Consider the following 56,360-nt stretch of genomic DNA (forward strand, 5'->3'; position numbering starts at 1 on the left):
GACCTTTCTGAAGACGACCTGGAGAACGGCTCCAAGGGTCAGCTCATCAAACGCGCGGGCCAGCTGCGCGACCGACGCAACGAGCTGAACCAGATGGCCTCCGAGCGAGCGTCGAACCGCGACGACCTCAACGCCAAGACCCGAGAGAAGGTCGACGAGGCCCAGGAACACCGCGAGAAGCGCGACGAGCTCAACGAGCAGGTCCAGGAACACAAGGACAAGCGCAACGAGCTCAACGCGAAGGCGAACGAACTGTTCGACGAGGTCGAGGAGCTCAAAGGGGACATGGAGCTCGGCTCCGGCAAGTCCATCGAGGAGCTCAAAGAGGAGATCGAGGAGCTCGAGTTCCGCCAGCAGACGGAGGTCCTCGACGCGGAGGACGAGCGCGAGCTCATCGAGAAGATCGACGACAAACGCGAGGAGCTCGCCGAGAAGAAGGAGAAGATCGACGACACGAGCGAGCTCGACGAGCTCGTCGAGGAGGCCGAGGAGGTCCGCTCCGAGGCGTCGAAACACCACCAGAAGGTGACGGAGCTCGCGGACAAGGCCCAGGAGCACCACAACCAGATGATCGAGGCCTACCGCGAGGCCGACGACATCCGCGACGAGGCCGACGAGATGCACGAGCTCTTCGTCGAGGCCCAGGAGGCGGCGGACCGCCACCACGAGGACTTCGTCCGCGTCCAGAAGCGCCTGCGCGAGCTCGACAAGAAGGAGGAGGAGGAGCGGAAAGACGAGCGCGCCGAGAAGCGCGAAGAGGAGAAGGAGGAGGCCGAGGAGATCTACCAGAAGTTCAAGGAGGGCGAGACCCTCGACACCGAGGACCTGATGAAGCTCCAGAAGACGGGACTGCTGTAGGCCCGGCTCGGTTCTCTACTGCGGTTTTCGGTCCGTTTCGCGGGGTGGGAAACGCCGTCCGTGAGCGACGCGTCCCGTCGGCGCGGATCGCTCGACCGGGCCCGTCGTCGGCGCGGTGACCACCTCCGAAGCCCCAACCGCGAGGACCGCCGGAGGACGGCTTTTCCGAGGACCGTCGGAGGACGGCCTTTCCCGTGTCCCGCTCGCCTGCTCGCGAGGGCCACGGCGGCGGCGTCGCACCACCACTTATCCGCTTCCCAGCCCTACGACGGAGCATGGACGTGCTCTTACAGGCGGACCTGATCGGTCCGGACACGCTTCCCCTGCTGTTGTTGACGGCGGGGCTCCTGTTGGCGATGGCCGAGGCGCTCGCGCCGGGCGCGAACTTCATCGTCGTCGGCATCGCGCTCATCGGCGCGGGGCTCGGCGGGCTGCTGCTCTCGACGCTCGGCGTCGCCTTCGGCGGCCTGGTGGTCGCGATGGCGGTCCTCACGGTCGTGGTCGGCGCGGCCGCGTTCTACGGCTACCACGAGTTCGATCTCTACGGCGGCAAGGGGCAGGCCCAGACCAGCGACAGCGACAGCCTGAAGGGAAAGATCGGGACCGTCTCGGAGACCGTGACGCCGCGGGGCGGGCAGGTGAAACTCGAAGGTGGCGGCTTCAACCCGCACTACTCGGCACGCTCCATCGAGGGAACCATCGAGGAGGGCGAGGAGGTGATGGTCGTCGACCCCGGCGGCGGCAACGTCGTCACCGTCGAGTCGACGACGTACGTCGAGGACGACATCGACCGCGAGCTCGCCGCCGATCGGGCGCGGAAGGACGCCGAGGCGAACGCCGACGGCGGTGACGCGACAGTCGACGGTGAGGAGACGGCCGCCGAAGCCGAAACCGAAAAGACGGACTGATCCCCGCGCCTTCGTCCGCGGAAGGGACCTGAGCCACCCGGCCGTCGAAGCGTCTACCGTCGGCGATCGATGTCGTCACGCCCACGATCGCGGGCGGTAGTTTTCGAATACGTAATTCACTGCGGTCTATATTCAGCGATCCGAAGGAAGTATATCTGTCGAAGATAATTGTGCGATATACACATGACCGCACACGACCTCGATCGGAGTCTCGGACTGTTCCCGACGATGATGATCAGCATGGGCGCGATGATCGGCAGCGGCATCTTCGTCTTGCCGGCGCTGGGCTACGCGAAAGCCGGACCGGCGGTGATACTCGCGTACCTGCTCGCCGCACTCGTCGTGTTGCCCGCGGCGCTGTCGAAAGCCGAGATGGCGACGGCGATGCCGGAGTCCGGGGGGACCTACCTCTACATCGATCGCGCCCTCGGCCCGCTCTTCGGGACGATCGCCGGGATCGGTGCGTGGTTCTCGCTCGTGTTCAAGAGCTCGTTCGCGCTCGTCGGCCTCGGCGCATACCTGCTCCTCTTCGCGCCGATCCCGCAGGCTGCGGTCGTGTACGTCGCGCTCGCGCTTGGCACATTGGTCGTGGTCCTGAACGTCTCCGGAACGAAGCTCAGCGGAACGATCCAGGCGGTCGTCGTCAGCGTCGTCGTCGTCGGGCTGTTGGCGTACACAGTCAACGCCGGCTTCGCGATCGACCCGGCGTCGTACTCCCCCCTCACGACCCACGGAGGGATGGGGGTCGTCACCGCCGCCGCGTTCGTCTTCGTCTCCTACGCCGGCGTCACGAAGGTCGCGAGCGTCGCCGAGGAGGTGAAAGACCCCGGTCGGAACCTCCCGCGCGCGATGCTCGGTTCGATGGCCGTCATGACGGTTCTGTACGTCGCGGTGGTCGGCGCGATCGTCGGCCTGAGCGACCCAGACGCGTTGATCACGGGCGGTCCCGGTGGCTCGGCCTCGCTCACGCCGATGGCCGACGGGGCGGGAACGCTCCTCGGCGGGTTCGGCGTCGTTTTCGTGTCCGTGATCGCCGTCGTGGCGCTCACGAGCATGGCGAACGCCGGAGTGCTGTCCTCCTCGCGGTTCCCGCTCGCGATGAGTCGAGACGACCTGCTCCCGCCGGAACTCGGTCGGATCGACGCCCGGTTCAAGACGCCGCGCAACTCGGTGCTCCTCACCGGCACGCTGCTTTTAACGCTCATCGCGTTCGTCCCGGTCATCGAACTCGCGAAACTGGCGAGCGCCTTCCAGATCCTCGTCTTTTCGTTCGAGAACCTGGCGCTCGTGGCGTTCCGCGTCTCGGACGCTCCGTCGTACCAGCCGGAGTTCACCGCCCCCGGATTCCCCTACGTCCAGCTGTTCGGGTTCCTCGCCGGACTCGGACTGCTCACCCAAATGGGAACGGTGCCGATCCTCGGAGCGATCGGGATCGTCGTCGGCAGCGCGGCGATATACGTTCTTTACGGTCGGACACGGACCGACCGAACCGGTGCACTCGGGACCATCGTCCACCGTCGCCGCGGCGAGGAGGACGACGGAATCACCCCGACGGAGCCGAAATGACTCGCCCGGCGACCGCCTCCCGTTCTCCGGCGGATCCGGAGGCAAAACACATAAGCGCCGACTTCGCGGAGAGGCTACCCGTGATGCGTCGCACGGGGGGTCGAACGTGACGTACCGGTTGGACGAGATCGACCGACGGATCGTCCACGCGCTGATGGAGGACGCGCGCAACACCTCCGCGCCCATGATCGCGGAGGATCTGAACGTCTCGGCGGCGACGGTTCGGAACCGGATCGACCGCCTCGAAGCGGAGGGCGTCATTCAGGGGTACACCGCCACCGTCGACTTCGAACGCGCGGGCGGACGACTGACGTCGCTGTACATGTGTACCGTTCCCGCCGCCGAGCGCGAGCGACTCGCGCTGGCGGCTCGGTCGATTCCGGGCGTGATCAACGTCCGGGTGCTGATGGCCGGTCGACGTGACCTTCAGGTGGTCGCCGTCGGAAACGACACGCGGGACCTCAGGGAGATCGCGCGGTCACTCTCGGAGCTCGACATCCGGATCGAAGACGAGGAGCTCGTTCAAACGGAGATCCGGAGCCCGTACGCCGCCTTCGGCCCGGACGACGTCTCGGGTGTAGCCGAGGCGACCGACCTCGTGACGCTCGGCGACGGCACCGACGTGTTCGAGGTGGCCGTCGCCGAGGGAGCACCGATCGCCGGCACGAGCCTCGAGACCGCTCGCGAGAACGGAATACTCGCCGACCAGGTCGTTCTGATCTCGATCGAACGCGACGGCCGGATCGTCCAACCCGAGGACGCGACCGTCATCGAGGCGGACGACGTCGTCACGCTGATCCCGCGGACCGTCGCGGCCGACGAGGCGCTTGACGCGTTCCGGGAGCCGGACTCCACCGAGTGATCGTCGCACGGTCGCGATCGCGAGGGCTCTACGCCGACTCCGCCTCGACGTCCGTCGACTTCTCCGGTTCGTAGTCCCGCCGGACCACGATCACCGGATCGCCGGTTCGGTCGGCGATCCGATCGGGCAACGTTCCGAATATCCGGTCGCCCAGCCGCGATTCCGCCTGGTACATCACGACGGCGTCGTACTCGTCGGCGAGCCGGAGGATCTCCTCGTCGTGTTCTTCCCCCTCGATCACGAGGGTGTCGACCAGCGCCGCGTCCAACCCGGCCTCGATCATCCCCTCGCGCGTCTCCTCGACGATCGACTCGGCGCGCTCTCGCGGCTCGTCGCCCTCGGCCACGTGAAACAGCGTGACCTCCCGGGTCGACTCCTCACAGAGCACGTTGACGAACGCCGGGAGCCGAGAGAACTCCGCGACCGCCGGGATCGGAACGAGGATCCGGTCTATTCCCTCCGTCGGAGCCGGGTTGAGCTCCGCCGCACAGCCCTCCTCGATCATGACTCGATCTATCGCGGTCGCCCGGTCCTTTCCGAAGACCAACCGGGTCCGAACCGCGCTGCTCGTCTCGCGGAACGGCTCCGCGACCGCGTCGAGGGTCGCTTGCGCCTCCGCCTCGAACTGCTCGCGGGCCGCCTCCGTCGGGGTCTGTTCGGGAACCGCGAAATGGCCCATCACCACGACGTCGAGCGGGGCGAGGTCCCGAACGAGAACCGGAGCGATCGGCTCGGGATCGGGCAGTTCGAACGGGACGAGGATCGTGTCGCTCATACCGTTTCTCCGTGACCGACGAGAAAGTATCTACCGCCGATTCCCGATCGCCCGGCATCGATTCACGCGATCGGGTCCGCCTCTGCGGAGGTCCCCTCGTCAGCGTTCGGCCCCGTCGCTTCCGTCCTCCGATCCAGCGGCTCCGCGCTCCGCGATCCGGCGGGCGGTCTCGCTCAGCCTCCCGGTTCGCGGCGGACTCCCGGCGCCGTCGTCCGTCGCGACCGACCCGCTCCTCCCGCTCGAGTCGCCTTCCTCGATCGTCCCGTCGGTCGGCTCTTCGGTTGCGCTTCCGACCCCCTCGTCGGCCGGCCGCTCGGCCGTTCTCCCGGTCCACGCGTCGCCCCCGCCGAGTTCCTCCGGCGTCGCGTCCGGCGGATACGATCGTTCGCCGGTCGGAACGAACGCGGTCTCCACCTCCCGGACCGTCTCGCGGACGGCCGGCTCGTCCAGCCGGTCGGCGTACGCCTCGCGGATCAGGTCGGGAACGGCGTACGCGTAGTGACCCCGCCCCGCGTGGCGGATGAGCCCGGCCTTCCGGATCGGTCGGTGGCGACTGTAAGCGTGGCCGGCGTCTCCGTCGCCGCCGGCGTCGATGTGGGCGGCCACCGGATCGGAGACGCCCTCCCGGCGGTAGTGTCGCAACATCCCGCGTGACAGCTCCGGGAGCGCCTCGATCCGTCCGCGGAGCTCGTCGATGACCGCCTCGCGGGTGCCGAGCTCGATCGCGTCGTCGAACCGGAGGGCGCCCTCCGCGACGTCCGATCGCGTCACGGGGTCCACGTCGGCCGCGGGCGGACCGTCGGTCTCGTCCCCGGCGGATCCCTCCCGGTTCCCGTCGGTCCGATCGGTTCCTCCTTCGCCGTCGTCGGCTCTCGCCGTCGAGGCCTCCCCTTCCGCCTCCGTGTCCGCGATCCCGGCCGCGTCGGCCGTCCCTTCGCTCGTCGATCCCCCGTCGTCCATCCGCTCTCCCGTCGGTCCCTCGTCGTACTCGCCGAGCCCGGACTGGTTCAGGCGCTCCTCCGAGGCGACCGACCGCCCGGATCCCCCGCGGTAGGGGGCCTCCGCCTTGCCCAGAAGCGCCTGGGCGAACTGGTCGGCCATGTCGCTCAGATCGCGGGCCTCCTCCAGTTCGCCCTCGAGCTGGCGGATCCGTTGGTCCCGCTTCTCGAGTTCCTGGCGGAGGTCGGCGAGCTCGGACTCGCGGCGCGCCTTCTCGTCGGAGATGGACTGGAGCTCCCCGACGAGGTCGCTTGAGACCGACTTGAGCTCCGGTCGCTCGAAGTCGTCGAGTCCGGGCGTCGCGCCCGCGTCGAACGTCTCCTTGCGGTGGAACTGGATCCGGCGGATCGACTCGTCCCAGTCGGTCATGAGGAAGGCCTCGCCGTCCCCGAGGTCCTCCACGGCGCTCGCGTACTTCGAGCCCAGAATCCGGCCGACCACCTTCGTGTCGTTGTCCCAGGTGAGCCGATGCCAGCAGAGCCAGTCGCACTGGGTGATGAAGTCCTTCTTCACGTCGGCGGGCCGCTGGCTGATCCCGACGATCCCGAGGCCGTGTTTCCGGCCGCGCTTGCCCACCTTGATCAGCATCTTGCCCGTCTCGTCCATCCCGCCGCCCTCCGGGATGTACTCGTGACACTCCTCGACGACGAGCAGGAAGGGCTTCTTCAGGCGTTTCTCCTTGGCGAACAGCTGTTTGACGACTTCGAGGAGCAGTTCGTTCGCGGTGTCCTCCTCGAGGTAACCCGAGACGTCGAGGATGATCGGGACGTTCTGTTCCAGCGCGAGGTTCGCCAGCTTCTCGGCGTGTTCGGGGGAAACGACGATGTCGCACTCGTCGTCCGCGCCGGCGTGGAGGATCTCATACTCTTCCTTTAATCCGTAATACTCGCCGTCCGTGTCGACGATCATGACGGGAAAACCGTTGGATAACAAGTTCTCGATGACGACGCTCGCGGTGTTGCTCTTGCCGGAGCCGCTCTTGCCGGTGATGAACGACCGGCCGGTGAGCACGTCGACGACCGGAAGCTCGACCGGCGATCCCGGCTCCGCCGTCGCGTCGCCGCCGATCCCCTCGCTGACGTCCGCGACGTGGATCGTCTCCTGCTCGGTCATACCCGTGACAGGTAGCGCCCTCGTGATAAACTATCGCCTCGATGCGTGCCGACGAGGGGACGACGCCACGAGGGACCCGAACCCGCAACGACTTACACCCCGCCGGCCGATCCCGGATCCATGCCCACGGTCCAGGACCTCATCGACCGGCTCGAGACGGAAGCGGCGGCGGACGCCGACCCGGAGACGACCCCCGACGTGGGGATCGTCATGGGCTCCGACTCCGACCTCCCGACGATGGAGGGCGCGTACGACGCGCTCTCGGAGCTCGGGTTCGCGGAACAGACCGACTTCCACGACGCGCCCGACGCGCGGTTCACCTTCGAGAGCTACGTCGTCTCCGCGCACCGGACGCCCGAACTCATGTACGCCTACGGCGAGACCGCCGCGGCCCGCGGGCTCGACGTGATCGTCGCGGGCGCGGGCGGGAAGTCGGCGGACCTCCCGAACATGACCGCCTCCATCGCGTACCCGATCCCCGTGATCGGCGTGCCGGTCCAGGAGAAGTCGGTGGACTCCGTGATCGGGATGCCGACCGGCGCGCCCATCGTCGCCGTCGACGCCGGCAAGTCGTTCAACGCCGGGCTGTCGGCCGCCCAGGTGCTCGCGCGCGAACACGACGAGATCGAAGAGCGGCTGGTCGACTACCACGAGGACCTCAAGGGCGGCGTCGCCGACGTCTCCGCCGACCTCCACGACCTGGGGATCGACGGCTTCCGGGATCGATAAGCGGGTGCTGTCGCGGTGATCTGCTTCAACGCCCCAGCCCCTTTGAGTCCCACCCTTCCCGCACCTCACGCCTCCCCAGCCTCGGCCGACGGGCCTCCCGGATAAGCCGCTTCGGCCCGTCGCCTCCCTCGCGGGCTGGCTCGCGGTCGCCGGGGGCGACCGCTCGCAGGCGCGCCGACCGCACCGCGCGTCGATTTAGATGCTTCCGCCGTCGTCGCCGCCGGCAGCGCTCGCCGCTCGCTGCGATCCGGTCGTCGGATCGACGGCTGTCAGTCGGTTCGATGCCGCTCGGACCGGAAACGGGCGATACCGGCCCGCTCGCCCGCGGGCACACAAGTCTCAACGCTTATGAGGGGGCGGTCCAAACCCTCGCACGTTACGGAGACCTATATGAGCGATTGGATAGCGATCGGCGCCTTGGCGGCCGTCGGCCTGCTCATCCCGATAGGGATGATGACCGTGTCGGCGTTGCTCCGTCCGAGCGTGCCTGAGACCGGCAAGAGTACCACCTACGAGTCCGGCGAGACCCCGACGGGCGGGACGCGGATCCGGTTCAACATCCAGTATTACATGGTCGCGTTGCTGTTCGTCGTCTTCGACATCGAGACCGTGTTGCTGTTCCCGTGGGCCGTCATCTACCGCCCGGCGATCGAGGCGGGCGTCCCCATGGCGGACCTGCTGTGGCCGATGTTGGCCTTCGTCGGGATCCTCGCGATCGGGCTCGGCTGGGCGTGGCGGACCGGCGCGGTCGAGTGGACCCGCAGCTCCCGTGCGGCCAGCAGGAAGACGGAGCGTGACATCAACACATGAGCAGCGATCAACCCTTCATCACCGACGAATCGCGCGTGGTAACGGAGACCCGCGACAGCCGCATGGAGGGGCAGGGGGACCGCTTCAACTCCCGGCTCCGGGAGGCGTTCGGCTCCTCTCCCTTCATCCTCACCAAGTTCGACAAGTTCCTGAACTGGTGTCGCGGCTCCTCGATGTTCATGCTACAGTTCGGCATCGCCTGCTGTAGCATCGAGATGATGCACACCTACGCGGTGAAACACGACCTCGACCGGTTCGGCAGCGGGGTCCCCCGCGCGTCGCCGCGACAGGCGGACGTGATGATCGTCCCCGGAACGATCGTCTCGAAGTTCGCCCCGCGGATGAAACGCGTCTACGACCAGATGCCCGAGCCGAAGTTCGTCGTCGGGATGGGGTCGTGTACCATCTCCGGCGGCCCGTTCCAGGAGGGGTACAACGTGATCAAGGGCGCGGAGGAGGTCATCCCGATCGACATCCACGTCCCCGGCTGCCCGCCGCGTCCGGAGGCGCTCGTCTACGGGGTCGTCAAGCTCCAGGAACGCATCGCGAACGGCGAGGCCGCCCCCGTGACGGTGAAGCCGTACGAGCTCGAGGAGTTCTCCGACCTCGAGAAGGACGAACTCGTCGAGACGCTCGCCGACCAGATCGACGAGGACGAACTCGTCATGCGGTACAACTTCGCCGATTCACCATGAGCCTCGAAGTACCAGACACCACGGAGACGGACGCGGTCCCCGAGCGCACCCCGGACGAGCTGGAGGCGCTGCTCGGCGACCTCGTCATCGATCGCGACGACCACCTGAACGCGCCCGGCTTCGTGATCCGACCGGACGCCGTCCAGGAGACGCTCTCGACGCTCAAGTCGGAGGCGGGCTACGACCACCTGTCGCTCGTCACGGCCCAGGAGTACGAGAACCGGTACGAGTCGATCTACCACCTGAAGAAGTTCGACGATCCGACCCAGGAGGTCAGCGTGGTCGTGCCCGCGGACAAGGACGAGCCGGTCTCGGAGTCGGGCGAGGCGGTCTTCCGGACGGCGGACTGGCACGAGCGGGAGGCGTACGACCTGATCGGGATCGAGTACGACGACCACCCCGACCTCCGGCGGATCCTGTTGCCCGAGACGTGGCAGGGTCACCCCCTGTCTCTGGACTACGACAGGGACCGCCCGCAGATCGCCACGCTTCCGGAGCACGCCAACCCGCTCGAGGATCACCACCACGACTCGGAGTCGGACACGATGTTCCTCAACATCGGGCCGCACCACCCGGCGACCCACGGCGTCCTCCACCTGAAGACGATCCTCGACGGCGAGCAGGTGATCGACGTGGAGCCGGACATCGGCTACCTTCACCGGTGTGAAGAGCAGATGGCCCAGTCGGGCACCTACCGCCACCAGATCATGCCGTACCCCGACCGCTGGGACTACATCTCGGCGGGCCTGCTCAACGAGTGGGCGTACGCGCGGGCGGCCGAGGACCTCGCGGACATCGAGGTCCCCGAGTACGCGCAGGTGATCCGCACCATGGGGGCCGAGATGTGTCGGATCGCCGCGCACATGCTCGCGCTCGCGACGTTCGCGCTCGACGTGAACGGCGACTTCACCGCGACGTTCATGTACGCGATCAACGACCGCGAGCGCGTCCAGGACCTCCTCGAGGACCTGACGGGCCAGCGGCTGATGTTCAACTACTTCCGGCTCGGCGGGGTCGTCTGGGACCTCCCCGAACCCCGCGGGGAGTTCTTCTCGAAGACGCGGGACTTCCTCGACCAGCTCCCCGGCTCCGTCGAGGAGTACCACGACCTGGTCACCGCGAACGAGATCTTCCAGATGCGGACGATCGACACGGGCATCCTGCCGCCGGAGGTCGCGAAGAACTACGGCGCGACCGGACCGGTCGCCCGTGGTTCCGGGATCGACTACGACCTGCGTCGCGACGATCCATATGGGTACTACGACGAGCTCGACTGGGACGTGGTGACCGAGGACGGCTGTGACAACTACTCGCGGCTGCTCGTCCGGATGCGGGAAGTGGAGGAGTCCGCGAAGATCATCGAGCAGTGCGTCGACCTGCTCGAGGACTGGCCCGAGGACGAACGCAACATCCAGGCCAACGTCCCGCGCACGCTGCGTCCCGACGACGACACCGAGATCTACCGCGCGGTCGAGGCCGCCAAGGGCGAACTCGGCATCTACATGCGCGCGGACGGCACCGACAAACCCGCCCGCTTCAAGATCCGGTCGCCGTGCTTCTCGAACCTCCAGACGCTGCCGGAGATGGCCAACGGCGAGTACATCCCCGACGTGATCGCCGCGTTGGGGAGCCTCGACATCGTGCTCGGGGAGGTGGACCGCTGATGGGAACGGTACAGCTGTTCCCGGAGTTCGTCTCGGAGACGCTCGGGCTCTCGGGCGTGCTCGGCGACGTCGTCGGGTCGCTCGTCGCCGCCGCGGTCGTCGGGAACATCGTGCTCGCGTTCACCGGCGTCGCCGGTCCGTGGGCGAAACGGAAGATAACGGCGGCGTTCACCGACCGGATCGCCGTCAACCGGATCGGTCCGTTCGGACTGCTCATCATCCCGGCGGCGGCCGTCCAGCTGCTCGCGAAGGAGCTCATCGTCCCCGAGGGCGTCGACCGTCCGACGTGGGACCTCGCGCCGCTCGTGTTGCCCGCGTCGGCGCTGCTCGGCTTCTCCGTGATCCCGATGGGACGGCTCGGTCCGGTGAACCTCCAGATCGCCGACCCCGAGGTCGGGCTGGCGCTGGTGTTCGCGTTCGCCTCCATCGCGTCGATCTCGCTGGTGATGGCCGGCTACGCCTCGAACAACAAGTACTCCATGCTGGGCGGGCTTCGCGCGGTCGCACAGAACCTCGCGTACGAGATCCCGCTCATCGTGACCGCGATGTCCGTCGTGATCTTCGCGGGGACGCTCCAGACCAGCGGCATCGTCGCCGCGCAGGGAGACGTCCTGTTCAGCGTCGTCGGCTTCGACGTGCCGACGTGGTACGCCTTCGTGAACCCGTTCGCGTTCGTGTTGTTCCTCACGGCGAACATGGCTGAGATCGGTCGGAATCCGTTCGACATCCCGGAGGCCCCGACGGAGATCGTCGCGGGGTACCAGACCGAGTACTCCTCGGCGTATTTCGTGTTGTTCTATCTGGGAGAGTTCGTCCACATCTTCCTCGGCGGGGCGATCCTCGCCGTGACGTTCCTCGGCGGGGCGTCCGGCCCCGGACCGGAGAGCATCGGCTTCCTCTGGTTCGTGGTGAAGATCTGGGGCTTCTTCCTGTTCACGCAGTGGGCGCGCTCGGCGCTTCCACGCGTCCGCATCGACCAGCTGATCGAGATCGGCTGGAAGGGAATGCTGGTGCTGTCGTTCGCAAACCTGGTGCTCACGGCCGTAATCGTGGGGGTGATCGCGTAATGATCGGACTCATGAAATCGATGGCGACGACGATGAAACACGCGCTCGACGGGACGACGTTCACGGTGGAATACCCGGAGGACGCACCCGACGTGAGCCCGCGGTTCCGCGGGGTTCACAAGTTCAGCCAGGAGCGGTGTATCTGGTGTCGGCAGTGCGAGAACGTCTGCCCGAACGACACGATCCAGATCGTTCAGGACGACCAGCGTAACGGCGAGCAGTATAACCTCCACATCGGGCAGTGTATCTACTGCCGGCTGTGTGAGGAGGTCTGTCCCGTCGACGCCATCCTGTTGACGCAGAACTTCGAGTTCACCGCGGACTCGAAAGACGAGTTCGTCTACAACAAAGAACAGCTCAAGAACGTCCCGTGGTACAAGGGAATCGACCCGCTGGAGTCCCGGAACCCCGATCGCGGCGCGTGGATCGGGGAGGGAGACGGCGAAGTCGACTACCAGTAACGGGCGTATCTCGAAATCTTCAAAGGGACACTGATAGGAGGGTTATACAATGGTTTACGACACCATCGCGTTCGCGCTGTTCGCCGCGGTCACGCTGGCGTTCAGCCTGGGGGTCGTCTTGGCGCGCGACGTGTTTCACGCCGCGCTGCTCCTGGGCGGTGCCCTGACGAGCGTCGCGGTGCACTACGTGATGTTACGGGCGGAGTTCATCGCCGCCATGCAGATCCTCGTCTACGTGGGCGGGGTTCTCATCCTCGTCACGTTCGCCGTGATGCTCACGCGATCGGATGGAACGAACGACGTGGAGGTGAGTAGCGGATGACTAACGACTCCGGCGGAACCCGGATACTGCCCGCGATCGCGGTCGGCGCCCTGTTCGCGGTGATGGCCGCGACGTTCCTCTCGGCGAGCTTCGAGGAGGCGGCCGGCTTTCCCGAGGGCGAGTCGATCGTCCACAACGTCGGGTACGCTCTGTTCAACCTGGGAGAGGTGGCAGCGATCCCCTCCGAGGGCTTCCTGGCCGCCTTCCTGATCGTGGCGGTCGCGCTCGACGTCGCCGTCGACGGGGCGATCTACCTCGCGCGCCGCGAGGACGGGGGGTCCGTGAGCGCCGCGATCGGCGAGGCGCTCACCGACGGCGGCCGCGACGGGGGTGAGCGGTGATGGTGCCGGCACAGTGGTACCTCCTCCTGGCGGCCGGGATCTTCTGTATCGGCCTGTTCGGGGTCCTCACCCGGAACGACGCGCTGTACTTCCTCATGAGCGTCGAGCTCATGATGAACGCGGCGAACATCAACTTCGTCGCGTTCTCGCTGTACTACGGCGACCTCACTGGGCAGGTGTTCGCGCTGTTCGTGATCGCGTTGGCGGCCGCGGAGGTCGCGATCGGGATCGGGATCATCCTCGTGTTGTACCGCAACTTCGGAGACATCGACGTGACCGTTCCGACGGAGATGAGGTGGTAAGATGGTGGACGCATTCGCATACGTTCCGGCCGTCGTGTTGTTACCGTTCTTCTCGTTCCTGGTCGCGCTCGGGGCGGGGAAGTACCTCCCGAAGGGCGGCGCCTTCGGCGGGGTCGCGGCGACGGCGGGGTCGTTCCTGCTGTCGCTCTGGGTCGCGGCGACCGTCGCCGGCGGCCGCGCCTACAACGAGACGCTGTACACGTGGGCGGCCGGCGACCAGTTCGAGCTCACGTTCGGCGCGCTGATCGACCCGCTGTCGGCGCTGATGCTCGTCATCGTGACGCTCGTCGCGCTGTTGGTCCACGTCTTCTCGCTCGGCTACATGAACGACGAGGGCGAAACCGGCCTCCCGCGCTACTACGCCGGGCTCGGGCTCTTCACGGCCTCGATGCTCGGGTTCGTCGTCGCCGACAACCTGCTCATGGCGTTCATGTTCTTCGAGCTGGTCGGCCTCTGTTCGTACCTGCTCATCGGGTTCCACTTCCGCGAGCCCGGCCCGCCGTCGGCGGCGAAGAAGGCGTTCCTCGTCACCCGCTTCGGCGACTACTTCTTCCTCGTCGGCGTCGTCGCCGTGTTCGCGACGTTCGGCACCGCGGCGTTCGCGGGCGAGGGGTCGTTCCCCGCGCTCGCCGAGGCGGCGCTCGCCGGCTCCGGTGACGTCTGGACGCCCGGCGGGCTCGGGGTCGAGACGTGGTTCACCGTCGTCGGCCTGCTCGTGCTTGGCGGCGTGGTCGGGAAGTCCGCGCAGTTCCCCCTTCACACGTGGCTGCCCGACGCGATGGAGGGCCCGACGCCCGTCTCCGCGCTCATCCACGCGGCGACGATGGTCGCGGCCGGCGTCTACCTCGTCGCGCGGATGTACGGCTTCTACGCGCTGACGCCGACGACGCTCGCGGTCATCGCGTTCATCGGCGGCTTCACCGCGCTGTTCGCGGCGACGATGGGCGTGGTGAAAGACGAGCTGAAGCAGGTGCTCGCGTACTCCACCATCTCGCAGTACGGCTACATGATGCTCGCGCTCGGCGCGGGCGGGTACGTGGCCGCGGTCTTCCATCTGACGACCCACGCCTTCTTCAAGGCCCTGCTCTTCCTCGGTGCCGGTTCGGTCATCATCGCGATGCACCACAACGAGGACATGTGGGACATGGGCGGGCTGAAAGCGAAGATGCCCGTCACCTACTACACGTTCCTCGCCGGGTCGCTCGCGCTTGCGGGCATCTTCCCCTTCGCCGGCTTCTGGTCGAAAGACGAGGTCCTCTACGAGGCGCTCGTCCACGGCCTGAACGAACCGCTGCTTCTCGGCGGCTACGTCATGGGGCTTCTCGCGGTGCCGGTCACCGCCTTCTACACCTTCCGGATGGTGTTCTTGACCTTCCACGGCGAGCCGCGGTCGGCAACCGCACGCGACCCCGAACCCGTCCGCTGGAACGTGAAGGGACCGCTGACGGTGCTCGGCTCGCTCGCGGTCGTGACCGGCTTCATCAACATGGTACCGGTCCAGAAGGTACTCGGACTCGAGGGGATCGACTACCTCCACCGCTGGCTCGACAACGAGTGGGGCGGAATCGACGGGCTCTCCTCACACCACTACGCGGACCTGGGACCGTACAGCAGCGGCTACATCGGGGGCGGTGAGGTTCCGACCGTCCTCGTCGGTGCGGCGGTCTCGCTCGGGTTGGCGCTGGCCGGCCTCGGCCTCGCGTGGCGGCTTTATAACGTCGCGTCGCCGACCGAGCACACGGCGAAACTCGGCGGGATCAAGGACGTGTTGTACAACAACTACTACCTCGACGAACTCCAAGTCTGGATCGCGTATCGAACCGAAGACGTCGCGGGCGGCGCGGACACCTTCGATCAGGGGATCATCGACGGCGTCGTCAACGGCGTCTCCTCGGTGAGTCTCCTCGGCGGGAACCGCGTCCGCCGGATACAGACCGGACTGGTGACGCAGTACGCCACGATGCTCACGCTGGGGCTGATCGCGCTGCTCGTCGTCCTCGGCGTCAACGGGGGGTGGTTCCTGTGATACTCGAGGCGCTCATCGGGTTCACGTTCCTCGCCGCGCTCGTCGTCATGCTCGCGCCGAACGCGTGGGCGGGTCGGCTCGCGTTCGCGCTCAGCGCGGTCCCGTTCGTCGGGAGCCTCTACCTCTGGTCGCGGTTCGACGCGGTCGGGAACGCGCTCACGGGCGGGACGATCGCCTTCGAGTCGCGCTACGAGTGGGTCGAGGTCGGCGGCCGGACGGTGTCGTGGTTCGTCGGGCTCGACGGGATCAGCCTGCCGCTCGTCGTGCTCACGACGTTCCTCGTCCCGCTCGCGATCCTCAGCGCGTGGACGCCCGTCGACTCCCGACAGAGCCAGTTCTACGGGCTGATGCTGTTCATGGAGGCGAACCTGCTCGGCGTGTTCACCGCGCTCGACTTCTTCCTCTGGTTCGTCTTCTGGGAGGCGGTCCTCGTCCCGATGTACTTCCTCATCGGGATCTGGGGCGGTCCCCGTCGGAAGTACGCCGCGATCAAGTTCTTCGTGTACACGAACGCGGCGTCGCTTCTGATGTTCATCGGCTTCATGTCGCTGACGTTCGCGCTCGGCGACTCGATCGGGTCGCTTGCGCTCCCGGAGATCACGCAGGCGCTCGCCGACGGCGGCCTCGAGACGTGGTTCGGGATCTCGCCCGGCCGGATGGCGATGGTCGCGTTCCTCGCGACGTTCGCCGGGTTCGCGGTGAAGGTGCCGATCGTCCCGTTCCACACGTGGCTACCCGACGCCCACGTCGAGGCGCCGACGCCGGTGTCGGTGCTCTTAGCCGGCGTCCTCCTGAAGATGGGGACGTACGCGCTGCTCCGGTTCAACTTCACGATGCTGCCCGATCAGGCGTCCGCCCTGGCGATACCGATCGCCGCGATCGCCGTGATCAGCGTGGTCTACGGCGCGATGTTGGCGCTGGCACAGAAGGACCTCAAGCGCATCGTCGCCTACTCCTCCGTCTCGTCGATGGGGTACGTCATCCTCGGGCTCGTCGTGTTCACCGAGTACGGCGTCGGCGGCGCGACGTTCCAGATGGTCGCGCACGGCCTCATCTCGGGGCTGATGTTCATGGCCGTCGGCGTCGTCTACAACGCGACGCACACCCGGATGGTCGGCGACATGGCCGGCATGGCCGACCGGATGCCGGTCACCGTCGGCATCCTCGTCGCCGGGGCGTTCGGCTACATGGGGCTTCCCCTGATGGCCGGCTTCGCCGGGGAGTTCTTCATCTTCGTCGGCGCGTTCGGCGCGCCGGCGCTCCCGTACGCGCCCGTCTTCACGGCGCTGGCGATGTTCGGGATCGTCATCGTCGCCGGCTACCTGCTGTCGGCGATGCAGAAGACGCTGTTCGGGCCGTTCCGGCTCGAGACCGACTACGAGATCGGGCCCGCTCCGTTCCACGACGTCGCGCCACTCGCGGTCCTGCTGGCGGCGATCATCGTGCTCGGGGTCGCGCCGGACATCTTCTTCGAGATGATCCGTGACGCCGCGATGCCCGTGGTCGAGGGGGTGAGCGTCGATGTCTAACGTGGCTCCCGCGTGGACTGCGCTGTCGCCCGCGCTGCTGCTCGGGCTCACCGGCCTCGCGCTGCTCGTCGTCGACACGATCCGCCCGAACGCGCGGTCGAACACGTCGATGGCGCTCGTGAGCGCGCTCGGCGCGCTCGCGTCGCTTTCGGTCACCGTCTGGTTCGTCGTCGCCGGGACGGGTCACGCCGACACCGGCGGGGCGATCACGCTGCTCGATGGCGCGGTGAAGGTGGACACGCTCGCGCTCTTTTTCACCGCGATCTTCGCGTCGGTGACGGCGCTCGTGGTCGTGGCCGCCCACGACTACTTCCACGACCACCCGAACCCCGCGGCGTTCTACTCGCTGACGCTGTTCGCCGCGACGGGGATGGCGCTTCTGGCGGTCGCGAACTCGCTCGCGGTCGTCTTCGTCGCCCTCGAGATGGTGTCGCTGCCGTCGTACGCGCTCGTGGCGTTCCTAAAGAAGAACCGCGGCAGCGTCGAGGCGGGGCTGAAGTACTTCCTCGTCGGGGCGCTGTCGTCGGCGGTGTTCCTCTTCGGGATCTCGTTGGTGTACGCGGCGACCGGGTCGCTGATCTTCGGCGAGGTCGCGAGCGCGGTCGAGTCGCTCGACGCGCTCGCCGGCGTCGCCGGGATCGGGATCGTGATGATCGTCGGCGGCGTCGCGTTCAAGACCGCCTCCGTGCCGTTCCACTTCTGGGCGCCGGAGGCGTACGAGGGCGCGCCCGCGCCCGTGAGCGCGTTCCTCTCGTCGGCGTCGAAGGCCGCCGGGTTCGTCGTCGCCTTCCGCGTGTTCACCGAGGCGTTCCCGCTCGGGGCGTCGCTCGCGGCCGGCATCGACTGGGCGCTCGCGTTCGCCGTCGTCGCGGCGGTGACGATGACGCTCGGGAACTTCGCGGCCGCCGTTCAAGAGGAGGTCAAGCGGATGTTGGCGTACTCCTCGATCGGCCACGCTGGCTACGCGCTGATCGGGCTCGCGGCGCTCTCGACGGGCAGCGCCGGCAACGAGGCCGTGATGGGTGCCGCGATGGCGCACCTGCTCGTCTACGGCTTCATGAACACCGGCGCGTTCCTCTTCGTCGCGATGGCGGAGCGGTGGGGGATCGGCCGGACGTTCGAGGACTACGCCGGCCTCGCCCGGCGCGCCCCCGTGGCGTGTACGGCGATGGCCGTGTTCATGTTCTCGCTGGCCGGGCTCCCGCCCTTCGCCGGGTTCTTCTCGAAGTACTTCCTGTTCATGGGAGCGATCGAGAACGGGTTCCTCTGGCTCGCGGGGCTCGGCGCGGTGAACAGCGTCGTCTCGCTGTACTACTACAGCCGGGTCGTCCGGGCGCTGTTCCTCGACGACCCCGCGACGCCGAGCGCGCTCGACGCGCTCGACGTGCGGCCGACCGCGCTGTACGCGGCGGTCGTCTTCGCGGCGGTCGCGACCGTGCTGCTCCTCCCCGGCTTCGGCCCCGTCATCGACGCGGCCGAGGCCGCGGCCGCGGCGCTGTTCTAGCGCCGTTTTCGATCCCTTCGGTTTCTCTCGGCGGGTTTCGGTCGGATACGGTCCGACCGGTACCCGCAGATACTAGCGCGTTCGACGCCTCGACCGGCCATGGGTCGAACCCGCTACCGCTGTCTGAACTGCCTCGAACACACCGTGGGCCGGGAGTTCGACACGTCACACCTCTCCGTGACGTGTCCGAACTGCGCTTCCTTCGAGCGGTTCCTCAACGAGCGGGTGTTCGAGCGGTTCCAGGCGTACGAGGAGTCACCGCCGCCGGAGCTGGCGTGGAGCCGGCTGGACCGCACGGAGAAGCTCTTCGTGTGCGAACGGCTCGTCCGGACGGAGCGGACGCTCGAGGACTTCGACGTCGTCGAGGGGGAGACGGCGATCTGATCGGGTGCTCCGACGGCTAGTACTCTTCCCGGCGACGACGGCGCGACGTGGGCCGCGGTCCCGTTCTACCGCGCGTATAGCGGTCCGCCGACGAGCGCGGCGAGCGCGACCCCGTCATCGGGGGTGACGGCGACGTAGGGGTGTTCGACCGGACCGAACACGTCGACGACGCGGCCGACCCGGGAGAGGGACTCGTCGACGACGCCGGCACCGATCGCCGGCGGCTCCTCGCCCGGATCCGCGCGGGCGATGGCGAGCCCTTGCGCCGTCCTGACGACGGTGCCGACGCGGCGCATCGTCACTCGCGGAGGATGCCGATGTAGGCGGCGATCGCCTGTACGAGGTCGTTCTTCGCGGTGTCCTCGGTGCCGCGCACCACCACCGCGCCGCGGGGCTCGTACTCTCTGGAGTACGTCTTCTCCCGTTCGATCACCGCGTCGTAGCCGACCTGCTGGACCGCCTTCGCGATCTCGTCGACGGTCGGCTCCTCGACGGCGAGATCCGTCGGGACGCGGCGACCCTCCGAGCGCGAGCGGTCGGCGTCGAAGTACGCGGGATACACGACGTTCTCGACCATACCGGTGAGGCGGGCCCGCGGGGTAAGGTCGTTTCGGACCGCGGCCGTCGCGTTCGATCAGTCGGCCGTTCGCGACAGGGTGACCGTGATCTCGTTCCCGCCGTCAGGGCCGGAGTCCACGGCTATCGTGCCGTCCGAGAGGTCCACGCTCCAGTGGACGAGCCAGAGCCCCAGCCCGCTGCTGTGGTACACGTCGGTCATGTCGTGATCGCCCGTGAGCACGCCCGCCTCGACGGACGGGATCGGCGCGTGGTCGTCCCGGACGACGATCTCCGCGCCGGCGGGTGTCCGGCGGAGGGCGATCTCCACCGTCGGATCGTCGAGGTCGGCGTGTCGGACCGCGTTTTCGAGCAGTTCGATCATCGCCGAACGGAGTTCGGGAAGCCCCTCGACAGTGACCGGATCCGGCGTCGAGACTTCGATCGAGGCGTTCGGGTGCCGGTCCCGAACGATCCCGACGCAGTCCGCGATCGCCCCGCGGAGCTCGATCCGCTCGGAGTCCCGCTTTTCAGTGATGAGGTCGATTATGTCGCGCTCCTTCTCGGCCGTCTCGAGGAGCTGCTCGCCGACGCGGCGGATCACGGCGGTGTGCTCTGCCGGCTCCGGCACGTCCGATTCGAGGAACTCCGCCCGACCGAGAATGACGTTGAGGTCGTTTCGGAGGTTGTGCCGGAGGAGGTTGTCCATCACGACCAGCTGGCACTCGCGGCGTCGCCGGTCGGTGACGTCCCTGGTGAACCCCGTGATGCGGACCACCTCGCCGTCCTCGGTGATCGGCTCGGCCTGTATCCACACGCACCGGTTGTAGTTCTCCCCAGGGTTCACCCGGTACTCTATGTCGACCGGCGTGCCCTCGGAGAGCCGCTCCATCGCCGCCTCGACGGCGGGGACGTCCTCCGGGTGGACCGCGTCGAGGAACGTCGTCGGGTCGTCCTCGAGCGCGTCGGTGGAGGTCCCGTAGAGCTCCTCGTACGCGGGGTTCACGAAGCGGAGCTCCGACCAGTCCGCGTCGAACATCCAGAGCACGTCGCCGGCGACCGTCGCGATCTCCCGCAGGTTCGACGCCGTTTCGGCGCGTTCGCGCTCGGCTCGCACCCGGCCGGTGACGTCGCGGGAGCTGACGACGTATCCGTCGAGCCTGTCGTCGGTGAGGTTCGACATACGGCTCGCCAACCAGACCCACGATCCGTCCGCCGTCCGATGACGGTACTCGGCGGTGTCCTCGACGAACGCGTCGCGACCGATCACGTCGTAGAACGCGCGGCGTACCGCCTCGCGGTCGTCCGGGTGGACGTACTCGAAGGCGTTCTCCCCGACGAGGTCGCCGGGCGTGAACCCGAGGATCCGCTCTGCCGCGCCGTTGACGTAGGTGAACCGTCCCTCGTCGTTCAGCAGGGCGATCTTGTCCTGCGCTTGGTCGAGCAGCAGGCCGAGCGGTTCGGGGCCGTCCATTTCCCCTGTGCGTTCCAGGCGAAGACGCATAACGCTCACGGCGGCTCTCGCGGCGTCCTCGTTCCCGGTCGCCGGACGCCGCCTCAGACGTGTTCCTCGAGGAACTCGACGATCGCGCGGTACGCCTCTATCCGGTTCTCCAGCTTCGAGAAGCCGTGTCCCTCGTCCTCGAAGATCAGCTTCCGCACCGGGACGTCCCGCTCGCGGGCCTCCTCGACGATCCGCTCGGCCTCGCTCACGGGCACCCGCGGGTCGTTCGCGCCGTGGAGGACGAAGAGCGGCGACTCGATACGTTCGACGTTATTGATCGGCGAGATCGATTCGAGGAACTCCCGATCCTCCTCGAGCGAGCCGTACTCGGCCTCGCGGAGCTCACGCCGCCAGTCGCCGGTGTTCTCGAGGAAGGTGACGAAGTTCGCGATGCCGACCACGTCGACGCCGGCGGCCCACAGGTCGGGGTATTCCGTCAGCGCCGCGAGCACCATGAACCCGCCGTAGGAGCCGCCCATGGCGACGATCCGGTCGGGGTCGACCTCGGGGTGGTCGTGGAGCCACTCGACGCCGGCCCGCAGGTCGGCGACCGAGTCCATCCGCCGTTCCACGTCGTCCAGGGCGGCGTACGCCTTTCCGTAGCCCGAGGAGCCGCGGACGTTCGGCTCGAAGACGGCGTAGCCGCCGTTCACCAGGTACTGTTTGACCGCGCCGAAGGAGGGGCGGCGCTGCGACTCCGGGCCGCCGTGGACGTCGACGACGACGGGGTAGCCCGACTCGGGGGTCTCGCTTTCGGGCACCGAGAAGAACGCCGGGATCTCTCGGCCGTCGAAGGTGGGGTAGTGGACGAGCTCTGGCTCGACGAACGTGTCACGCGGGATCCCCGCGGTGGAGGCGTTCGTCCACCGCTCGGTCTCGCCGGTCGTCGCCTCGACGACGTGAACGTTCGCGTTGTCGGTGCTGCCCGTGGCGGTGATCGCGAACCGGTCGCCGTCGGGCCCGAAGCTCACGCCGCCGGCGACGCCCCGCGGCAACTCGGGCGCCGGGAACTCGTCGATCCGGTCGGGCGCGACCAGTTCGCCGACGGTGATCTCGGTGTAGCCGTCGACGTTCCGCGAGTAGACCACTCGTCGCGACTCCTCGTGGATCGCGACGCCGTCGACGTTCCAGTCGTTCCCGCTTCCGTCGTCGTCCCCTCGACCTTCGTCCCCGTCGCCGGGCGCGGCGTCCGCGTCTCCCTCGACTCCCCCGCCGTCGACGACGACGGAGAACTCTCCCGTCGCGAGATCGAGCCGTTCGAGCCGGAGCGTGTCGCTCTCGCGGTCGGTGACGAGATAGATCGCCTCGCCGTCGGGGCCCCACTCGGGACTGCCGTACCGGACGTCGCCGTCGTGGGGCGTGTGATGCGTGAGCGTTCCCGAGTCGACCGCGAGCGTGTACACGTCGTGGTCGAACGAGGAGTGGGCCTCGTGGACGATCAGCCGGCCGTCGTCGGGCGACCAGCCGGCCACCGAGAGCCACCCGTCGCCCTCGTGGACGAGCTCCGCGTCGTCGCCGACGCCGTCGCGATCCTGTACGTACACGTCGAAGACCGCCTCCTCCCGACGGTTCGACGCGAACGCGAAGCGCTCGCCGTCGCCCGCCCAGCCGCCCCATCGGTGTTTCGCCTCCGGGCGCTCGGTGAGGTCGGCGATCGCCCCGGATCCGAAATCGAGCCGGTACAGCTGTGCGCGCTCGTTTCCACCCTCGTCCATGCCGAAGATCGCTTCCGAGCGCTCCGGCGAGGCGTCGACGAACGTGACCCGCTCCTCGAAGAAGGTGTGCTGTTCGGGCCACCCGAGCGGGCGGTCGACGGACCACACCTGCGAGGTGCCGGTGGTGTCGAGCAGGAAGGAGAGCCGGCCGTCGGGTCCCAGCGTCGCCCCGCCCGCGCCCCGCACGTTGAGGTAGCGTTCGACGTCGTATCGATGCATACGCCCCGTTCCGCCGCGGGGGAGAAACCGTTTCGGGTGGATCGGGCGATCCGTTTCGATCGAGTTCGCGGACGCGTTCCGGCCGGATCGCGGGTCTTTTTGTTCGGGCCCCTCCTCCGGTCGGCGTATGCGCGTCGCGTTCGTCTCGCTTTTCACTCCCGAACACGGCGACACGCCGGCGCGGTCCCGGACGCGGCGGACCGCCGCGGGTCTCGCCGCCCGCGGCCACGACGTGACGTGGCTGTGTGCCCGCTGGTGGGGCGGCGAGGCGGCGACGTTCGAAGCGGACGGGGTCACGTACCGGTCCGTCGTCGTCGACCCGTCGCCGGTGGGATTCGCGGCGCGGATTCCGGCGGCGGTCCGTCGGCTCGACCCGGACGTCGTTCACGCGGTCAACAGCCCGCCGACGCCGGCGCTCGCGGCGACGCTCGCCGGGCGACTCGGCGGCCCGCCGGTCCTCGTCGACTGGTGGCGCGACCACCCGGCTGACTCGCGGCGAGTCTATCCGCTTCTCGCGCGCGGCGCGGACGCGGTCTCGACGCCCTCGCGCACGACGAAGACGCGGATCCGCGAACACGGCGCGGACGGCTCGGCGGTCCGGGTGATCCCCGAGAGCGTCGATCTCGGCCTCGTCGCCGAGACGGAGCCGGACGACCGCTTCGACGCCGTCTACTCCCGGCGGCTCGATCGCCACGCCAACGCCGAGACGTTCCTCCTGGCGCTGGCCGAACTCCGCGGGCGCGGCTGGAACGCGGCCGTGATCGGCGACGGGCCCGAACGGGATCGGATCGAGTCGACCGCCGAGGACCTCCGGATCGACGATCGGGTCACGTTCCTCGGCGACCTGTCACTCGACGAGCGCGTCGCGGTGTTCAAGGGCACCCACGTCTTCGCCCAGACAGCGACCTGGGAGACGTTCCCGACGGAGCTGCTGTGGGCGTTGGCGTGCGGCTGCGTCGGGCTCGTCGAGTACCAGGCCGACTCGAGCGCTCACGAGCTCGTCGAGGGCCGCGACCGCGGGCGGCTCGTCACGAGTCCCGCGGAGCTGGCCGACGCGATCGACGCCGTCGGCGACCTCGACCGGTTGACGAGCGACCCCGCGTTCGACGCGTACGACGAGGACGCGATCCTCGACCGGTACGTCGAGGTCTACCGCGAACTGGACGCGAGCTGAATCCGGGCCGGTGCGCCGATCGACGGCCGGACCGACTGAAGAAGGAACGGAGCGTGGGGTTCGGAAGTCAGGCCTCGTCGGGGGCGATCGTCCCGCCGTACTTCATGAAGACGAACGCGAGCCCGAGCGTGCTCACCATGGCGATGAAGGTGGCGATCGTCAGCGCACGCGCGCCGTCGGGGACGAACACCGCGCTGCTTCCGCCCCCACCGCCGGTCTCGACGGTCTCGACGTCCTCGCCGACGGCGAGGCCCGCGTGCATGCCGACGTCGGTGTGCGGAACGCAGTGGTAGTGGGTGATCCCGGCGTCCTCCTCGCTCGTCTCGTACTCGTAGGTCTCTCCCTCCTCGCCGACGGGGTCGCCGCTGTCGAGGGAGGCGGGTCCGTCGACGTTCTGGACGTTGTGTGCGCCGCCGTTGCCGGTCCACTCGAAGGTTATCACCGTTCCCGTGTCCACCCAGAGCAGGGTCGGATCGAACGCGAGACCCTGGTCGCCCGCACCGACGGAGACCGTCACCTCGCTTTCACCCCTGGCGTCCTCGTACGACCCTACGTTCCCCTCCGCCTCGCTCGGCCAGTCCGGCTCGACGCCGTCCTCCTGTCCCGCGGCGGTCCCTGTCGCGGCCGTGGCTCCGCCGACGGCGGCGGCCGTGCCGCCGGCAGTCCGCATGAACGTGCGCCGAGAGACGTCGTCCGTGCTCATGGATTCGGGTTCGTCGCCGCCGATAGTGAATATGTTGGTTCCGCTCGCTCAGAGCGGACCCCGACCGCGGTCGGATGCGACCGCGTCCGGTCGCCGTTTCGCGTCGCGTCCGTCGAAAAAGCGCACGTCCGCCTCCGACCGCGCCGGTCCCGGCTCAGCGAACCGAGTCGAGAAGCAGCCGCTGTTCGATCCGCTTCACCTCGTGTTGGACGTCGCGGACCGCGTCGATGTTCGCGGAGATGGAGGAGACGCCCTCCTCGACGAGGAACTCGACCATCTCGGTCTTCGAGCCGGCCTGTCCGCAGATGCTGGTGTCGACGCCCAGCTCGCGACACCGCTCGATCGTGTCCCCGATGAGCCGCAGGACGGCCGGGTGGAGCTCGTCGAAGCGGTCGGCGACGTGTTCGTTGTTTCGGTCGACCGCGAGCGTGTACTGGGTGAGGTCGTTTGTGCCGAAGGAGGCGAAGTCGATCCCTGCCTCGGCGAGATCGTCGATCTGGATCGCGCTCGCCGGCGTCTCGATCATCACGCCCCACCGGTGCGTCTCGGGATCGATGCCCGCCTCGCGCATGTGCCCCTTCACGCCCTCGAGGTCGGCCGCGTCGTTGACGAGCGGGAACATCACCTCGAGGTTGTCATAGCCCATGTCGATGAGGCGCGCGAACGCGGCGAGCTCTTGGCGGAACGGCTCCGGTTTGTCGAGGCTCCGACGGATCCCGCGCCATCCCAGCATCGGGTTGTGCTCGGCCGGCTCGCCGCCGCCGCCCTCCAGCTCGCGGAACTCGTCCGTCGGCGCGTCGATGGTCCGGACCCGGACCGGCCGGGGGTAGAACTCGTCGGCGACCCGGCGAACGCCCTCGATGAGTTCGTCCTGGTACGCCCGCGCGCCGTGGTCGGCGATGTACTTCTCCGGGGTCTTCCCGAGCGAGAGCACCATGTGTTCGATCCGGAGCAGGCCGACGCCGTCCGCGCCGGTCGCGGCCGCCCGCTCGGCGGCCTCCGGGATCGAGACGTTCACCTTCACCTCCGTGGCCGTCATCGGCTTGACGGGGGTCTCCGGCCGCGCGGCCTCAACCGGCTCGAACTCCTCCGCGGGCTCGGCGGTCTCGTCGACCCCGGCGCGGACGGTCCCCTTGTCGCCGTCGATCGTGACGCGTTGCCCCTCCTCGAGGACGCGGGTCCCGTTGCCCGTACCGACGACGGCCGGGACGCCGAGCTCGCGGGAGATGATCGCGGCGTGGCTCGTCATCCCGCCCTCGTCGGTCACGATCCCCGCGGCGCGTTTCATCGCGGGCACCATGTCGGGCATCGTCATCTCGGTCACGAGCACGTCGCCCTCCTTGACTTGGTCGAGGTGGTCGAGCTTCGTGACGATCCGGACGGTGCCGGAGACCGCGCCGGGACTCGCGCCGAGCCCGTCCACGAGGACGTCCGCCGCCTCGCCGTCGCCGCCGTCGCTCTCGGCGGCCCCGCCGGCACCGGCGTTCCCGGTCACCGCCGCGTCGAGGTCGTCGCCTCCGGCCTCGCGGTCGGACGATCCGGTCGCGTCGTCGCCGGCGTCCTCGCGGATCGTGGTGATCGGTCGCGATTGGAGCATGTACACCTCGCCGTCGTAGATCGCCCACTCCACGTCCTGTGGGGTGCCGTAGTGGTCCTCGACGAGTTCGCCGAGACCGACGAGTTCGTCGATCTCCTCGTCGGAGAGCACCCGCGCCGTGCGGCGGTCCTCCTCGACGTCGAGCTGGACCGTCTCGCCGCTTTCGGGGTCCTTCACCATCTCCACCTTCTTGTCCGCGACCGTGACGTCCTCGACGCGGTCGCGCCCGCGGTCGTACACGTAGTTGTCCGGGGAGACGGTGCCGGAGACGACCGCCTCGCCGAGCCCCCAGGCGGCCTCGATCGTCATCTGCGGGTCGCCGGTCGACGGGTGGCTCGTGAACAGCACGCCCGACTTCTCGGCGTCGACCATCCGCTGGACGACCACCGCGATGTCGACGTCCTCGTGGGGGAACCCCCGCTGTTGGCGGTAGTAGATCGCCCGCTGGGTGAAAAGCGACGCCCAGCACTCCCTCACGCGTCGGAGGAGGTCGGCCTCTCGGACGTTGAGGAACGTCTCCTGCTGGCCGGCGAACGACGAGTCGGGCAGGTCCTCGGCGGTCGCCGAGGAGCGCACGGCGACGAACGCCTCCTCGCCGTCCTCGCCCATCTCGCGGTAGCTCTCCAAGATGCCTTCGCGGACCTCGTCGGGGAACGGCGTCTCGGTGATCAGCTCCCGAGCGGTCGCCTCGGCCTCCCGGAGCGCGGCGGAGTCCTCGGGGTCCACGTCGACGGCGGAGAACAGCTCCTCGTCGATCCCCGCCTCCTCGATGAACTCGCGATAGGTTCCCGCCGTGACGACGAATCCCGGCGGAACCGGCAGCCCCGCGCCGATGAGTTCGCCCAACGAAGCCCCCTTACCGCCGACGGTTCCGATGTCGTCGGCGTCGACGTCGTCCAGCCAGAGTACTGCCATTCGTATGTGCGGTGGATCCACGACCCGCCGTATGAATCTTCCGAACCGAACATCGACGAATAAAAGATTACTCGAAATCGAGTTATCCGCGTCGATCCGGTTCTGCGGCTCGATAACGGCGGATCTAACCGGATGTACGATCGGAGCCCGCGCCTCGATTCTCGTCGATCGAGCCCGGTCGAATCCGGTCGACGGGCGGGTCGACGGACGACTCAACGCGAGACGTGAACGGTAGCTCGAAGACGAGAGAGGGCCGAGTTCGTCGCGAGGTGTGACGAACCGACGAACGGTTCGTACATCTCTTCACGGATTCGCTTGACCTATACTTACTTGCTGCGCGAACGATCGCCTCGATCACGTGTTACAGGTGTTGTAACACCATGTTCCTCCGGCGGGGGTCGCGATCGCCGCGGTCGGGGCCGCCGCCGTCGGCGTCGTGGTCGTAGTACGACCGCGATCACGGCGTGTCGTCGGGCGATCGGTCGCTCGCGAGCCGGCGTCGTTCGTCCCGGAGGAGCCGCTCCCAGAGACCGAAGAGCCGGCTGTCGAGGCCGTAGGCTGCGTCCACCCGAGCGGCCCAGGCGTCGTCGGCGAAGAGCAGTCGCTGGAACCGACGAACCTCCGGCGAGAGACGGTCCCGGTCGCCGGCGTAGTGCGACAGCGACTCCTCGCGCGTCCGCTCGACGAGGTCGCTCGGGACCGCGATCCCGTCGGCCGTCGCGGCGTGGACGAACCACTCGAGGTGTAACAGCGCGGCCGCCGCGAGGAAGCGCTCGCGGAAGCCGGAGAGGCCCGCGAGCGCGGGACGACCGTCGACGACGACGTCCCGCGGACGGGAGAATCGCGGGGCGCTCGCGGTGACGCCGGCCGCCGCCGCGATCTCGCGGGCCACTCGGCGGAGCCGCCACTCGCCGTACCTGGTCGGCGCGAGGAGGCCCAGTTCGTACCACAGCGGCATCCACTCGCAGTACGGCTCCGAGAAGGCCCCGTCCGCGAGCAGCGTCGCCGCGACCGAGCGCGCCGCCGCGGGCGAGAGGCCGGTCGGGTCCGCGGCCAGCCGCTCCGCGATCCGGTCCCCGTCGAGGTCGTCGGCACCGGAAAACGCCATTCCCTCGGCGACGTGACGGGTGTACGCGCGGCTCGCGGCGTACCAGCCGGCGAAGTCCCGCGGCGCGGTCAGTCGGAGGAGGCGGAGGACGGTGATGGAGAGCGTAGGTCCGGCACGCTCAAAACCGCTCCGGCCGGTTCGCGTCGTCGCCTTCTCGTTCCGCGTCGTCGCCAGTCGCGTCGCTGCCGACTCGCTCAGCGTCGCGTCCCGCGTCGCCGTCGTCCGCGAGCGCGCCGTCCAGGCCCCACTCGTCCGCCCGCTCTCTCGCCTCGGCGCGCGCCTGCTCGCGGATCGCTTCGATCCGGTCGTCGTCCGCGAGGAACGCCGCGACCGCGTCGGCCTCCTCCCCGTCCCCGTCTGCGAGGCGGTCGTCCGGGGCGCTCTCGCGGGTCCGTTCGGCCAGATCGGGGTCGTCGGCGAGTTCCGTCGCGGCCGCCGCGGGCGGGACGCGGAGCGCCTCCGCGGCGTGGGCCGCCCGGAGCGCCTCGGCCGCGACCGCGTACAGCTCGACGCGGTACGGTCCGGGCACGGCCAGCTCGGCGAGGGCGTCGGGACCGCCGCTGTCGGTCACGGTGTTGTACGCCAGCACGGGGACGCCCGCCTCGAAGGTGAGCACGCCGCGGGCGTCGCCGGCGAGCAGCAGCGTCTCCTGCGGGACGACCGTGGCGTAGCCGGTCAGCTCGCGGTCGAGCGCGGTCGACAGCGTGGTCCCCACGTCGGAGACGACCCGCGAGCGGAGGAGGTCGCCGCGCGGGATCTCGAGGACCGGTGGGTCGGTCGGCCCTCCCGGTTCGCCCGGCGACCCGGTCATGGGGTGTCGGGGACGACCGCGCTCTTGAACCGCGCCGCCACCGCCTCCTCGTCGCCGTCGCGCACCGCGAGCCGGGCGGCCGCCTCGCGGTACCGGGCCGCCGGCTCGCTGTCGGGCGCGTGCGCTAAGAGGGGCTTTCCCGCCCGTCGCGCCGCTCGTACCACGTCGCTGTCGGGCACCTCCGCGAGCACCGGGCCGCCGAAGTGGCGGCCGGCCTGCTCCGCGACCGCGGCCGTCGGATCCCGCACCTTGTTGAGCAGGACGCCCGCGGTCTCGGTGCCGTACGAGCGCGCGTACTCCTGGACCTTCAGCCCGTCCGAGAGCGCGGGGATCGTCGGCTCGACCACGATCACGACGCGGTCGGCGAGGACGACGGGTAACACCGCGGACTTCGAGCCGAGCGCGGCCGGCGAATCGAGGAGGAGTACGTCCGTGTCGCGGGCGAGCTCGGCGACCACCTCGCGGAGCCGCGCGGGGTCGGCCGCGGAAAAGCCCGCGAGCGAGGTGCCACAGGGGACGACCCGCAGCCCGAACCGCTCGTAGGTCGCCTCCGAGACGTCGGTCGCGGTCCCCTCAACGAGGAGGTCGTGGAGGGTGACCGTCGCGTCGTCGAGGCCAGTGTGGAAGAGCAGGTTCGCCATCCCGGTGTCCGCGTCGACGACGGTCACGTCGTGTTCTTCGGCGAGCGCCATGCCGAGCGCGAGCGTGCTCGTCGTCTTGCCGGTGCCGCCCTTGCCGCTGGCGACCGCGAACGCCTCGACCATTACCCGTCAGTCCGCGTCGGCGCGTTAAAAGGTGTCTATACGGAGCTTCGAGGCTTTGCTGCTCGGACGTGTCGACCGGTCGTGGTCAATACGAGTGATCCACATCCCATCCATATCACCGATCTACAGATGAGCAAGCCGAGTGTCTCGGGGCTCGACCCCCGAGGCGGTTCACTCGCCCTCACGTCCGGGATGCTGAACGGGAACGGCGAGTACACCGCCTACGACGTCTCGTCGTCGGACCGGGGAGTCCACGGACAAGCCCACGACCGAAGCCGTGGGGAGATGACGAGACACATATAGCCTCGCCGGTCTCTCTGTTGTATGGAGACGATCGAGGGAACCGTCCTCGCCGGGCAGTCGTTCGAGCCGATCCATGGCCGGGTCGTCGTGGAGGGAGGTCGTATCGCGGCCGTCGATGAGACACCTGAACGCGACGACGAGCCGAGCCGCATCATCCTGCCGGCGTTCGTAAACGCGCACACCCACGTCGGGGACTCGGTCGCTAAAGAAGCCGCCGTCGGGCTCGGCCTCGAAGAGGCGGTGGCCCCGCCCGACAGCCTGAAACACCGACGGTTGGCGGCGGCCGACCGTGAGACGCTGGTCGAGGCGATGTATCGCACGCTCCGGTTCATGGAACGAACCGGAACGGCCGCATTCCTCGATTTCCGCGAGTTCGGCGTCGAAGGTACCCGGACGCTACGCGAGGCCGCCGAGGACCTCGACATCGAGGACTTCATCTTCGGGAGCGACGATCCCGCGGTCCTGGATGTGGCCGACGGGTTCGGTGCCAGCGGCGCTAACGACGGCGATTTCACCGACCAGCGAACGGCCGCGAGAGAGCGTGGCGTCCCGTTCGCCATTCACGCCGGCGAGCCTGACGCCACCGACGTCCATCCGGCGCTGGATCTGAACCCGGATCTGCTGATCCACATGGTCCACGCCGAGGTCGATCACCTGGAACGGGTCGCAGACCAAGGAGTCCCGATCGCAGTCTGTCCCCGCGCGAACCGCGTCCTCGGGGTCGGCCGGCCGCCGATCGAGACACTGCTCGAGTACACCGACGTGGCGCTCGGGACGGATAACGTGATGCTGAACGGGCCTTCAATGTTCCGCGAGATGGAGTACACCGCGAAGACGTTCGACCTCCCCTCGCGGACGGTGCTTCGGATGGCGACGGCTGCTGGAGCCGACGCGGTCGGCCTTGACTGTGGCGTCATCGAACCGGACCGCCGCGCCGCGCTGCTGGTGCTCGACGGCGATTCGGACAACCTCTCTAGCGTTGCGGATCCGGTCGATGCGGTGGTCCGACGGGCGACGGCGCTCGATATTCAGAACGTCATCTGCTGAACGCCAAACCGGTCCCGTCTCGCACCCCCTGCGGCGCGAGTGCCGCATACGCGCCCTGTATCTCGCACGGCCATCGGAACGTCGCTTGAAATCACCCGACGCTTTCCGAGAACAGCGCTTTTGCTCGCTCGCATCCATACTCCGGTATGGTCGAGACGATATCCGCGAACGAGTTCCGCGACATGGTCGACGCGGCGCGACGCGGCGAGCGCGAGTTCGCCGTCGTCGACACCAGGCCCGAGGAGAGCTACCGGGGCTGGCGGATCGCCGGCGCGGTCAACTACGTCTACAAGCCGTTCCACCGGTTCGACCCCGACGAGTTCGAGGCGGCGACCGGGATCGGCCCCGAGGAGACGGTGGTGACCGTCTGCGCGAAGGGGAAGTCCTCGCACGCGCTCGCGGACGACCTCGTCGCCGCCGGCTACGGGGACGTGTACGCGATCGACGACGGGATGCGCGGCTGGTCCGCCGTCTACGACCGCGCCGAGGTCCCGCTCCCCGACGCCGGCGACGACCCCCTCGAGGTCGTCCAGATCCAGCGCCGCGCGAAGGGGTGTCTGGGGTACCTGATCGTCGGCGGGCGAGCGGACGCTGGTGACGACGGCGACACGGCCAGCGATCCCGACGACTCCCGCGTGGCGGTCGCCGATTCCGGTGGCTCCCGCGTCGCCATCGCGGTCGACGTCTCCCGCCACGGCGAGGAGTGGCGCGCCGCGGCCGCCGAGCGCGACGCGTCGATCACGGCGGTGCTCGACACCCACGTCCACGCCGACCACCTCTCCGGGGGCCGCGCGCTCGCCGACGAGCTCGGCGTCCCCTACGTCCTCCCGGCTGCGGCCGAAGCGCGCGACGTGACCGACGACTTCGAGCCGATCGAGCGCAACGAGACCCTCTCGGTCGGCGGGGTCGACGTGAAGGCGCTCGCGACGCCCGGCCACACCGATGACGGCGCGAGCTACCTCGTCGGACGGTCGGCCGTCCTCACGGGCGACACGCTCTTCACGGAGGGCGTCGGCCGGACGGAGCTCCAGTTCGCGGCCGACGGGGCCGACGGAAGCGACGGGGACGGAACCCGAAACGGTGGGGCGGACCGGGAGTCCGCCGGCGCACGAACCGGTGCGAAGCGGCTCTACGACTCGCTCCACGGCACGCTCCTCGCGGAGCCGGACGACGTCGTCGTGCTGCCCGGCCACTTCTCGGTCGCGAACGACGGGACGACCGGAGACGCGATCCCCGGCGAGCCCGTGGCGACGACGGTCGGGGCGGCCCGGCGGGGGATCGGGATCCTCGGTCTGGACCGGGAGGGGTTCGTCGAGGAGATCACGGCGACGCTCCCGGAGAAGCCGCCGAACTACGAGTCGGTGATCGCGGCCAACCGCGGGGTCGAGGAGCCGGCCGACGAGGTCGCCGCGATCGAACTCGAGATGGGACCCAACCGCTGTGCGGCCGAGCCGGCTCCGGAGCCCGAAGCCGGCGACTGAGGACGGCCGGCACCCTACCCGTCGTCCTGGAGGTCGGCCTCCCGCAGCGCCTCGTTTAAGTCCTCGCGGACGCGCTCGCCCGTCTCGCGGTCCATCGCGGTCGTGACGATCCGGTTCTCCTGGACGCTCGAGCCGTCCCGGAGGAGGAGCCGGACGTTCCCGTTCGTTCCCGCGCGCGTCGCCTTCGCGCGCAGGCCCGTCCGCGAGCCGGTGCCGCCGGCGTCGATCGGGCCGGGTACGACCTTCTTGACGTGCGGGTGCTCGGCGACCGTCCGGATCGCCCGCCGGCCCGTGCGGTCGCCGATGAGCGTCGAGTGGGAGCCGCCGATCTTCTCGCGGGGCGGCGTCTCGACCACCTCCAGCGCGCGGTCGCCGCGGCGGTCGAGCACCCACTCGACCGCGTCGCCGTCGTCGTCCCCGTCCGGCACGCGATAGAACTCGTGGTGGAGCTGCGCGCGCGTCTCACGGAGGGGCTCGCGCGCGCCGGCCGCGTACACGGTCTCGGGTCGTTTCCGGCGGATCTCGTCGGCGACGCGGCCGGCGAAGTTGCGGAGCTGGACGTGCGTCAGCTCCGCGTCGTTTTCGGGTCGGGTCGTGATCGTCGTCCGCCCGACGACGTCGTCCTCCTCGAGCATCGTCAGCTCCGCGCGCTCCGCCGTGAACTCCACGACGACCGCGTCGCTGTTTGCGGTGTTACAGGTCAGACAGTAATCCCCCGGCTTCTCCAGGGGGGTGCCACACCGCCGGCAGTTCATACCTCCCGGAGGCGCGTGCCCGATAAAAGGCCGTTCGTTCGGTCCGCCGGCGTCGACCTCGACTCCCGCCTCGGAGCAACCGATATTAGTCGATGCCGCACGGATCGAAGCGTATGGACACCGACCGCGTCGACGCGGACGCCCCGGACGAGGGGTCCGACGGATCCGAACCCGGCGCTCCGGAGGCCGTATCCGACCGCTCGGAGGCCGACCGCTCGGAGGCCGACCGGTCCGTGTCGGATCTGACCGACTCCGAGGTCATCGGGGACTGGCTGGAGGGACTGTTCCGGAACGGGCGCACGAACGCGCTGATCGCGTGGGCGATGGTCGCGGTGCTCGTCGGCGTTTTCCTCGAGAGCGTCGCGGAGTTCGACCTCCTCGCGATGGCGCTCGTCGCGGCCATCACCGCCGTCGTGGTCGCCCCCGGAGTCGCCGCTCGGGACCCGCGGGTGATGCCCCCGTGGGAGGTGCTCGTGATCGCGCTGTTGCCCGTGTTGGTCCGCGCGCTCCTCGGCGGCGAGGTCGGGGTCTTCGCGACGTACCTCGCCATCGCCGCGCTGGCGCTCGTCATCACCGTCGAGCTCCAGATGTTCACCCCGCTACGGGTGACCCACTGGTTCGGCATCGCCTTCGTCGTGATGACGACGATGGCCACGGCGGCCGCCTGGACCGTCCTCCGCTGGAACGCCGACCGACTCCTCGACACCGCCTACCTGACGACGAACGAGGCGCTGATGATCGAGTGGATATACGTGACGCTCGCCGGACTCGCCGCGGGCGTCCTCTTCGACGTCTACTTCCGCCGCCGGGGGCTGCGGCTCCGCCGCGCGCTCCGGCGGGTGGTGCGCCGATGACGCTCCTGCCCCGCCCGTCCGTCCGGAACCAGAAACGTCTCACGCGGACGATGCAGGCGACCCTCGCCGGGATCCTCGTCTACGGGATCGTCGCGGGCGCGCCGAAGGCGATCTCCAACGGCGGGATCGCGCTGCTCATCACGTTCGTTCCGGCGGCGCTCGAGCGGAACTACGAGGTTCCGATCGACCCCTGGCTCGGGGTGTGGATCACGAGCGCCGTCTTCTTTCACACCCTGGGATCGGCCGCCCTCTACACGCGGATCGAGTGGTGGGACCACCTCACACACTCGCTCTCGGCCTCGCTCGTCGCGGGCGTGGGGTACACGGCGTTGCGCGCCGTCGACCTCCACAGCGACCGGATCCGGATCCCCGACCGGTTCGCGTTCGTCTTCATCGTCGTCGTCGTCCTCGCGTTCGGGGTCGTCTGGGAGCTGTTCGAGTTCGCGCTCGACATCATCGCCGCCAGGACCGGCGTCACCATGCCCCTGGCACAACACGGGCTCGACGACACCGTCCTCGACCTGACGTACAACTCCCTGGGGGCGCTCCTCGTCGCGATCTTCGGACAGGCACACCTCTCGGGGGTCGCAGAGCGGATCCGCGAGGAACGTCTCGGTCGGTCGGGTGATTCCGGGGAGTGAGCGGCGACTCGGAGCGACTCGCCGGGCGCACGGCCGGCCACTGATCACTCGAGACAGGCCGCGACGACGCGTAACGCCGCCTCGCCGCGGACCTCCTTCGCCAGGAGCGGGACGCGTTTCACGTCGCGACCGCGGAAGAGGTCGGTCGCCTCCCGCAGCGCCGCCTGCTGGACCTCCCACCGCCGCGCGCAGAACTCGCAGTGTTCAGGATCCGGCTCGACGATCCACTCGGGGTCGACGTCGGCCACCTCGCTCACCCGCTCCATCACGCGGTTGACGACGAGCGTGTTCACCGGTATCCCGAACTCGTCGAGCCGGGCGACGAGCCGCTCGGACTCGACGACGCTCATCTCCTCGGGGATGGTGACGACCCGGAAGTCGGTCCGCGCGGGGTCGCGCAACACGTCTCGAAGGCGCTCGATCCGCGCCCGCAGCTCCTCGAGGTCGGCGCTCGGGTCGGGCTCGTCGTCGTCCCCGCCGAACATCCCCTTGATCCCGTCCATCATCCCGGAGAAGCGCTGCCGGAGCGTCATCACGCGGCCGATCATCGAGTCCATGATCTCGGGCAGCTGGAGGAGCCGGAGGGTGTGGCCGGTGGGCGCGGTGTCGACGACGACCCGGTCGAAGCGCGGGTCGTCGAGGTACTCGAGCAGCTGGCGCATCGCCGCGGCCTCGTCCGCGCCGGGCATCGTCCCGCCGAGCAGCGAGCCGGCCGCGTCGTCGGGGGCGTCGTCGCCCGCGCCCCCCGCGCCGCCCATCCCCGGCATTCCCCCCATCGCCTCGCCCATCTCGCCGAGCCCGCCGAGCGGATCGCCGTCCGCGCCGAACATCCCCTCCTCGATCGCGTCGTCGGGATCGATCTCGGCGGCGTAAAGCGGCAGGTCCTCGTGGACCACCGCGGGCTCCGCGGGCACGTCGATCCCGAGCGTGTCCGAGAGCGAGTGGGCGGGGTCCGTCGAGACGACGAGCGTCGGGACGCCGCCGGCCGCCGAGGAGAGCGCTGTCGCGGCCGCCATCGTCGTCTTTCCCACGCCTCCCTTCCCGCCGTACAGCACGTACTCGGGCGCGTCCACGCCCCGCGGGAGGTCCTCGCTCCCCGTGTCCTCGTCGTCGACGCGGTCGACGGGCTCGACGTCGATGTCGTCCATGCTCGCCACTGGCGGCGGCGCGCTTGTGTACCCGTCGGTCCGGGTCGCGGACCAGGTCGAGCGATAGCCGTCTACACCGACCCGTCGAGCCGCTCCACGACGGTCTGGAGGTTCGCCTCGCTCTCGATATCGCGTTTCACCTGCTCGCGCCGGCGGACCGCCGCGGAGTCGGCGTCGTACGCGCGGACGTACTCCGCGCGGGTGTGCTCGTCGAACGCGTGCCGGATCGCGAAGTAGCCGTCCGGGACGATCGTGCCGCACACCTTACACTCGTGGCGCTGGTGTTCTCGCGTCTGGTGGAGCACGGCCGACTCCACGTCCTCGAAGACGGCGTCGCACCCGTCGATACCGCACGCCCAGGGAACCATGCCCCACGGTTCCCGCCGAGGGGATTAACGGTTTCCCCCGACGCCCGCCTCCCTCGGTCGTTCGGGTCCGTCCGTCGACCGCGAACGATACGTCTTTGGGCGGCTTTCGCGTACCGCCGATCGTGAGCCGATCTCGAACGCGCGTCGACGCCCACGTCAAAGTTCTCGACGACCGCGTCGTCGCCCGCGCGAAAGAGCGCGGGATCGACGCGCTCGTGTACGCGCCTCACTTCACCCGACTGCCGACGCTCCGCGAGCGCGCGGACCGGTTCTCCGACGACGACCTGACGGTGGTCCCCGGCCGCGAGGTGTTCACCGGCGACTGGGGGAACCGCCGGCACCTCCTCGCGATCGGACTCTCCGAGCCGGTCCCCGACTACATCACCTTCGAGGGGGCGATGGCGGAGTTCGAACGCCAGGACGCCGCGGTCCTCGTCCCGCACCCGGCGTTCGCGACCATCTCGCTCACCCGGCCCGAGCTCGCGGCCCACGACGCCCGCGTCGACGCAATCGAGACGTACAACACGAAGCTGCTCGCCCACCAGAACGGCCGCGCGCGCGACATCGCCGACGACCTCGACCTCCACGGGTTCGGCTCCTCGTACGCGCACCTCCGACCCACGGTCGGCGAGGCGTGGACCGCCTTCGAGGGCGACCTCCCCGACGAGGCGGCGATCGTCGAGGCGTTCCGCGAGGGACGGCCTCGGTCGGTCGTCCACCGCGGCGGTATCGACCACCGCCTCCGCGGGCTCGTCGAGTTCGGCCACCTCGCCTACGAGAACACGTGGGCGAAGGCCGAGCGGCTGTTCCTCTCGGGCGAGGAGCCCACCCTCCCCTCGAACGTCGTCTACGAGGGCCGGTTCGACGACGTGGCCGTCTACGAGTGAGTCGACGCCGACCGTTCGACCCGCTTTCCGTTCGAAACGACCGTTATATCTTGGCTGCTTACTTCATAATAACTAAGCGTTTTCTGGCGATTTTCCGTCGTGATGCCCGCTAACCTAGCCCCGTTGTCCCGCGAGCTGTCGCGTCCATACTACGAAGACGCCTTCCCCGCACACGATATCTACCACGCAAAACGTGTGCGTGACGTTGCGCTCCGACTTGCGACTCAGCATCCGGATAGCGTCAACCGGGATGTACTCGCCGCAGCAGCGTGGCTTCACGATATCGGGCGGCCACTCGAACGCATCGGAGAAATTGACGATCATGACGACTGGGCGGCCGACGAAACCACGAACCTCCTCACGGCGGAGGGGGTGGCGCCGGATCGGATCGCGGCGGTCGAACACTGCCTACGGGCACACAGCATCCGGACGAGTTCACCGGACCCCGAAACGCTCGAGGCACGGTTACTTTTCGACGCTGACAAACTCGACGCAACTGGCGTGGTCGGGCTCGTTCGCCTCGCTTGTATCGTCGGTGAACGCTCCGGACGCATTGGCGAGCAGTACGCCATCATCGATGACGCAGCAACACTCACCGACGGCGTACCCGAGTTGCCAGATGTCTCTCTCCTGCGCGAGTGGGCGCGTGAACGCCTCGATGCGCTGTATACGGAGCCAGGTCGCTGCCTCGGAGAGTCACGCTGGGACGTGATGGAGGGTTTCTTCGACCGATTTGCCCGCGAGATCGACCAAGGCACTGCGCAGTAAATTGGCTGTACCGAGCGGTTGGGAGTGAAACACGGTCCGCTGCTGACGATCTCGACGAGGCCGATCCTCGTCGATTCCGCGCTCAGAGCCCGAATCCGGCGGCCGCCGACGAGAGGTCGACGTCGAGCGAGACGACGTAGGTGGTGACCGCCCAGAAGGCGGCGATCTCGAGCGCGGTGACGATCACGGTCACGAGGTCGGCGTACTTGCTGCTCGTGGTGACGCCGAACGGGAGCGAGAACTCCTCGTCCGAGAGCGGGTGAAACAGCGCGATCCCGCGGCGGCTGCCGATCAGGTCCAGCAGGTAGTGGGTCAACACGCCCACCCAGACGAAGTGGAGGTTGTCGAAGACGATCGGGTACGCGAGGACGACCGAGAGCACCGGCAGGCTGTGGAGCGTCTTCCGGTGTTTGCCGAAGGCGGTGTCGACGTCCGGGAAGAGCGCGCCCAACACGATCGGCACCGTGATCTGGGCGACCTTCCGGGCGGTGGCGACGTCGACGCCCGGTTCGAGCACGAAGCCGAGTCCGACGGCGAGGAGTAGCGCGTTCAACACGTGGCCGCGTTTGTTCATGACCCCGTCTCTCGCGGCGTCGACCGAAAAGGCACGGATCGCGTCCGACGGAGGCCACCGGGATCCGACTGAGGCCACCGGGATCCGACTGAGGCCACCGGGATCCGACGGGGACGACGCCGATCCGGCGTCGGGAGCACTCCGCGGATCCGGCGTCGAAAGAGCCACGGGGGGCACACCCCATGAACGGGCATGGAGTACGAGGAGCCCAAGTTCTTTCAGGTGATGAAGTACGGCATCGAGGCCGACCGCGACGTCATCGACATGGTGAGCGGCAACCCCGACTGGGAGCCGCCGACCGCGCTCCGCGAGGCGCTGGCGGCGTACGCGGAGCTGCCCTCCGCCGAGTTCCAGTATCCCCCGAGCGAGGGGATCCGCGACCTCCGCGAGGCGATCGCGGTTCGACGGGGCGTCGACGTCGACCGGATCGTCCTCACCAACGGGACCGGCGAGGCCAACTACCTCGGGATGGCGCGGGCGCTGGAGCGCGGCGCCGGTGACGAGGCGCTGTTGATGGACCCCGTCTACCCCTACTACCCCGGCAAGACGGAGCTGCTCGGCGGCGAGCCGACGCTCGTCCCGACCGAGCGCGACGGCGGGCTCGACGTGGACGCGGTCCGGGCGGCCGCGAGCGAGGACACCGCGCTCGTCGTCCTCAACACCCCGAACAATCCCACGGGAGCCGTCTACGCCATCGAGAAGGTGCGGGAGGTCGTCGGGATCGCGGAGTCCGTGGACGCGCTCGTTCTCGTCGACGAGGTGTACGACCGCTTCGATCACACCGGCTCCTTCGAGTCGGCCCTCTCGCTCGACTCGGACCGGGTGATCGTCACCAGCGGCTTCTCGAAGTCGATGGCGATAACCGGCTTTCGCGTCGGCTACGCGATCCTTCCGGACGCCCACGTCGACGCCGCGAAGACGCGACACATGCTCGTGAACGTCGCGGGCTCGCGGCCCGCCCAGTACGCGGTCTCACACGCCCTTGAGGCGACCGAGCCGGAGTACTACGCGGAGGCCCGCGAGCGGCTCGCCGACCGGATCGACGCGTTCACCGAGGCACTCGAGGCGGCGGGCGCGGAGTACACCCGCCCCGACGGCGGCTTCTACGTGCTGGCGCGGTTCGAGGGCTTCCCCGGCACCATGGAGAACGTGAAACGCCTGATCGACGAGGCGGGCGTCGCGGGCATGCCCGGCGACACCTTCGGGACCGCCCGCGACGACTGGCTCCGGTTCGCCCTCGTCACCCCGCGATCGCTCGAGGCCGCCGAACGACTCGTCGACTACTTTTCGGAGCGGTAGCCGCGGATCCGTTTCACTCCGTCCCGTTCACCCCTCGACGTCGACGCCGGTGATCTCGAAGCGCGCTCCGCCGTCCCGGCTCTCCTCGATCCGGATCTCCCAGCCGTGCGCCTCGGCGATCTCCCTCGCGATGTTGAGCCCGAATCCCGTCCCGTCGTCGGCGGTGGTGTACCCGGTCTCGAACACGCGCTCCCGGTCGGCCTTGGGGATTCCGGTGCCGTCGTCGGCGACGTAGAACCCGGCCCCGCCGGCGCTCGCCGCCCGCGTCGAGGTGTACATCGGCTCGACCACGCCGACCCGAACCGTGACGTCGTCGCCGCCGTGGCGGACCGCGTTCCCGAGGAGGTTCTCGAACAGCTGTCTCACGCGTCCGGGGTGCCCGCGGATCGCGCCGTCGGTCTCGACGACGAGCGTCGCGTCGGCCGTCTCGACGCTCGTCCACGCCGCCTCGACCGCGTCCGCGAGCGCGATCCGCTCGACGTCGGCCACCGCCTTCCCCTCGCGCGCGAGCGTCAGGAGGTCGCCGATCAGCGCGAGGCTCCGGTCGACCGCGTCGGCGGCCGGCTCGAGATGCTCGCCGTCGCGCTCGACGCGCGCGAGCTCCAGCCGTCCCTGCGCGACCGACAGCGGATTGCGGAGGTCGTGTGAGACCACCTCCACGAACCGTTCGAGACGCTCGCGCCGGCGCTCGGCCGCGCCTATCGCGCGGGCCGACTCCACCGCGGTCGCGACGCGGTGAGCCAGGACCACGTCGCCGTCGGTCGCCGAACCTCGGCGGACGTAGTCCGTGACCCCCGTCGAGAGGGCCTCGGAGGCGGAGAGAGTTTCGGGGGGCGAGACGGCGTCGTCGCTTCCGGCGTCAGCGTAGACGACGAACGGGAGGTCCGGGTCGTGAGCGCGGACGCGCTCGAACAACGACATCGCGTCACCGTCGAGTCGAGCGCCGGCGACGACGCAGTCGTAGCCCCCGGCGAGGATCCGGTCGAGCGCCTCGTCGGCGTCCGCCGCGGAGTCGACGTCGAGTCGGTCGTCCGCGCGTTCGAGCGCGGCCGCGACGTACTCCGCGGCGTCGGGTCGCGGCCCGACGAGGAGAACGGCCATCGGAGGGTCAGTCGTCGCCATGCGTACCAATCTCGATCGGATCTCTCGGGCATCCGGTGTATATGTGTCCCTGTCGCCGCGACGTTCGGTGGCGTCGCCGACGCGGACGCGTCGGTCGACGCCTCCCCGGCGGTCGCCGTTCCCCCGGCGGCTACCGCTCGCCGATCGCCGTGTGAACCGTCGATCGGTACCGTTCGGCGAGCTCCCGGACGACGAGGCGGTCGCGGGGGTCGATCCCGATCGCACGGAGGGCGAGCAGGTAGGCGACGACCCCGACGGGCGTCCCGACCGCGACCCCGGAGATCCCGGCGACCGCGGCCCGGACGGTCAGCATGACGCCGACCATGATCCCCCCCGCCGACAGCGGCGCGAGGAACGTCCGGTCGAACGGCCAGAGCCCCTCGAACCGCCGGAGCAGCAGGACCTGTACCCCGTTCTGGACGGCGATGGCGGCCGAGGTGCCGAGCGCGGCCCCGACGAGCCCGTATCGGATCACGAACGCGTACGTCAGCCCGACGTTGAGCGCCGCGAGCAGCCAGTCGAGCGCCATCCGCGCGTACTGGTGGTCCGTCATCATGAGGAGCCAGCCAGTCGCGCCCACGGCGCTGCCGACGAACACTCCGCCGAGGTAGACGACGAGCGGGAGGTGCCCGCGAACGTACGTCTCGCCGAACAGCGCGAGCAGGGGCTCGCCGAACACGCCGAGGGTCGCGACGACCGGCAGGACCGTCGTGACGATGAGCCGGGTCACGGAGGTGTACACCGCGTTGAGCGTCTCCATTCGGTCGTCCGCGTACAGCTCCGAGGCCACCGGCGGGAGCAGCTGGTTGAACGAGCGGAGGGGGATCCACGCGATCGAGACCAACACGAGGACGACGTTGTACACCCCGGCGGCGACCGCGGTGAGGAGCGCGCCGACGAGCAGCACGTCGATCCGATTCTGAAACACCTTGCCGAGGCTGCTCATCGCGACCGGCGCGGCGTGGTCGTAGAAGCGGCGGGCCTCCGGGCGCGCGCCGCGGAGGGTCGGCGTGATGCCCGTGGCGCGGATCGAGACGGGGACGCCGACGGCGACGAGGAGCGCGGTACACACCACGATCGCCTCGGCGACGCCGACGACGGCGTAGCCGAGCGCCAGCGCGCCGGCCGCCCCGACGAGTCGAACTGCGGGGCGGAGCAGCTTGTTGAAGAGCACCTCGCCTCGCGCCGAACCGATCGCCCGGAACACGGCCCCGGTCACGGTGACGAGGCCGATCAGTCCGACGAGGACGCCGAAGAGCCGCATCGTCGGCGGGAACGCGGGGTCGGACACCGTGAGGTCGTTCACCCGCGGAGCGACGCTCCAGACGCCGAGCGCGAACGCGGCCCCCGCGATCACGGTCGTCGCGTAGGCCAACCCGACCACCCGCGATCGGCGGGCCGGGTCCTCCTCCCCCGGAACGAACCGCTGGAGCGCCGGTACGCTCCCGACGGGCACGAGCCGCGTGAGCACCTGGGCGATCCGCCACGCGAGCGCGTACACGCCGTAGGCCGCCGGTCCCAGCCCGCGGGCGAGGACGAGCTCCGTCGCGGTCGTCAGTCCGCGTTGCGCCGAGAAGGCCCCGCTCGTGACGACGGCCCCGCCGGCGATCGTCACCAGCGCATCGCGCTCCTCCTCGGGGATCTCGTCGTCGGAGGTCGAACCTTCGAGGATCTCGTCGTCGGGGATCGTCTCGTCGGAACGCGCGTCGGTCGTCTCCGGCGTCGATTCGGTGCCCACGGTGGTTCGTCCGATCGAAGCGTCGTCCGCGGATTAAGCGGTTCGCTCCGCGGTTCCGGCGAGGAGTGCCGGTTCGTACGGGTAGCTACCCGAAGTTCTCGACTTTCGCGTCGTCGGCGTCGCCGCCGCCGGCCTCGATCGCCGCCAGGGCGTCGTCGACGAAGTCCGCGAAGCCGTAGACGAAGGCGGTCTCGTCTGTCGCGCCCGCCAGCGCGTCCGCGACGGGGTCCGTCAGGTCGTCGTCGTCGTCGAGCACCGCGATCGACGCGCCCCGCCCGCGGAGGTCGTCGAGGCGGGCCTCGTGGGCCGGGTCGTCGTCGCGGTAGACGACCGCGGCCTCGCCGCCGTCGTCGAGCGCGCGCCGGGCGATGGCCACCGCCGGGCCGACGCCGGGACCGCCGGCGAGGACGACGACGCGCCCCTCCCCGTCGTAGTGCTGGTCGCCGAAGGGCCCCGAGAGCGACATCGCCACGCCGGGCTCGATGTCGGCGAGAAACCGGGAGAACTCGCCGCCCTCCTCGAGATCGATCTCGACGGTCACCTCGAAGGTCCCCTCGGTCGTCGGCGAGGAGAGCGTGTAGAACCGCGAGACGGGCTCGCCGTCGATCTCCGTCCCCAGCTTCACGAACTGGCCGGGCTCGGCGCTGAAGCCCTCGGGCGTGTCGAACCGGATCGCGTACGTGTCCGATCCGACCTCCTCGACCGACGTCACCGCGACTGTCGCGTCCATACGTCCCGTCGGTCCCTCGGACACAAACGTGTTCTCGTCTCGTCCCGTTTCCGTCTCGTCTCGTCCCGTTTCCGTCCCATCCCGTTCGCGTTTCCGTCTCGTTCGCCGGACGATCCTCGTCGGCCGCCCCTCCCCGGACCAACCGATCGATCCGGCTCGACCCGGTTCGACGCGCGTCGAAACCGACTGCGACGGACGGTGTCCGTCGGTGCGGATCCGGTTGACGATCGACCAATATCTCCGCGATCATCCGGCGTGAGCGGCCGATAAAGCGACAATATTCGCGAAAAACAGGACGTTCGTTGAATAACTGGTAGGTGCCGCCATCCAGAAGCCTTTTGATGAGTCCGAGTGAACCGTCAACATAGAATGGCTGCGGACTTCAACTGGGCCGTCGGCGGGGAGGCCGGCGACGGCATCGACTCGACGGGAAAGATCTTCGCGCAGGCGCTGTCCCGATCGGGTCGACACGTGTTCACGTCGAAGGACTTCGCTTCGCGGATCCGCGGCGGATACACCGCGTACAAGGTGCGAACCTCCGTCGACAAGGTACAGAGCGTCGTGGACAGACTCGACGTGCTCATCGCGTTGACCCCGCGGACCATCGAGGAGAACCTCGAGGAGCTCCACGAGGGGTCCGTGATCATCTACGACGGCGAGCGAACGACCATGCAGAACGTCGAGATCCCCGAGGGGATGATCGGCATCGACGTGCCGCTCAAGCGGCTCGCCGAGGAGGCCGGCGGGGCGATCATGCGGAACGTCGTCGCGCTCGGCGCGGCGTGTGAGGTCGCGGAGTTCCCCATCGAGAACCTCGATTCCGCCCTCGAGAAGCGCTTCGGCGACAAGGGCCAGAAGCTCGTCGACAACAACAAGGAGGCCGCCCGCGCCGGGCGGTCGTACGTCGCCGAGGAGTACGACGCCGAGTTCGAGTACGACCTCGAGACGACCGACGAGGACTACGTCCTCCTCAACGGCGACGAGGCGATCGGCATGGGCGCCATCGCCGCCGGCTGCCGGTTCTACTCCGGCTACCCGATCACGCCCGCGACGGACGTGATGACGTACCTCACCGGCCGGCTCGAGCGGTACGGCGGCCACGTCGTCCAGGCGGAAGACGAGCTGTCGGCGATCAACATGGCGCTCGGGGCCGCTCGCGGCGGCGCGCGTGCGATGACGGCGACCTCGGGACCGGGGATCGACCTGATGACGGAGACGTTCGGGCTCGTCGCCACCTCCGAGACGCCGCTCGTCATCTGTAACGTGATGCGGTCGGGCCCCTCCACGGGAATGCCGACGAAACAGGAGCAGGGCGATTTAAACCACATGCTGTACGGCGGCCACGGCGAGGTCCCTCGCTTCGTGCTCGCGCCCACCACGGTCGACGAGTGCTTCTGGAAGACGGTCGAGGCGTTCAACCTCGCCGAGAAGTACCAGATCCCCGTCTACCTCACGGCGGACCTCTCGATGGCGGTCACCGAGCAGACGTTCTCGCCGGACACCTTCGACATGGACGCGGTCGAGGTCGACCGCGGCTTCGTCGTCGACGACGCGTCGGTCGAGGACCACCTCTCGGAGAGCGGCGGGTTCCAGCCGCACGAGCTGACCGAGGACGGGATCTCCCCGCGCGCGTTCCCCGGCACCGTCGACGGCGCGCACATGTCGACGGGGCTCGAACACGACGAGCAGGGCCGGCGGACCGAGGACACGGAGATGCGCGTCGAGCAGGTCGACAAGCGCAACCGGAAGGTGGAGACGGCGACGGACCGCGAGGACTGGAGTCCCCGCGAGTTCGGCGACGCCGAGGCCGAGACCCTCGTGATCACGTGGGGGTCGAACGAGGGGGCGCTCGCGGAGGCGCTCGACCTGCTCGAGGACGACGGCATCGACATCCGCGTGCTCTCGGTTCCGTACGTCTTCCCGCGGCCCGACCTCTCGGACGCCATCGAGGCGGCCGACGAGACCATCGTGGTCGAGTGTAACGAGACCGGACAGTTCGCGAACCTCGTCGAGCGCGACGCGCTGGTTCGCGTCGACCGGATCAACAAGTACGACGGCGTGCGGTTCAAGGCGGACGAGCTCGCACGAGAGATCAGAGCGTCCCTGGAGACGGGGACGGAGGCGACCCAATGAGTTCAGACGTTCGATTCACCGACTTCAAATCCGACAAGCAGCCGACGTGGTGCCCCGGATGCGGCGACTTCGGCACCATGAACGGCATGATGAAGGCGCTCGCGGAGACGGGCAACGATCCCGACAACACCTTCGTCGTCGCCGGCATCGGCTGTTCGGGCAAGATCGGCACGTACATGCACAGCTACGCGCTCCACGGGGTCCACGGGCGGGCGCTCCCCGTCGGGACCGGCGTCAAGATGGCGCGTCCCGACGTCGAAGTGATGGTTGCCGGCGGCGACGGCGACGGCTACTCCATCGGCGCGGGCCACTTCGTCCACGCGGTGCGGCGGAACGTCGACATGACCTACGTCGTGATGGACAACCGCATCTACGGGCTCACCAAGGGCCAGGCGTCGCCGACCTCCCGCGAGGACTTCGAGACGGCGACGACGCCCGAGGGCCCCAAACAGCCCCCGGTGAACCCGCACGCGCTCGCGCTCGCGTCGGGCGCGACGTTCATCGCGCAGTCGTTCTCCTCGGACGCCCTGCGTCACCAGGAGATCATCCAGGAGGCCGTCGAACACGACGGCTTCGGCTTCGTGAACGTCTACTCGCCCTGTGTCACGTTCAACGACGTCGACACCTACGACTACTTCCGCGACTCGCTCGTCGACCTCGCGGAGGCGGACCACGACCCGGCCGACTACGACGCGGCCAAGGACGTCATCCTCGACTCCGACAAGGAGTACCAGGGCGTCATCTATCGGGACGAGGAGTCGGTGCCGTACCACGAGCAACACGGCGTCGACGAGGACATGTCCGACATCCCCGACGGCGCGCCCGAGAACGCGACCGACCTGGTCCGCGAGTTCTACTGAGCCGTCGGCGCCACGACGTCGCCGGCGGCCGTCCCCGTCGATCGGTTCCCCCGATCGCTCTCCCTTTCGCTCCCGCTTCCCGTCGACATCCCGACCTCGCAGTTCCGTCAAAAACGGCCGACAGCGGCCCGTTTCCTCGAGAGACCGTCCCGTTTCGGCAAACCTAATTACACGGGTGGGCATGTACGCGGTATGTCCGACCGTTACGACGTCGCGATCGCGGGCGCCGGACCGGCGGGCGCACAGTGCGCCCGCGATCTGGCCGCTCGGGGCTACGACGTCGTCGTTCTCGAGACGGAAGCCGAAGCCGAGTTCCCGCGGCAGAGCAACAAGTCGACCGCGGGGACGTTCCCCTCCATGATGTCCGCGTTCGGGATCCCGGACGACGTCGTGATGTCGTACACCGACGACGTGGTGTTGGAGTCGCCGAACGACTACTACGAGTCCTATCAGCCGGGCGCGGTGTTGGAGTTCGCGGATTTCAAGCGGTACCTCGTCGCCGACGGCCGCGAGAAGGGCGCCGAGTACCGCTTCGATTCGCGGGTCTCCCGACCGATCCTCGACGACGACGGCGTCATCGAGGGCGTCAGGTACAGCGGGGACGAGGCGGTGTACGCCGACGTCGTCGTCGACGCCACCGGGCCGGCCGCGCCGATCGCCAGCGCGCTCGACGTCGTCGACCTCGAACGCGAGAACCAGGCGATCGGCATCGAGTACGAGTTCGAGGGGCTCGATCTGGACCACCCCGAGTACGCCGACCTCCGTCGGTCGATGATGCTCCGGCTCGACCACGACATCGCCCCCGGCGGCTACTCGTGGATCTTCGCCACCGGCGAGGACAGCGCGAAGGTCGGGCTGTGTTACATTCAAAACGAGCGCCACCGCGAGGCCGGCGAGGAGGGGAAGACCATCGACGGCTACCTCGAGGGGTGGCTCGAGTCCGACCCCCGGTTCGCCGACGCCGAGCGCCTGGAGGGGAAGGTCCACCGCGGGTCGGCACACATCCAGCGACCCGGCCGGATGCACACGGACGGCTTCCTCGCCATCGGCGACACCGTGCCCACCATCGACCCGCTGTGGGGCGAGGGGATCCACAAGGGGATGAAGTCCGCGCGCGCCGCGGCGATGTCGATCGACCGGTGTTTCACCGACGCCGACCGACCGAGGGACGCCGAGAGCCTCGCGATCTACGAGACGCTCTGGCATCGCGACGTCGCCCCGCGAATGAACTCGCGGCTGGTGCTCACGGAGCTTCTGTACCTCGCGCCCAACGAGCGGTACGACCGACTCATGCGCGACCTCCGGCGGACGGACGAGGACACGCTCGCGGCGGTCAATCGCGGGGACAAACGCGCGATGCGGAAGCTGATCCACCTCGACGACCTCCCGCTCCTGGCGCGGTACCTCCGCCGGCGGTTCGGCTCGTCGTGACCGGCGGGGACGACTCGATCGACGCCGGCCGACGATCGAGACCGCTTTCGACTCCGACCCCGACTCAGCGATCCTCGAGCGGCACGAACTCGGCGGTCTCGGGGCCGGTGTAGCGCGCCCGCGGGCGGATGAGCCGGTTGTCCTCGCGGTACTCGTGGACGTGAGCGACCCAGCCACCGACGCGGCTCATCGCGAAGATGGGGGTGTAGAGGTCCATCGGGATCCCCATGGCGTCGTAGACGGAGCCGGAGTAGAAGTCGACGTTCGGGGCAATTCCCTTCTCGACGAGCCCCTCCTCGGTGAGGTACGACTCGATGGCGGTGGTGTACTCGAGCCACTTCCGGTCGCCGGAGGCGTCCGCCAGATCGCGCAGTTTCTCCTCCAAGATGTTCGCACGCGGGTCCTTCACCTTGTACACGCGGTGACCGAAGCCGGGGATCCGCCGGCCCTCCTCGCGCGCGTCGGCCGCCCACTCGGCGGGATCCTTCCCGGAGTCGTCGACCTCGCGGAGCATCTCCATGACGTCCTGGTTCGCGCCGCCGTGAAGCGACCCGGAGAGCGCGCCGATCCCGCCGGTGACGCCGGAGTAGACGTCGGCCATCGTCGACCCGATCACGAGCGCCGTGAACGTCGAGGCGTTGAGCCCGTGGTCGGCGTGAAGGGTCAACGCCATGTCGAAGGTCTCCTCGCTCACGTCGTCGGGCTCGGTCCCGGTGAGCATGTACAGGAAGTTCCCCGCGTGAGAGAGGTCCGGGTCGGGGGCGACGGGCGGTTCGCCCTGGCGAGCGCGCTCGAAGGCGGCCAGTATCGTGGGGACCTTCGCCGTGATCGCCGCGCCCTCCGCGAGGACGTCGCCGCTCTCGCCGTCGTACGCCGAGAGCATCGAGACCGCGGTGCGGAGCGCGGCCATCGGCCGCTCGCTGGCGTCCGCGAGGGTGCGAACCGTCGAGAGCACCTCGTCGTCGACGGCTCGCTCGGCGGCGAGGTCGTCGCTGAACGCCTCGAGCTCCGCGCGCGTCGGAAGCGAGCCGTGCCAGAGCAGGTGGAGCACCTCCTCGTAGCTCGCGCCGCGTGCCAACTCCTCGATGTCGTACCCGCGGTAGACGAGCTTGCCGACCTCCCCATCGACGTGACTGAGATCCGACTCCGCGACGAGGACGCCTTCCAACCCGCGTTTCAGCTCGTTCGACATGCCATGACCTTCCGACCACCGCCAAAAAAGCGTTATCTTTCAGGAGGATCCGGATACGTCGATCGTGGTACCTCGATGCGGCGCCCGACGGCGTCGGCTCCCGTGCGTGGACGACTCAGCGCGCGGGGACGATTCAGCGCGCGGGGACGACGGTGATCGTCCGCTTCCGATCGATCGCGTCCTCCAGCTCCTCGGCGATGGCCGATCCGCGCGACACCTGCACCTCGCCGCCCCGCCCGACCGTCGCGGTGAAGAGGTACTCCCCGTTCGCGCGGACCTCGACCGTCTCGCCGACGCCGCCGTCGACGTCGAGGACGACGTGTCTCGAGGTGATCTCCGGCTGGACGACGGAGCCGCGTTCCTCGCCCACCTGCCCGCCGCGTCCCCCGCTCGCACCGCCGCGTCCGTTTCCGCCGGGGCCGTCGCCGGTCGACCCCGCGCCGCGGCCGCCCGGATTCTCCGAGTGGGTCCGCACGTCGATCTCGATCCCGAGGCGGCTCTCGATGTCGCTTATCCGGCCGCCGCCCTTCCCGATCACGGTGCCGATGTCGCCCTCGTCGACGTACACTATCGCCTCCTCGTCGCCCCTGAGCTCCACGTCGACGTGGCCGTGCGCGACCGAGCGGATCTCGCGTTCGATCTCCTGTTTGGCGATGCGGCCGACGCCGGTCTCCGTTCCGGCGTTCCCGCCGTCCGCGTCGTCGAGCGGGACGGTGACGACCTGCCGGTTGAACGTGTAGATCTCGAACTCCGGTTTGCCGGTCTCGAAGTTCGCCACCTGGATGACCGGCCGCGCGAGGTCCTCCGCGGTGAGCCCGGCGGGAACCTTCACCTCCGTCGTCACGTCGTAGACGGTGTGGACCTCGCCGGCCTCGATGTAGACGACGGTGTCGACGATCTGGGGGATCATCCCGAGCTCGACGCGGCCGACGAGCCGCTGGAGCGCGTCGATGGCGCGGGAGGCGTGGACGACGCCGACCATGCCGACGCCCGCCATCCGCATGTCCGAGAACACCTCGAAGTCGTTCGTCTTCCGGACCTCGTCGTAGATCGTGTAGTCGGGCCGGACCAACAGCAGGGAGTCGGCGGTGTTCTCCATCTTCCCGCCGAGCGCGCCGTACTGGGTGATCTCCGGGCCGACCTGGAGGTCGCGGGGCTTCTCCATCGTCTTCACCGCGTAGTCGTTGTCGTTCAGGAACTCCGCGACCGCCTGTGCGAACGTCGATTTGCCGGCCCCCGGCGAGCCGGAGATGAGCACGCCGCGTTTCCGCTCGAGGAATCGCTCGCGCAGCTCGTCGGCGAACTCGTAGTCGTCGAGCGTCGTCTTCGCGATGGGCCGGACCGCCGTGATCTCGATCCCGTCCGCGAACGGCGGCCGCGCAACCGCGATCCGGTAGTTGCGGTACTGGACGATGTCCATCCCGTCGTCCGACAGCTCGATGAACCCGTCCGAGGACTGCCGTGCGAGGTCGACGATCGAGTTCGCCAGCTCGGCCATCCGCTCCTCGCTCGTCTCCTCCTCCTCGATGACCACGTAGCGCATCTCGCCGAGCGAGCCGCGTTTCGCCTTCGGCTTCGTCCCCGCCTTCAGGTGGACCGACATCGTCTCGTCGGTGAAGTACTCCTCGATGGGGAGCTCGTCGACGACGCCGCGGGCGACCGGCTCGACGTACTCGACGGCGATCCCCTTCGCGCGGGCGACCTCCGCCTGAACGATGTCGCTGGAGAGGAGGGTCGCGTCGTTGCCGGCGGCGACGTCGCGGATGAGCGCGTCGACGTCGCCCTCGGCGGCGTGCGACCGCTGGTCGCCGGTCGGGCGGTCGCCGACGTACCGCAGGTCGATCGTCCCGTCATCGCGGAACCCCGCGAGTCGCTTGAGCTCCTCGAGGCCGTCCCACCCCGATTCGAGCCCGTCGTTGGCCTGCGACTCCAGCTCGCCGACGACGGCCTCGGGGACGACGACCGTCACCCCCTCGTAGCTGCCGTCCTCGACGCGTTCGGACACGCGGCCGTCGACGACCGCACTGGTGTCCGGTACTACGTTCATATCCGAGTTCCGGGCGGGAACCGTATAAGGGTGTTCGACCCGGCCGCGACGCGTGCGCGGCGGGATCCGGAGCGCGGACCGCCGCGACGGGATCGAGCGTTCGAGACCGTCACTCCGCGGGCTCGGTCGGCTCGTCGATCGGTTCCGCGTCGCGTCCGGTCGGCTCGTCCGCCTCGATCGCCTCGCGTGTCTCGTCCGCTCCCTCGTCGTCCTCCGGCGTGACGACCTCCGAGACCGTCTCGACGACGGCGAACTCGCGGGCGCGGTACGCCGCCACGAGCCGGTGGCAGACGACGTAGCTCGGGACCGCCGCGACGACGGCGAGGACCACGTTGCCGACGAGCAGCCGAACGACGATCTCCGGGCCGGCCGAGAGCGACACCTCCGCCGGCGTCACGCCCGGAACCGGCCCGAGGATCGCCACGCCGAGCGTGAAGCTGGCGGCGTAGACGCCCCACTTCACCGCCGGGTTGAAGACGACCACGGACGCCAGAAGCGCCGCCTTGTTGATCCGGCTCGACGCCCACCCGAGCGCGACGAACGCGAGGAGGCCGGTCCCGAGCGTCGGCAGCATCGTGATGAAGACGCCGACGGAGAAGCTGCCGGCCGTCTCCCTCACGGTGTGCTCCTCGGAGAACGAGCGCTGGATCTCGGTTCTGACCCCCTCGACCCACTCGTTCATCCGACTGAGTATCATCCGAGGACCGCTACGTCGGCACGGAGAATGTAGTTACCGGCGGTGGTGCGGTCGCGTCGGCGTCGGGCCGGTCGCGTCGGCGTCGGGCCGGTCGCGTCAGTCACGTCCGGCGTCAGTCGTCGGACGCCGCGGTCGCCTCCCGATCGCGTTTCACGTCCTCGGCGTACGCGAGGAAGTTGTCGAAGATCGACTTCGCCTCGCAGGCGGCCTCGAACGCCTCCGGCGTGATCCCGGCGAGGACGTCGTCGACGCGGGCGTCGCCGAGTCGATCGCGTTTCCCCTCCGCCACCTCGCGGGCGGTCTCGACGTCGTACTCGGGATGGAACTGGACGCCCCAGCAGTGGCCCTCCCGGAACGCGTGGACGCCGTGTTCGTTCTCGGCGAGCAGCGTCGCCCCCGGCGGGAGGTCGACGACCGCGTCGCCGTGGGTCGTGAAGACGGTGAACGACTCGGGCACGTCCTCGAACAGCTCGTCGCCGCGGTGTCGGACCGTGTTGTACCCGATCTCGAACCCGTCCATCCCGGCGACGCGGCCGCCGAGCGCCTCGGCGAGCACCTGGTGGCCGTAACAGACGCCCAGGACCGGCACGCCGTCGTCGGCCGCCTCGGCGACGTAGTCGACGAGCTTCGGGATCCACGCCTCGTCCCAGTAGACGGACGAGCGGGAGCCGGTGATGACGACTCCGTCGAAGTCGGTGTGTTCGGGGAGGTGTGCGTCGGTCGCGTCGAACTCGGCGAGGTCGGCGTCGAACTCCCGGCGGAAGTTGCGGCGGGTGTGCTCGCCGTCGTGAGCGGCGTTCAGCAGGGCGAATCGAAGTCGGCTCATGGCCGATCCGACGAGCGAGGGGCTCAAAACCGTTGTGGCGGCGACGGAACCGTCCGGTGTCGGGGACGGGAACCGCCGTTCGAGCCCTCTCGACTCCGCCCGTTCGCGTCTCCGGGTCGTTCACGGTTCCAGACGCTCACGCGTCCGGGTCGCTCGCGTGTTCCGCGAGCCAGCCGACGAGGCGGTCGTTGACCTCCGCGGACGCCTCGACGCCGGCGAGGTGGCGCGCCCCTTCGACCGCGTGAAACTCGCCGCGCGGGAGCCCCTCGGCGAGCGTCTCGCCGGCGGAGCGCGGACAGACGGCGTCCTCGCACCCGTGAACGACGAGCGTCGGCAGCGTCGCCTCGTGGAGGCGGTCGGCGGCGTCGAACCCCTCGACGGCCGCCCGGTGCGCCTCGAAGGTCTCGCGGTCCGCGTCCTCGGCGAGCCGCCACTCGACGATCCGCGAGAGCGCGTCGGCGTGCTCCCGCCGGAACCGCTCGGAGAGCAGCCCCGCCAGCGACCCCCTGACGGCGGCCGGATCCGACGGATCGGCCCACACCCCGGCCGGGTTGTAGGCGTCGCCGGTCGGCGGCGTCCCGACGAGCGTCAGGCTCGCGGGGCGCGAGGAGCCCAGCCCGTACGCGAGCGCGACCATCCCGCCGAGCCCGTAACCGACGAGATGGGCGTTCCGGATCCCCTCCGCGGCACACACCGCCTCGAGGTCGGCCGCGAGCGTCTCGGCCGAGTAGGGTCCGGGCGGCGCGTCCGAGCGTCCCACGCCCCGCGTCTCCGGCGTGACGACCGCGTGCGGCCCCGCGAGCGCGGCGTGTTGCCAGCCGAACTGCCACGCGCCGAGCCCCACGTCGCCACAGAAGACGACCGCCTCCCCGTCGGCGGAGCGCCCCTCGTCGACCTCGTACCGGATCGAGACGCCGCCGTTGCTCGCGTGCGGCATGGCCGATGACTACGCCTCTTGGAGCGTCCGCAACACGTCCGGGGCCGCCTCGAGCGCGTCGTCGAGGGCGTCGACGTCCGGGCCGCCGCCCTGTGCGAAGTCCGGCGGACCGCCGCCGCCGCCGCCGACGCGTCCGGCGAGGTCGGCGACGACCTGACCGGCGTCCACGTCGACTCCGTCGGGAACCCCGACGACGAAGCTCGCCGACCCGTCCGCGCCGCTGCCGATCACGGCGATCTTGCCGTCGTCGACGTGGGCGTTCGCGGTCGCGCGAAGCTCGTCGGTGTCGCCGTCGAGCCGCTGGATCACGGCGGCGACGCCGCCGACCTCGACCTCCTCAGCGTCCGCGCCGCCGGAGGCCCGCGCGGCCGCCAGGTCCTCCTTGAGCGTCTCTATCTCCTTGCCGCGGGCCTTCCACTCCTCGAAGAACCGCTCCGCGGTCTCGGGCACGTCGAGCGGGTCGACGTCGAGGGCGTCGGCGGCGTCGTACAGCGCGTCCTCCGTCCGTTGGGTCGCCTCGATGGCCGCGCTGCCGGCGGCGAAGACGATCCGCTCGACGCCGTCCTGGACGGGCTCGGTCTTCAGCACCTTCACCGCGCCGACGTCCCCCGTCCGGTCGACGTGGGTGCCCGCACACGCCTGGACGTCCACGTCGCCGACGTGGATCAGCCGGACGTTCGTCCCCGGCGGAACCCCGCCCTGATAGAGGTCGAAGCCGTGTTCGGCCTCCGCCTCGTGGCGGTGGGGCCACTCCTGTCGCACCGGGACGTTCTCGCGGACCAGCTCGTTGGCGACGCGCTCGATCTCCCGGACGTCCTCGCGGGAGATCCGGTCGTAGTGGCGCACGTCGAGCCGCGAGGAGTCGAGCCCCTTCTGTGCGCCCGCCTGTCGGACGTGATCGCCGAGCACCTCGCGGGCCGCGTGGCCGATCAGGTGCGTCGCGGTGTGGTGGGCGCGCAGGCGGTTCCGACGGTCGCCGTCGACCTGCCCGCGGACGAACTCGCCCTTGCCGGGGTCGGCGTCGGTGCGGTGTAACACGACGCCGTCGACCTCCTGGACGTCGGTGACCTCGGCGGTGTTCTCGCCGCCGACGAGCTGGCCTCGGTCGGCCGGCTGGCCGCCGCCCTCCGGGTAGAACATCGTTTGGTCCAACACCACGTCGTACCCCCCCTCGGCTTCGAACACGTCGAGGACGACTGCCTCGAACTCGGTCCGGCCCTGGTCGTCGTAGAAGAGCTTCTCGGTCTCGGGGAGGTCGCGGAACCGCTCGTCGCGCTCGTTCTCCTCGCCCGCGTCGCCGATCTCCTCGTGGCGGTCGGCGACGAGTGCGTAGAAGTCGTCGGGTACGTCGACGCTCGCGCCCCGGTCGGCCGCGATCTCGGCGACCATGTCCGGCTGGATCCCGTGGGAGTCGTACAGCTCGAGGAGGTCCTCGGTCGGGATCGGCTCGTCCGTGCCGGCGTACTCGTCGGCGAGCTGTTCGACCTTCCGCGAGCCGCGTTCCAAGGTCTTCCGGTACTTGCGCTCCTCCGTGCGGACGATCTCGCGGACCGTGTCGCGGTTCTCGTACCCGAGCCGATCGGCCTGCATGTCGACGAGCTCGTCGAGGGGGGCGTCGACGCCGACCTCGTCGACGAGCCGCTTCGTCCGCCGGAGCACCATCCGCGCGAGGTAGCCCGTGCCGACGTTCGAGGGGACGATCCCGTCGCCGAACATGTACGCGAGCGTCCGCGAGTGGTCGGCGATGGCGTAGATGGACTCGAGCGGCTCGACGAGTTCGCGCAGGCGGTCGACGTCGACGTCGAGCTTCTCGGCGATCTCGCCGCGGGCGTCCTCCACGTCATCGACGTCGTCGATGTCGAGCCGGCCCGAGAGCTTTGCGGCACGGGCGACGAGCCGCTCCTCCTCCTCGGAGTACTCGAGTCCGGCGTTCTCCTTGAGGAAGTCGATGGCGTCGGGGTAGATCGCCTCGTAGACGGTGGGGGTCCCCTGGCTCATCCACGTCCACCGCTCCAAGCCGTAGCCCGTGTCGACGATGTACGTGTCCATGAACGAGTAGGTGTTCCCGTCCTTCATCTCGTAGTCGCCCTCGGGGTCTAACTCCATACACATGAAGACGAGCGTGGCCAGCTCCGCGCCCTTGTAGATGACCTCGATGGCGGGCCCGGCGTTGCCGCCGCCGACCCAGGGGTCCTCGATGTAGGTGATCTCCGAGAGGTCCGCGCCGAGCTCCTCGAAGAGGCCGTCGCAGTACTCGACGGTCTCGTCCTTCCAGTACACCTCCCCCTCGTAGGCGTACTCCGCCTCGGCGTCCTCGCGGGTGTTGAACGCGTGGTGGGCCATCATCTCGAACGCCATCGTGTGTCGGCCCGTCTTCCCGACGTTGTCGATGTCCTGCATCCGGATACAGGGCTGTGAGATGGTGAGCGGGTTCGCCGGTGGGGGCGTCTTCCCGCTCGTGACGAGCGGCTGGAAGTCGTAGATCGACGCCTGCGTCAGGAGGACGTCGTCGCGCCAGCGGTTCGCCGCGACCGGGTACGGA

52 protein-coding genes (2 of these 52 cut by a window edge) are annotated in these 56,360 nt (G+C 69.1%); 28 read left to right on the forward strand and 24 right to left on the reverse strand.

The genetic code is table 11. From position 1 onward, the window contains the following. The 4 genes from NO889_RS09330 to NO889_RS09345 all read left to right on the forward strand — a co-directional run. Positions 1-858, forward strand: the 3' portion of a protein-coding gene (locus NO889_RS09330) for a coiled-coil protein (RefSeq protein WP_256411987.1). Its footprint begins 66 nt before the window's first position; only the last 858 of its 924 coding nucleotides appear in the window; its start codon lies off the left edge, out of view; its stop codon occupies positions 856-858. Positions 859-1,133: 275 nt separating this feature from the next. Beyond that, positions 1,134-1,766, forward strand: a complete 633-nt coding sequence (locus tag NO889_RS09335; protein ID WP_256411988.1) for an NfeD family protein — start codon at positions 1,134-1,136, stop codon at positions 1,764-1,766. A gap of 183 nt (positions 1,767-1,949) precedes the next feature. Next, a complete protein-coding gene (locus NO889_RS09340; protein ID WP_256411989.1) occupies positions 1,950-3,332 on the forward strand; it encodes an APC family permease in 1,383 nt (460 codons plus the stop codon). Between the two features lie 106 nt (positions 3,333-3,438). After that, a complete protein-coding gene (locus NO889_RS09345) occupies positions 3,439-4,194 on the forward strand; it encodes an Lrp/AsnC family transcriptional regulator (RefSeq protein ID WP_256411990.1) in 756 nt (251 codons plus the stop codon). Between the two features lie 28 nt (positions 4,195-4,222). Here NO889_RS09345 and NO889_RS09350 read toward each other — a convergent pair whose 3' ends face one another. Continuing rightward, complete coding sequence (locus tag NO889_RS09350; RefSeq protein WP_256411991.1) at positions 4,223-4,969, reverse strand: universal stress protein; 747 nt, start codon at positions 4,967-4,969, stop codon at positions 4,223-4,225. A gap of 99 nt (positions 4,970-5,068) precedes the next feature. Further along, the gene (locus NO889_RS09355) at positions 5,069-7,081 is read right to left on the reverse strand and encodes a helicase HerA domain-containing protein (protein WP_256411992.1); all 2,013 of its coding nucleotides are present in this window, start codon (positions 7,079-7,081) and stop codon (positions 5,069-5,071) included. Positions 7,082-7,201: 120 nt separating this feature from the next. Here NO889_RS09355 and purE point away from each other — a divergent pair, with 120 nt between their 5' ends. The 13 genes from purE to NO889_RS09420 all read left to right on the forward strand — a co-directional run bounded on the left by purE (position 7,202) and on the right by NO889_RS09420 (position 18,915). Beyond that, positions 7,202-7,810, forward strand: coding sequence for a 5-(carboxyamino)imidazole ribonucleotide mutase (gene purE, locus NO889_RS09360; protein ID WP_256411993.1), 609 nt, complete (start codon positions 7,202-7,204; stop codon positions 7,808-7,810). Between the two features lie 390 nt (positions 7,811-8,200). Continuing rightward, entirely contained in the window at positions 8,201-8,620 is a 420-nt protein-coding gene (locus NO889_RS09365; RefSeq protein WP_256411994.1) for an NADH-quinone oxidoreductase subunit A, read from the forward strand. Then, a complete protein-coding gene (locus tag NO889_RS09370) occupies positions 8,617-9,315 on the forward strand; it encodes an NADH-quinone oxidoreductase subunit B (RefSeq protein WP_256411995.1) in 699 nt (232 codons plus the stop codon). The genes NO889_RS09365 and NO889_RS09370 overlap by 4 nt, the downstream gene beginning before the upstream one ends. Further along, on the forward strand, positions 9,312-10,979 hold the full coding sequence (locus tag NO889_RS09375; RefSeq protein WP_256411996.1) for an NADH-quinone oxidoreductase subunit D: 1,668 nt from the start codon (positions 9,312-9,314) through the stop codon (positions 10,977-10,979). Before NO889_RS09370 ends, NO889_RS09375 begins: the two co-directional genes overlap by 4 nt. Continuing rightward, entirely contained in the window at positions 10,979-12,046 is a 1,068-nt protein-coding gene (locus NO889_RS09380) for a complex I subunit 1/NuoH family protein (RefSeq protein WP_256411997.1), read from the forward strand. The genes NO889_RS09375 and NO889_RS09380 overlap by 1 nt, the downstream gene beginning before the upstream one ends. After that, on the forward strand, positions 12,046-12,507 hold the full coding sequence (locus NO889_RS09385; RefSeq protein WP_256411998.1) for a NuoI/complex I 23 kDa subunit family protein: 462 nt from the start codon (positions 12,046-12,048) through the stop codon (positions 12,505-12,507). The genes NO889_RS09380 and NO889_RS09385 overlap by 1 nt, the downstream gene beginning before the upstream one ends. Positions 12,508-12,556: 49 nt before the next feature. Then, positions 12,557-12,829 carry an NADH-quinone oxidoreductase subunit J gene (locus tag NO889_RS09390; RefSeq protein ID WP_066414171.1) on the forward strand — a complete coding sequence of 91 codons (273 nt, stop codon included), beginning with the start codon at positions 12,557-12,559 and terminating at the stop codon, positions 12,827-12,829. After that, complete coding sequence (locus NO889_RS09395) at positions 12,826-13,170, forward strand: hypothetical protein (protein WP_256411999.1); 345 nt, start codon at positions 12,826-12,828, stop codon at positions 13,168-13,170. The genes NO889_RS09390 and NO889_RS09395 overlap by 4 nt, the downstream gene beginning before the upstream one ends. Continuing rightward, positions 13,170-13,472 carry an NADH-quinone oxidoreductase subunit NuoK gene (nuoK, locus tag NO889_RS09400; protein ID WP_256412000.1) on the forward strand — a complete coding sequence of 101 codons (303 nt, stop codon included), beginning with the start codon at positions 13,170-13,172 and terminating at the stop codon, positions 13,470-13,472. The genes NO889_RS09395 and nuoK overlap by 1 nt, the downstream gene beginning before the upstream one ends. A 1-nt stretch (position 13,473) precedes the next feature. Beyond that, a complete protein-coding gene (nuoL, locus tag NO889_RS09405) occupies positions 13,474-15,498 on the forward strand; it encodes an NADH-quinone oxidoreductase subunit L (RefSeq protein WP_256412001.1) in 2,025 nt (674 codons plus the stop codon). After that, positions 15,495-17,027: a complex I subunit 4 family protein gene (locus tag NO889_RS09410; protein ID WP_256412002.1), complete on the forward strand. Its 1,533-nt coding sequence runs from the start codon at positions 15,495-15,497 to the stop codon at positions 17,025-17,027. The genes nuoL and NO889_RS09410 overlap by 4 nt, the downstream gene beginning before the upstream one ends. Then, entirely contained in the window at positions 17,020-18,531 is a 1,512-nt protein-coding gene (locus NO889_RS09415) for an NADH-quinone oxidoreductase subunit N (protein WP_256412003.1), read from the forward strand. The genes NO889_RS09410 and NO889_RS09415 overlap by 8 nt, the downstream gene beginning before the upstream one ends. Before the next feature lie 99 nt (positions 18,532-18,630). Beyond that, on the forward strand, positions 18,631-18,915 hold the full coding sequence (locus NO889_RS09420) for a hypothetical protein (RefSeq protein WP_256412004.1): 285 nt from the start codon (positions 18,631-18,633) through the stop codon (positions 18,913-18,915). Positions 18,916-18,980: 65 nt separating this feature from the next. On the opposite strand, the gene NO889_RS09425 is transcribed toward NO889_RS09420, so the two are convergent. From NO889_RS09425 to NO889_RS09440, 4 genes are all read right to left on the reverse strand, one after another. Further along, positions 18,981-19,211 carry an H/ACA ribonucleoprotein complex subunit GAR1 gene (locus NO889_RS09425; RefSeq protein WP_256412005.1) on the reverse strand — a complete coding sequence of 77 codons (231 nt, stop codon included), beginning with the start codon at positions 19,209-19,211 and terminating at the stop codon, positions 18,981-18,983. Between the two features lie 2 nt (positions 19,212-19,213). Then, entirely contained in the window at positions 19,214-19,492 is a 279-nt protein-coding gene (gene srp19 / locus NO889_RS09430; protein ID WP_066414188.1) for a signal recognition particle subunit SRP19, read from the reverse strand. 57 nt (positions 19,493-19,549) lie between these two features. Beyond that, positions 19,550-20,944, reverse strand: coding sequence for a PAS domain-containing sensor histidine kinase (locus tag NO889_RS09435; protein ID WP_256412006.1), 1,395 nt, complete (start codon positions 20,942-20,944; stop codon positions 19,550-19,552). An 83-nt stretch (positions 20,945-21,027) separates the two neighbouring features. Beyond that, entirely contained in the window at positions 21,028-22,908 is a 1,881-nt protein-coding gene (locus NO889_RS09440; protein ID WP_256412007.1) for a S9 family peptidase, read from the reverse strand. Positions 22,909-23,035: 127 nt separating this feature from the next. On the opposite strand from NO889_RS09440, the gene NO889_RS09445 reads away from it, so the two are divergent. Beyond that, entirely contained in the window at positions 23,036-24,082 is a 1,047-nt protein-coding gene (locus NO889_RS09445; RefSeq protein ID WP_256412008.1) for a glycosyltransferase family 4 protein, read from the forward strand. A gap of 67 nt (positions 24,083-24,149) precedes the next feature. On the opposite strand, the gene NO889_RS09450 is transcribed toward NO889_RS09445, so the two are convergent. From NO889_RS09450 to NO889_RS09470, 5 genes are all read right to left on the reverse strand, one after another. Then, positions 24,150-24,785: a plastocyanin/azurin family copper-binding protein gene (locus NO889_RS09450; RefSeq protein ID WP_256412009.1), complete on the reverse strand. Its 636-nt coding sequence runs from the start codon at positions 24,783-24,785 to the stop codon at positions 24,150-24,152. 154 nt (positions 24,786-24,939) lie between these two features. Beyond that, positions 24,940-27,297 (reverse strand): phosphoenolpyruvate synthase, encoded by a 2,358-nt coding sequence (ppsA, locus tag NO889_RS09455; protein WP_256412010.1) that lies wholly within the window; start codon positions 27,295-27,297, stop codon positions 24,940-24,942. A 457-nt stretch (positions 27,298-27,754) separates the two neighbouring features. Beyond that, entirely contained in the window at positions 27,755-28,501 is a 747-nt protein-coding gene (locus NO889_RS09460; RefSeq protein ID WP_465261016.1) for a DUF8116 family protein, read from the reverse strand. A gap of 22 nt (positions 28,502-28,523) precedes the next feature. Continuing rightward, the gene (locus tag NO889_RS09465) at positions 28,524-29,216 is read right to left on the reverse strand and encodes a DUF8054 family protein (RefSeq protein ID WP_256412012.1); all 693 of its coding nucleotides are present in this window, start codon (positions 29,214-29,216) and stop codon (positions 28,524-28,526) included. Beyond that, positions 29,213-29,980 (reverse strand): nucleotide-binding protein, encoded by a 768-nt coding sequence (locus NO889_RS09470; protein WP_256412013.1) that lies wholly within the window; start codon positions 29,978-29,980, stop codon positions 29,213-29,215. The genes NO889_RS09465 and NO889_RS09470 overlap by 4 nt, the downstream gene beginning before the upstream one ends. 324 nt (positions 29,981-30,304) lie before the next feature. Here NO889_RS09470 and NO889_RS09475 point away from each other — a divergent pair, with 324 nt between their 5' ends. Further along, positions 30,305-31,330, forward strand: a complete 1,026-nt coding sequence (locus NO889_RS09475) for an amidohydrolase family protein (protein WP_256412014.1) — start codon at positions 30,305-30,307, stop codon at positions 31,328-31,330. Positions 31,331-31,476: 146 nt separating this feature from the next. Then, entirely contained in the window at positions 31,477-32,811 is a 1,335-nt protein-coding gene (locus NO889_RS09480; protein ID WP_256412015.1) for an MBL fold metallo-hydrolase, read from the forward strand. Positions 32,812-32,825: 14 nt separating this feature from the next. Here the strand turns inward: NO889_RS09480 and NO889_RS09485 are convergent, their stop codons facing one another. Next, the gene (locus tag NO889_RS09485) at positions 32,826-33,566 is read right to left on the reverse strand and encodes a DUF2103 domain-containing protein (RefSeq protein WP_256412016.1); all 741 of its coding nucleotides are present in this window, start codon (positions 33,564-33,566) and stop codon (positions 32,826-32,828) included. Positions 33,567-33,679: 113 nt separating this feature from the next. Here NO889_RS09485 and NO889_RS09490 point away from each other — a divergent pair, with 113 nt between their 5' ends. Both NO889_RS09490 and NO889_RS09495 read left to right on the forward strand, forming a co-directional pair. Beyond that, a complete protein-coding gene (locus NO889_RS09490) occupies positions 33,680-34,420 on the forward strand; it encodes a hypothetical protein (protein WP_256412017.1) in 741 nt (246 codons plus the stop codon). After that, positions 34,417-35,061, forward strand: a complete 645-nt coding sequence (locus tag NO889_RS09495) for a DUF2238 domain-containing protein (protein ID WP_256412018.1) — start codon at positions 34,417-34,419, stop codon at positions 35,059-35,061. Before NO889_RS09490 ends, NO889_RS09495 begins: the two co-directional genes overlap by 4 nt. A 44-nt stretch (positions 35,062-35,105) precedes the next feature. Here the strand turns inward: NO889_RS09495 and NO889_RS09500 are convergent, their stop codons facing one another. Next, entirely contained in the window at positions 35,106-36,209 is a 1,104-nt protein-coding gene (locus tag NO889_RS09500; RefSeq protein ID WP_256412019.1) for an ArsA family ATPase, read from the reverse strand. A gap of 71 nt (positions 36,210-36,280) precedes the next feature. Next, positions 36,281-36,577, reverse strand: coding sequence for a DUF7565 family protein (locus NO889_RS09505; protein WP_256412020.1), 297 nt, complete (start codon positions 36,575-36,577; stop codon positions 36,281-36,283). A gap of 119 nt (positions 36,578-36,696) precedes the next feature. Here NO889_RS09505 and NO889_RS09510 point away from each other — a divergent pair, with 119 nt between their 5' ends. Together NO889_RS09510 and NO889_RS09515 are read left to right on the forward strand one after the other, a co-directional pair. Next, positions 36,697-37,464, forward strand: a complete 768-nt coding sequence (locus NO889_RS09510) for a PHP-associated domain-containing protein (protein ID WP_256412050.1) — start codon at positions 36,697-36,699, stop codon at positions 37,462-37,464. A 102-nt stretch (positions 37,465-37,566) separates the two neighbouring features. Next, positions 37,567-38,232: an HD domain-containing protein gene (locus NO889_RS09515; protein WP_256412021.1), complete on the forward strand. Its 666-nt coding sequence runs from the start codon at positions 37,567-37,569 to the stop codon at positions 38,230-38,232. A gap of 82 nt (positions 38,233-38,314) precedes the next feature. Here the strand turns inward: NO889_RS09515 and NO889_RS09520 are convergent, their stop codons facing one another. Then, positions 38,315-38,806 carry a metal-dependent hydrolase gene (locus tag NO889_RS09520; protein ID WP_256412022.1) on the reverse strand — a complete coding sequence of 164 codons (492 nt, stop codon included), beginning with the start codon at positions 38,804-38,806 and terminating at the stop codon, positions 38,315-38,317. 192 nt (positions 38,807-38,998) lie between these two features. On the opposite strand from NO889_RS09520, the gene NO889_RS09525 reads away from it, so the two are divergent. Then, positions 38,999-40,105, forward strand: coding sequence for a pyridoxal phosphate-dependent aminotransferase (locus tag NO889_RS09525; protein WP_256412023.1), 1,107 nt, complete (start codon positions 38,999-39,001; stop codon positions 40,103-40,105). A gap of 27 nt (positions 40,106-40,132) precedes the next feature. On the opposite strand, the gene NO889_RS09530 is transcribed toward NO889_RS09525, so the two are convergent. From NO889_RS09530 to NO889_RS09540, 3 genes are all read right to left on the reverse strand, one after another. Beyond that, positions 40,133-41,227, reverse strand: a complete 1,095-nt coding sequence (locus NO889_RS09530) for a hybrid sensor histidine kinase/response regulator (RefSeq protein ID WP_256412024.1) — start codon at positions 41,225-41,227, stop codon at positions 40,133-40,135. A gap of 130 nt (positions 41,228-41,357) precedes the next feature. Then, positions 41,358-42,914, reverse strand: coding sequence for a lipopolysaccharide biosynthesis protein (locus tag NO889_RS09535; protein WP_256412051.1), 1,557 nt, complete (start codon positions 42,912-42,914; stop codon positions 41,358-41,360). Between the two features lie 136 nt (positions 42,915-43,050). Further along, the gene (locus tag NO889_RS09540; RefSeq protein WP_256412025.1) at positions 43,051-43,695 is read right to left on the reverse strand and encodes an FAD-dependent oxidoreductase; all 645 of its coding nucleotides are present in this window, start codon (positions 43,693-43,695) and stop codon (positions 43,051-43,053) included. Positions 43,696-44,064: 369 nt separating this feature from the next. Here NO889_RS09540 and NO889_RS09545 point away from each other — a divergent pair, with 369 nt between their 5' ends. The 3 genes from NO889_RS09545 to NO889_RS09555 all read left to right on the forward strand — a co-directional run bounded on the left by NO889_RS09545 (position 44,065) and on the right by NO889_RS09555 (position 48,119). Next, positions 44,065-45,828 (forward strand): 2-oxoacid:acceptor oxidoreductase subunit alpha, encoded by a 1,764-nt coding sequence (locus NO889_RS09545; protein WP_256412026.1) that lies wholly within the window; start codon positions 44,065-44,067, stop codon positions 45,826-45,828. Beyond that, the gene (locus NO889_RS09550) at positions 45,825-46,688 is read left to right on the forward strand and encodes a 2-oxoacid:ferredoxin oxidoreductase subunit beta (protein ID WP_256412027.1); all 864 of its coding nucleotides are present in this window, start codon (positions 45,825-45,827) and stop codon (positions 46,686-46,688) included. The genes NO889_RS09545 and NO889_RS09550 overlap by 4 nt, the downstream gene beginning before the upstream one ends. A gap of 192 nt (positions 46,689-46,880) precedes the next feature. Continuing rightward, positions 46,881-48,119 (forward strand): digeranylgeranylglycerophospholipid reductase, encoded by a 1,239-nt coding sequence (locus NO889_RS09555; RefSeq protein WP_256412028.1) that lies wholly within the window; start codon positions 46,881-46,883, stop codon positions 48,117-48,119. Between the two features lie 64 nt (positions 48,120-48,183). Here NO889_RS09555 and citZ read toward each other — a convergent pair whose 3' ends face one another. The 6 genes from citZ to alaS all read right to left on the reverse strand — a co-directional run. After that, positions 48,184-49,311, reverse strand: a complete 1,128-nt coding sequence (citZ, locus tag NO889_RS09560; RefSeq protein ID WP_256412029.1) for a citrate synthase — start codon at positions 49,309-49,311, stop codon at positions 48,184-48,186. 133 nt (positions 49,312-49,444) lie between these two features. Next, positions 49,445-51,358: a PINc/VapC family ATPase gene (locus tag NO889_RS09565; protein ID WP_256412030.1), complete on the reverse strand. Its 1,914-nt coding sequence runs from the start codon at positions 51,356-51,358 to the stop codon at positions 49,445-49,447. 109 nt (positions 51,359-51,467) lie between these two features. After that, positions 51,468-52,055 (reverse strand): DUF2062 domain-containing protein, encoded by a 588-nt coding sequence (locus tag NO889_RS09570; protein ID WP_256412031.1) that lies wholly within the window; start codon positions 52,053-52,055, stop codon positions 51,468-51,470. A gap of 112 nt (positions 52,056-52,167) precedes the next feature. Further along, complete coding sequence (locus NO889_RS09575) at positions 52,168-52,881, reverse strand: type 1 glutamine amidotransferase (protein WP_256412032.1); 714 nt, start codon at positions 52,879-52,881, stop codon at positions 52,168-52,170. Between the two features lie 136 nt (positions 52,882-53,017). After that, positions 53,018-53,818, reverse strand: coding sequence for an alpha/beta fold hydrolase (locus NO889_RS09580; protein ID WP_256412033.1), 801 nt, complete (start codon positions 53,816-53,818; stop codon positions 53,018-53,020). Between the two features lie 9 nt (positions 53,819-53,827). Beyond that, on the reverse strand, positions 53,828-56,360 hold the 3' portion of the coding sequence (alaS, locus tag NO889_RS09585) for an alanine--tRNA ligase (protein WP_256412034.1). Its footprint extends 245 nt past the window's final position; only the last 2,533 of its 2,778 coding nucleotides appear in the window; its start codon lies off the right edge, out of view; its stop codon occupies positions 53,828-53,830.

It is taken from the genome of Halorubrum rubrum (assembly GCF_024494685.1).
GTDB classification, from domain to species: Archaea; Halobacteriota; Halobacteria; order Halobacteriales; family Haloferacaceae; genus Halorubrum; species Halorubrum rubrum.

Excerpts from the sequence above, each read along its gene's own strand:
- NO889_RS09335 (WP_256411988.1), top strand. The coding sequence starts at position 1,134 with ATGGACGTGCTCTTACAGGCGGACCTGATCGGTCCGGACACGCTTCCC.
- NO889_RS09340 (WP_256411989.1), top strand. The coding sequence starts at position 1,950 with ATGACCGCACACGACCTCGATCGGAGTCTCGGACTGTTCCCGACGATG.
- NO889_RS09350 (WP_256411991.1), bottom strand. The coding sequence starts at position 4,969 with ATGAGCGACACGATCCTCGTCCCGTTCGAACTGCCCGATCCCGAGCCG.
- NO889_RS09355 (WP_256411992.1), bottom strand. The coding sequence starts at position 7,081 with ATGACCGAGCAGGAGACGATCCACGTCGCGGACGTCAGCGAGGGGATC.
- purE (WP_256411993.1), top strand. The coding sequence starts at position 7,202 with ATGCCCACGGTCCAGGACCTCATCGACCGGCTCGAGACGGAAGCGGCG.
- NO889_RS09365 (WP_256411994.1), top strand. The coding sequence starts at position 8,201 with ATGAGCGATTGGATAGCGATCGGCGCCTTGGCGGCCGTCGGCCTGCTC.
- NO889_RS09370 (WP_256411995.1), top strand. The coding sequence starts at position 8,617 with ATGAGCAGCGATCAACCCTTCATCACCGACGAATCGCGCGTGGTAACG.
- NO889_RS09375 (WP_256411996.1), top strand. The coding sequence starts at position 9,312 with ATGAGCCTCGAAGTACCAGACACCACGGAGACGGACGCGGTCCCCGAG.
- NO889_RS09380 (WP_256411997.1), top strand. The coding sequence starts at position 10,979 with ATGGGAACGGTACAGCTGTTCCCGGAGTTCGTCTCGGAGACGCTCGGG.
- NO889_RS09385 (WP_256411998.1), top strand. The coding sequence starts at position 12,046 with ATGATCGGACTCATGAAATCGATGGCGACGACGATGAAACACGCGCTC.
- NO889_RS09390 (WP_066414171.1), top strand. The coding sequence starts at position 12,557 with ATGGTTTACGACACCATCGCGTTCGCGCTGTTCGCCGCGGTCACGCTG.
- NO889_RS09395 (WP_256411999.1), top strand. The coding sequence starts at position 12,826 with ATGACTAACGACTCCGGCGGAACCCGGATACTGCCCGCGATCGCGGTC.
- nuoK (WP_256412000.1), top strand. The coding sequence starts at position 13,170 with ATGGTGCCGGCACAGTGGTACCTCCTCCTGGCGGCCGGGATCTTCTGT.
- nuoL (WP_256412001.1), top strand. The coding sequence starts at position 13,474 with ATGGTGGACGCATTCGCATACGTTCCGGCCGTCGTGTTGTTACCGTTC.
- NO889_RS09415 (WP_256412003.1), top strand. The coding sequence starts at position 17,020 with ATGTCTAACGTGGCTCCCGCGTGGACTGCGCTGTCGCCCGCGCTGCTG.
- NO889_RS09420 (WP_256412004.1), top strand. The coding sequence starts at position 18,631 with ATGGGTCGAACCCGCTACCGCTGTCTGAACTGCCTCGAACACACCGTG.
- NO889_RS09425 (WP_256412005.1), bottom strand. The coding sequence starts at position 19,211 with ATGCGCCGCGTCGGCACCGTCGTCAGGACGGCGCAAGGGCTCGCCATC.
- srp19 (WP_066414188.1), bottom strand. The coding sequence starts at position 19,492 with ATGGTCGAGAACGTCGTGTATCCCGCGTACTTCGACGCCGACCGCTCG.
- NO889_RS09435 (WP_256412006.1), bottom strand. The coding sequence starts at position 20,944 with ATGGACGGCCCCGAACCGCTCGGCCTGCTGCTCGACCAAGCGCAGGAC.
- NO889_RS09440 (WP_256412007.1), bottom strand. The coding sequence starts at position 22,908 with ATGCATCGATACGACGTCGAACGCTACCTCAACGTGCGGGGCGCGGGC.
- NO889_RS09445 (WP_256412008.1), top strand. The coding sequence starts at position 23,036 with ATGCGCGTCGCGTTCGTCTCGCTTTTCACTCCCGAACACGGCGACACG.
- NO889_RS09450 (WP_256412009.1), bottom strand. The coding sequence starts at position 24,785 with ATGAGCACGGACGACGTCTCTCGGCGCACGTTCATGCGGACTGCCGGC.
- ppsA (WP_256412010.1), bottom strand. The coding sequence starts at position 27,297 with ATGGCAGTACTCTGGCTGGACGACGTCGACGCCGACGACATCGGAACC.
- NO889_RS09465 (WP_256412012.1), bottom strand. The coding sequence starts at position 29,216 with ATGACCGGGTCGCCGGGCGAACCGGGAGGGCCGACCGACCCACCGGTC.
- NO889_RS09470 (WP_256412013.1), bottom strand. The coding sequence starts at position 29,980 with ATGGTCGAGGCGTTCGCGGTCGCCAGCGGCAAGGGCGGCACCGGCAAG.
- NO889_RS09475 (WP_256412014.1), top strand. The coding sequence starts at position 30,305 with ATGGAGACGATCGAGGGAACCGTCCTCGCCGGGCAGTCGTTCGAGCCG.
- NO889_RS09480 (WP_256412015.1), top strand. The coding sequence starts at position 31,477 with ATGGTCGAGACGATATCCGCGAACGAGTTCCGCGACATGGTCGACGCG.
- NO889_RS09485 (WP_256412016.1), bottom strand. The coding sequence starts at position 33,566 with ATGAACTGCCGGCGGTGTGGCACCCCCCTGGAGAAGCCGGGGGATTAC.
- NO889_RS09490 (WP_256412017.1), top strand. The coding sequence starts at position 33,680 with ATGGACACCGACCGCGTCGACGCGGACGCCCCGGACGAGGGGTCCGAC.
- NO889_RS09495 (WP_256412018.1), top strand. The coding sequence starts at position 34,417 with ATGACGCTCCTGCCCCGCCCGTCCGTCCGGAACCAGAAACGTCTCACG.
- NO889_RS09500 (WP_256412019.1), bottom strand. The coding sequence starts at position 36,209 with ATGGACGACATCGACGTCGAGCCCGTCGACCGCGTCGACGACGAGGAC.
- NO889_RS09505 (WP_256412020.1), bottom strand. The coding sequence starts at position 36,577 with ATGGTTCCCTGGGCGTGCGGTATCGACGGGTGCGACGCCGTCTTCGAG.
- NO889_RS09515 (WP_256412021.1), top strand. The coding sequence starts at position 37,567 with ATGCCCGCTAACCTAGCCCCGTTGTCCCGCGAGCTGTCGCGTCCATAC.
- NO889_RS09520 (WP_256412022.1), bottom strand. The coding sequence starts at position 38,806 with ATGAACAAACGCGGCCACGTGTTGAACGCGCTACTCCTCGCCGTCGGA.
- NO889_RS09525 (WP_256412023.1), top strand. The coding sequence starts at position 38,999 with ATGGAGTACGAGGAGCCCAAGTTCTTTCAGGTGATGAAGTACGGCATC.
- NO889_RS09530 (WP_256412024.1), bottom strand. The coding sequence starts at position 41,227 with ATGGCGACGACTGACCCTCCGATGGCCGTTCTCCTCGTCGGGCCGCGA.
- NO889_RS09540 (WP_256412025.1), bottom strand. The coding sequence starts at position 43,695 with ATGGACGCGACAGTCGCGGTGACGTCGGTCGAGGAGGTCGGATCGGAC.
- NO889_RS09545 (WP_256412026.1), top strand. The coding sequence starts at position 44,065 with ATGGCTGCGGACTTCAACTGGGCCGTCGGCGGGGAGGCCGGCGACGGC.
- NO889_RS09550 (WP_256412027.1), top strand. The coding sequence starts at position 45,825 with ATGAGTTCAGACGTTCGATTCACCGACTTCAAATCCGACAAGCAGCCG.
- NO889_RS09555 (WP_256412028.1), top strand. The coding sequence starts at position 46,881 with ATGTCCGACCGTTACGACGTCGCGATCGCGGGCGCCGGACCGGCGGGC.
- citZ (WP_256412029.1), bottom strand. The coding sequence starts at position 49,311 with ATGTCGAACGAGCTGAAACGCGGGTTGGAAGGCGTCCTCGTCGCGGAG.
- NO889_RS09565 (WP_256412030.1), bottom strand. The coding sequence starts at position 51,358 with ATGAACGTAGTACCGGACACCAGTGCGGTCGTCGACGGCCGCGTGTCC.
- NO889_RS09570 (WP_256412031.1), bottom strand. The coding sequence starts at position 52,055 with ATGATACTCAGTCGGATGAACGAGTGGGTCGAGGGGGTCAGAACCGAG.
- NO889_RS09575 (WP_256412032.1), bottom strand. The coding sequence starts at position 52,881 with ATGAGCCGACTTCGATTCGCCCTGCTGAACGCCGCTCACGACGGCGAG.
- NO889_RS09580 (WP_256412033.1), bottom strand. The coding sequence starts at position 53,818 with ATGCCGCACGCGAGCAACGGCGGCGTCTCGATCCGGTACGAGGTCGAC.